60 protein-coding genes, 1 other RNA gene and 1 pseudogene (2 of these 62 cut by a window edge) are annotated in these 56,152 nt (G+C 48.7%); 26 read left to right on the forward strand and 36 right to left on the reverse strand.

Features of this window, described 5'->3' with window-relative positions:
• The 5 genes from ACSBQN_RS09840 to smpB form a co-directional block, all read right to left on the reverse strand.
• Positions 1 to 26: the beginning of a GTP pyrophosphokinase gene (locus tag ACSBQN_RS09840; RefSeq protein WP_354632850.1), read on the reverse strand. It extends 958 nt beyond the left edge of the window; 26 of the gene's 984 nt are visible here — the first part of the coding sequence; the start codon lies at positions 24 to 26; its stop codon lies off the left edge, out of view.
• On the reverse strand, positions 23 to 1,129 hold the full coding sequence (locus ACSBQN_RS09845; RefSeq protein ID WP_354632851.1) for a nucleoid-associated protein: 1,107 nt from the start codon (positions 1,127 to 1,129) through the stop codon (positions 23 to 25). The genes ACSBQN_RS09840 and ACSBQN_RS09845 overlap by 4 nt, the downstream gene beginning before the upstream one ends.
• Positions 1,130 to 1,141: 12 nt before the next feature.
• Positions 1,142 to 1,612 (reverse strand): SLATT domain-containing protein, encoded by a 471-nt coding sequence (locus tag ACSBQN_RS09850; protein ID WP_108657436.1) that lies wholly within the window; start codon positions 1,610 to 1,612, stop codon positions 1,142 to 1,144.
• Positions 1,613 to 2,056: 444 nt separating this feature from the next.
• Positions 2,057 to 2,420, reverse strand: a transfer-messenger RNA (tmRNA) gene (gene ssrA, locus ACSBQN_RS09855).
• 48 nt (positions 2,421 to 2,468) lie between these two features.
• Complete coding sequence (gene smpB / locus ACSBQN_RS09860) at positions 2,469 to 2,951, reverse strand: SsrA-binding protein SmpB (protein WP_004238509.1); 483 nt, start codon at positions 2,949 to 2,951, stop codon at positions 2,469 to 2,471.
• Between the two features lie 300 nt (positions 2,952 to 3,251).
• On the opposite strand from smpB, the gene ACSBQN_RS09865 reads away from it, so the two are divergent.
• Positions 3,252 to 3,686 (forward strand): type II toxin-antitoxin system RatA family toxin, encoded by a 435-nt coding sequence (locus ACSBQN_RS09865; RefSeq protein WP_004241881.1) that lies wholly within the window; start codon positions 3,252 to 3,254, stop codon positions 3,684 to 3,686.
• Positions 3,679 to 3,978, forward strand: a complete 300-nt coding sequence (locus ACSBQN_RS09870; protein WP_004241880.1) for an RnfH family protein — start codon at positions 3,679 to 3,681, stop codon at positions 3,976 to 3,978. Before ACSBQN_RS09865 ends, ACSBQN_RS09870 begins: the two co-directional genes overlap by 8 nt.
• A gap of 29 nt (positions 3,979 to 4,007) precedes the next feature.
• On the opposite strand, the gene ACSBQN_RS09875 is transcribed toward ACSBQN_RS09870, so the two are convergent.
• Positions 4,008 to 4,544 (reverse strand): histidine phosphatase family protein, encoded by a 537-nt coding sequence (locus ACSBQN_RS09875; protein ID WP_354632852.1) that lies wholly within the window; start codon positions 4,542 to 4,544, stop codon positions 4,008 to 4,010.
• Between the two features lie 358 nt (positions 4,545 to 4,902).
• On the opposite strand from ACSBQN_RS09875, the gene ACSBQN_RS09880 reads away from it, so the two are divergent.
• The 6 genes from ACSBQN_RS09880 to ACSBQN_RS09905 all read left to right on the forward strand — a co-directional run bounded on the left by ACSBQN_RS09880 (position 4,903) and on the right by ACSBQN_RS09905 (position 9,688).
• The gene (locus tag ACSBQN_RS09880) at positions 4,903 to 5,406 is read left to right on the forward strand and encodes a GNAT family N-acetyltransferase (RefSeq protein WP_004241877.1); all 504 of its coding nucleotides are present in this window, start codon (positions 4,903 to 4,905) and stop codon (positions 5,404 to 5,406) included.
• A gap of 37 nt (positions 5,407 to 5,443) precedes the next feature.
• The gene (locus ACSBQN_RS09885; RefSeq protein WP_004241876.1) at positions 5,444 to 5,953 is read left to right on the forward strand and encodes a DUF2569 domain-containing protein; all 510 of its coding nucleotides are present in this window, start codon (positions 5,444 to 5,446) and stop codon (positions 5,951 to 5,953) included.
• Positions 5,954 to 5,968: 15 nt separating this feature from the next.
• Complete coding sequence (locus tag ACSBQN_RS09890) at positions 5,969 to 6,409, forward strand: STM0539 family protein (protein WP_004241875.1); 441 nt, start codon at positions 5,969 to 5,971, stop codon at positions 6,407 to 6,409.
• Between the two features lies 1 nt (position 6,410).
• The gene (locus ACSBQN_RS09895; protein WP_032098436.1) at positions 6,411 to 7,223 is read left to right on the forward strand and encodes a DUF2145 domain-containing protein; all 813 of its coding nucleotides are present in this window, start codon (positions 6,411 to 6,413) and stop codon (positions 7,221 to 7,223) included.
• Between the two features lie 279 nt (positions 7,224 to 7,502).
• The gene (locus ACSBQN_RS09900) at positions 7,503 to 8,909 is read left to right on the forward strand and encodes a purine-cytosine permease family protein (RefSeq protein ID WP_024473981.1); all 1,407 of its coding nucleotides are present in this window, start codon (positions 7,503 to 7,505) and stop codon (positions 8,907 to 8,909) included.
• The gene (locus ACSBQN_RS09905) at positions 8,909 to 9,688 is read left to right on the forward strand and encodes a creatininase family protein (protein WP_004241872.1); all 780 of its coding nucleotides are present in this window, start codon (positions 8,909 to 8,911) and stop codon (positions 9,686 to 9,688) included. The genes ACSBQN_RS09900 and ACSBQN_RS09905 overlap by 1 nt, the downstream gene beginning before the upstream one ends.
• A gap of 33 nt (positions 9,689 to 9,721) precedes the next feature.
• Here the strand turns inward: ACSBQN_RS09905 and ACSBQN_RS09910 are convergent, their stop codons facing one another.
• Together ACSBQN_RS09910 and ACSBQN_RS09915 are read right to left on the reverse strand one after the other, a co-directional pair.
• On the reverse strand, positions 9,722 to 10,459 hold the full coding sequence (locus tag ACSBQN_RS09910) for a phosphatase (protein WP_036407593.1): 738 nt from the start codon (positions 10,457 to 10,459) through the stop codon (positions 9,722 to 9,724).
• Between the two features lie 106 nt (positions 10,460 to 10,565).
• The gene (locus ACSBQN_RS09915; protein WP_354632853.1) at positions 10,566 to 11,060 is read right to left on the reverse strand and encodes a DUF523 domain-containing protein; all 495 of its coding nucleotides are present in this window, start codon (positions 11,058 to 11,060) and stop codon (positions 10,566 to 10,568) included.
• A gap of 157 nt (positions 11,061 to 11,217) precedes the next feature.
• Here ACSBQN_RS09915 and ACSBQN_RS09920 point away from each other — a divergent pair, with 157 nt between their 5' ends.
• The gene (locus tag ACSBQN_RS09920; protein WP_015422595.1) at positions 11,218 to 11,880 is read left to right on the forward strand and encodes an HAD family hydrolase; all 663 of its coding nucleotides are present in this window, start codon (positions 11,218 to 11,220) and stop codon (positions 11,878 to 11,880) included.
• A 50-nt stretch (positions 11,881 to 11,930) separates the two neighbouring features.
• Here ACSBQN_RS09920 and ACSBQN_RS09925 read toward each other — a convergent pair whose 3' ends face one another.
• From ACSBQN_RS09925 to ACSBQN_RS09945, 5 genes are all read right to left on the reverse strand, one after another.
• Complete coding sequence (locus ACSBQN_RS09925) at positions 11,931 to 12,242, reverse strand: DUF5339 family protein (RefSeq protein WP_051997304.1); 312 nt, start codon at positions 12,240 to 12,242, stop codon at positions 11,931 to 11,933.
• Between the two features lie 5 nt (positions 12,243 to 12,247).
• Complete coding sequence (nifJ, locus tag ACSBQN_RS09930; protein ID WP_354633311.1) at positions 12,248 to 15,802, reverse strand: pyruvate:ferredoxin (flavodoxin) oxidoreductase; 3,555 nt, start codon at positions 15,800 to 15,802, stop codon at positions 12,248 to 12,250.
• Between the two features lie 118 nt (positions 15,803 to 15,920).
• A complete protein-coding gene (locus ACSBQN_RS09935; RefSeq protein ID WP_024473987.1) occupies positions 15,921 to 16,163 on the reverse strand; it encodes a putative Se/S carrier-like protein in 243 nt (80 codons plus the stop codon).
• Positions 16,160 to 16,963, reverse strand: coding sequence for an acyl-CoA dehydratase activase (locus tag ACSBQN_RS09940; protein WP_024473988.1), 804 nt, complete (start codon positions 16,961 to 16,963; stop codon positions 16,160 to 16,162). Before ACSBQN_RS09940 ends, ACSBQN_RS09935 begins: the two co-directional genes overlap by 4 nt.
• Before the next feature lie 9 nt (positions 16,964 to 16,972).
• A complete protein-coding gene (locus ACSBQN_RS09945) occupies positions 16,973 to 18,130 on the reverse strand; it encodes a double-cubane-cluster-containing anaerobic reductase (RefSeq protein WP_004241860.1) in 1,158 nt (385 codons plus the stop codon).
• A 326-nt stretch (positions 18,131 to 18,456) separates the two neighbouring features.
• On the opposite strand from ACSBQN_RS09945, the gene fosA13 reads away from it, so the two are divergent.
• Both fosA13 and ACSBQN_RS09955 read left to right on the forward strand, forming a co-directional pair.
• Complete coding sequence (fosA13, locus tag ACSBQN_RS09950; protein WP_024473989.1) at positions 18,457 to 18,888, forward strand: FosA13 family fosfomycin resistance glutathione transferase; 432 nt, start codon at positions 18,457 to 18,459, stop codon at positions 18,886 to 18,888.
• A 35-nt stretch (positions 18,889 to 18,923) separates the two neighbouring features.
• Positions 18,924 to 19,370 carry a VOC family protein gene (locus ACSBQN_RS09955; RefSeq protein WP_024473990.1) on the forward strand — a complete coding sequence of 149 codons (447 nt, stop codon included), beginning with the start codon at positions 18,924 to 18,926 and terminating at the stop codon, positions 19,368 to 19,370.
• 27 nt (positions 19,371 to 19,397) lie between these two features.
• On the opposite strand, the gene ACSBQN_RS09960 is transcribed toward ACSBQN_RS09955, so the two are convergent.
• Together ACSBQN_RS09960 and ACSBQN_RS09965 are read right to left on the reverse strand one after the other, a co-directional pair.
• Positions 19,398 to 19,829, reverse strand: a complete 432-nt coding sequence (locus ACSBQN_RS09960) for a carboxymuconolactone decarboxylase family protein (protein WP_354632855.1) — start codon at positions 19,827 to 19,829, stop codon at positions 19,398 to 19,400.
• Positions 19,830 to 19,971: 142 nt separating this feature from the next.
• Entirely contained in the window at positions 19,972 to 20,316 is a 345-nt protein-coding gene (locus tag ACSBQN_RS09965) for a DMT family protein (RefSeq protein ID WP_004238534.1), read from the reverse strand.
• 244 nt (positions 20,317 to 20,560) lie between these two features.
• On the opposite strand from ACSBQN_RS09965, the gene ACSBQN_RS09970 reads away from it, so the two are divergent.
• Positions 20,561 to 21,001 carry a hypothetical protein gene (locus ACSBQN_RS09970; RefSeq protein ID WP_152696038.1) on the forward strand — a complete coding sequence of 147 codons (441 nt, stop codon included), beginning with the start codon at positions 20,561 to 20,563 and terminating at the stop codon, positions 20,999 to 21,001.
• Between the two features lie 3 nt (positions 21,002 to 21,004).
• On the opposite strand, the gene ACSBQN_RS09975 is transcribed toward ACSBQN_RS09970, so the two are convergent.
• Complete coding sequence (locus ACSBQN_RS09975; RefSeq protein WP_024473993.1) at positions 21,005 to 21,898, reverse strand: LysR family transcriptional regulator; 894 nt, start codon at positions 21,896 to 21,898, stop codon at positions 21,005 to 21,007.
• A gap of 94 nt (positions 21,899 to 21,992) precedes the next feature.
• On the opposite strand from ACSBQN_RS09975, the gene ACSBQN_RS09980 reads away from it, so the two are divergent.
• On the forward strand, positions 21,993 to 22,529 hold the full coding sequence (locus ACSBQN_RS09980) for a DMT family transporter (protein WP_024473994.1): 537 nt from the start codon (positions 21,993 to 21,995) through the stop codon (positions 22,527 to 22,529).
• An 18-nt stretch (positions 22,530 to 22,547) separates the two neighbouring features.
• Here ACSBQN_RS09980 and ACSBQN_RS09985 read toward each other — a convergent pair whose 3' ends face one another.
• A complete protein-coding gene (locus ACSBQN_RS09985) occupies positions 22,548 to 23,462 on the reverse strand; it encodes a DMT family transporter (RefSeq protein WP_024473995.1) in 915 nt (304 codons plus the stop codon).
• A 98-nt stretch (positions 23,463 to 23,560) separates the two neighbouring features.
• Here ACSBQN_RS09985 and ACSBQN_RS09990 point away from each other — a divergent pair, with 98 nt between their 5' ends.
• Positions 23,561 to 24,463 (forward strand): LysR substrate-binding domain-containing protein, encoded by a 903-nt coding sequence (locus ACSBQN_RS09990; protein WP_024473996.1) that lies wholly within the window; start codon positions 23,561 to 23,563, stop codon positions 24,461 to 24,463.
• Here ACSBQN_RS09990 and speC read toward each other — a convergent pair.
• The 3 genes from speC to ACSBQN_RS10005 form a co-directional block, all read right to left on the reverse strand.
• A complete protein-coding gene (speC, locus tag ACSBQN_RS09995) occupies positions 24,414 to 26,621 on the reverse strand; it encodes an ornithine decarboxylase (protein ID WP_024473997.1) in 2,208 nt (735 codons plus the stop codon). The two genes, ACSBQN_RS09990 and speC, sit on opposite strands and share 50 nt — an antisense overlap.
• A gap of 113 nt (positions 26,622 to 26,734) precedes the next feature.
• Complete coding sequence (locus ACSBQN_RS10000; RefSeq protein WP_024473998.1) at positions 26,735 to 27,268, reverse strand: GNAT family N-acetyltransferase; 534 nt, start codon at positions 27,266 to 27,268, stop codon at positions 26,735 to 26,737.
• A 91-nt stretch (positions 27,269 to 27,359) separates the two neighbouring features.
• Positions 27,360 to 28,148, reverse strand: coding sequence for an SDR family NAD(P)-dependent oxidoreductase (locus ACSBQN_RS10005; protein WP_434991670.1), 789 nt, complete (start codon positions 28,146 to 28,148; stop codon positions 27,360 to 27,362).
• Between the two features lie 70 nt (positions 28,149 to 28,218).
• Between ACSBQN_RS10005 and ACSBQN_RS10010 the strand changes: the two genes are divergently transcribed.
• Positions 28,219 to 28,587 carry a MerR family transcriptional regulator gene (locus tag ACSBQN_RS10010; RefSeq protein ID WP_337137160.1) on the forward strand — a complete coding sequence of 123 codons (369 nt, stop codon included), beginning with the start codon at positions 28,219 to 28,221 and terminating at the stop codon, positions 28,585 to 28,587.
• A 6-nt stretch (positions 28,588 to 28,593) separates the two neighbouring features.
• On the opposite strand, the gene ACSBQN_RS10015 is transcribed toward ACSBQN_RS10010, so the two are convergent.
• A complete protein-coding gene (locus ACSBQN_RS10015; protein ID WP_024474001.1) occupies positions 28,594 to 30,153 on the reverse strand; it encodes a methyl-accepting chemotaxis protein in 1,560 nt (519 codons plus the stop codon).
• Between the two features lie 345 nt (positions 30,154 to 30,498).
• On the opposite strand from ACSBQN_RS10015, the gene ACSBQN_RS10020 reads away from it, so the two are divergent.
• From ACSBQN_RS10020 to sfmF, 7 genes are all read left to right on the forward strand, one after another.
• Positions 30,499 to 31,413 (forward strand): effector binding domain-containing protein, encoded by a 915-nt coding sequence (locus ACSBQN_RS10020; protein ID WP_024474003.1) that lies wholly within the window; start codon positions 30,499 to 30,501, stop codon positions 31,411 to 31,413.
• A gap of 1,214 nt (positions 31,414 to 32,627) precedes the next feature.
• The gene (locus ACSBQN_RS10025) at positions 32,628 to 32,864 is read left to right on the forward strand and encodes a helix-turn-helix domain-containing protein (RefSeq protein ID WP_004241835.1); all 237 of its coding nucleotides are present in this window, start codon (positions 32,628 to 32,630) and stop codon (positions 32,862 to 32,864) included.
• 145 nt (positions 32,865 to 33,009) lie between these two features.
• Entirely contained in the window at positions 33,010 to 33,558 is a 549-nt protein-coding gene (fimA, locus tag ACSBQN_RS10030; protein WP_024474005.1) for a type 1 fimbrial major subunit FimA, read from the forward strand.
• Between the two features lie 205 nt (positions 33,559 to 33,763).
• The gene (locus ACSBQN_RS10035) at positions 33,764 to 34,459 is read left to right on the forward strand and encodes a fimbria/pilus periplasmic chaperone (protein ID WP_373369085.1); all 696 of its coding nucleotides are present in this window, start codon (positions 33,764 to 33,766) and stop codon (positions 34,457 to 34,459) included.
• Between the two features lie 43 nt (positions 34,460 to 34,502).
• Entirely contained in the window at positions 34,503 to 37,091 is a 2,589-nt protein-coding gene (gene fimD / locus ACSBQN_RS10040; protein WP_024474007.1) for an outer membrane usher protein FimD, read from the forward strand.
• A gap of 7 nt (positions 37,092 to 37,098) precedes the next feature.
• Entirely contained in the window at positions 37,099 to 38,100 is a 1,002-nt protein-coding gene (locus ACSBQN_RS10045) for a fimbrial adhesin FimH (protein ID WP_004235893.1), read from the forward strand.
• 11 nt (positions 38,101 to 38,111) lie between these two features.
• Positions 38,112 to 38,645, forward strand: coding sequence for a fimbria assembly protein (gene sfmF, locus ACSBQN_RS10050; protein WP_201893330.1), 534 nt, complete (start codon positions 38,112 to 38,114; stop codon positions 38,643 to 38,645).
• 64 nt (positions 38,646 to 38,709) lie between these two features.
• Here the strand turns inward: sfmF and ACSBQN_RS10055 are convergent, their stop codons facing one another.
• The 8 genes from ACSBQN_RS10055 to ACSBQN_RS10090 all read right to left on the reverse strand — a co-directional run bounded on the left by ACSBQN_RS10055 (position 38,710) and on the right by ACSBQN_RS10090 (position 46,134).
• Entirely contained in the window at positions 38,710 to 39,486 is a 777-nt protein-coding gene (locus ACSBQN_RS10055; protein ID WP_337137159.1) for an outer membrane protein, read from the reverse strand.
• A gap of 24 nt (positions 39,487 to 39,510) precedes the next feature.
• Positions 39,511 to 40,068 (reverse strand): fimbrial protein, encoded by a 558-nt coding sequence (locus ACSBQN_RS10060; protein WP_201893331.1) that lies wholly within the window; start codon positions 40,066 to 40,068, stop codon positions 39,511 to 39,513.
• Between the two features lie 20 nt (positions 40,069 to 40,088).
• On the reverse strand, positions 40,089 to 40,916 hold the full coding sequence (locus tag ACSBQN_RS10065) for a fimbrial protein (protein WP_250209858.1): 828 nt from the start codon (positions 40,914 to 40,916) through the stop codon (positions 40,089 to 40,091).
• A gap of 202 nt (positions 40,917 to 41,118) precedes the next feature.
• The gene (locus ACSBQN_RS10070) at positions 41,119 to 43,692 is read right to left on the reverse strand and encodes a fimbrial biogenesis usher protein (RefSeq protein ID WP_337137157.1); all 2,574 of its coding nucleotides are present in this window, start codon (positions 43,690 to 43,692) and stop codon (positions 41,119 to 41,121) included.
• 94 nt (positions 43,693 to 43,786) lie between these two features.
• Positions 43,787 to 44,488 carry a fimbria/pilus periplasmic chaperone gene (locus ACSBQN_RS10075; RefSeq protein WP_250211570.1) on the reverse strand — a complete coding sequence of 234 codons (702 nt, stop codon included), beginning with the start codon at positions 44,486 to 44,488 and terminating at the stop codon, positions 43,787 to 43,789.
• Between the two features lie 31 nt (positions 44,489 to 44,519).
• Positions 44,520 to 45,062: a fimbrial protein gene (locus tag ACSBQN_RS10080; protein WP_036407168.1), complete on the reverse strand. Its 543-nt coding sequence runs from the start codon at positions 45,060 to 45,062 to the stop codon at positions 44,520 to 44,522.
• A gap of 82 nt (positions 45,063 to 45,144) precedes the next feature.
• Complete coding sequence (fimA, locus tag ACSBQN_RS10085) at positions 45,145 to 45,705, reverse strand: type 1 fimbrial major subunit FimA (RefSeq protein ID WP_024474015.1); 561 nt, start codon at positions 45,703 to 45,705, stop codon at positions 45,145 to 45,147.
• A gap of 111 nt (positions 45,706 to 45,816) precedes the next feature.
• The gene (locus tag ACSBQN_RS10090; RefSeq protein ID WP_024474016.1) at positions 45,817 to 46,134 is read right to left on the reverse strand and encodes a helix-turn-helix domain-containing protein; all 318 of its coding nucleotides are present in this window, start codon (positions 46,132 to 46,134) and stop codon (positions 45,817 to 45,819) included.
• Positions 46,135 to 47,060: 926 nt separating this feature from the next.
• Here ACSBQN_RS10090 and ACSBQN_RS10095 point away from each other — a divergent pair.
• Positions 47,061 to 47,393, forward strand: coding sequence for a DUF1971 domain-containing protein (locus ACSBQN_RS10095; RefSeq protein WP_024474017.1), 333 nt, complete (start codon positions 47,061 to 47,063; stop codon positions 47,391 to 47,393).
• Positions 47,394 to 47,400: 7 nt separating this feature from the next.
• Complete coding sequence (locus ACSBQN_RS10100) at positions 47,401 to 47,742, forward strand: DUF1869 domain-containing protein (RefSeq protein ID WP_024474018.1); 342 nt, start codon at positions 47,401 to 47,403, stop codon at positions 47,740 to 47,742.
• A gap of 53 nt (positions 47,743 to 47,795) precedes the next feature.
• Here ACSBQN_RS10100 and ACSBQN_RS10105 read toward each other — a convergent pair whose 3' ends face one another.
• The 7 genes from ACSBQN_RS10105 to hdeA form a co-directional block, all read right to left on the reverse strand.
• Positions 47,796 to 48,077, reverse strand: a complete 282-nt coding sequence (locus ACSBQN_RS10105) for a GNAT family N-acetyltransferase (protein ID WP_004241818.1) — start codon at positions 48,075 to 48,077, stop codon at positions 47,796 to 47,798.
• Between the two features lie 17 nt (positions 48,078 to 48,094).
• The gene (locus ACSBQN_RS10110; protein ID WP_004235888.1) at positions 48,095 to 49,027 is read right to left on the reverse strand and encodes a nucleoside recognition domain-containing protein; all 933 of its coding nucleotides are present in this window, start codon (positions 49,025 to 49,027) and stop codon (positions 48,095 to 48,097) included.
• A gap of 233 nt (positions 49,028 to 49,260) precedes the next feature.
• Entirely contained in the window at positions 49,261 to 49,956 is a 696-nt protein-coding gene (locus tag ACSBQN_RS10115; protein ID WP_024474019.1) for a DUF554 domain-containing protein, read from the reverse strand.
• Positions 49,957 to 50,428: 472 nt separating this feature from the next.
• Positions 50,429 to 50,656 carry a sulfurtransferase TusA family protein gene (locus tag ACSBQN_RS10120; protein ID WP_214167710.1) on the reverse strand — a complete coding sequence of 76 codons (228 nt, stop codon included), beginning with the start codon at positions 50,654 to 50,656 and terminating at the stop codon, positions 50,429 to 50,431.
• A 12-nt stretch (positions 50,657 to 50,668) separates the two neighbouring features.
• On the reverse strand, positions 50,669 to 51,709 hold the full coding sequence (locus tag ACSBQN_RS10125) for a YeeE/YedE family protein (protein ID WP_004235883.1): 1,041 nt from the start codon (positions 51,707 to 51,709) through the stop codon (positions 50,669 to 50,671).
• A gap of 272 nt (positions 51,710 to 51,981) precedes the next feature.
• Positions 51,982 to 54,150 (reverse strand): formate dehydrogenase subunit alpha, encoded by a 2,169-nt coding sequence (fdhF, locus tag ACSBQN_RS10130; RefSeq protein WP_024474020.1) that lies wholly within the window; start codon positions 54,148 to 54,150, stop codon positions 51,982 to 51,984.
• A gap of 227 nt (positions 54,151 to 54,377) precedes the next feature.
• On the reverse strand, positions 54,378 to 54,719 hold the full coding sequence (hdeA, locus tag ACSBQN_RS10135) for an acid-activated periplasmic chaperone HdeA (protein ID WP_004241809.1): 342 nt from the start codon (positions 54,717 to 54,719) through the stop codon (positions 54,378 to 54,380).
• Positions 54,720 to 54,997: 278 nt separating this feature from the next.
• Between hdeA and ACSBQN_RS10140 the strand changes: the two genes are divergently transcribed.
• Positions 54,998 to 55,948 (forward strand): FUSC family protein, encoded by a 951-nt coding sequence (locus ACSBQN_RS10140; RefSeq protein WP_214177297.1) that lies wholly within the window; start codon positions 54,998 to 55,000, stop codon positions 55,946 to 55,948.
• Positions 55,949 to 55,978: 30 nt separating this feature from the next.
• Positions 55,979 to 56,152: pseudogene (locus tag ACSBQN_RS10145) on the forward strand (hypothetical protein); its annotated part runs 53 nt beyond the window's last position; the annotation flags it as partial.

Genomic DNA, 56,152 nt, shown 5'->3' on the forward strand with positions numbered 1-56,152 from the left:
TTATCTAGAAATTCGGTCTGATTCACTGTGGTAAGGCCAGCTTTTCTTTTATAACTAGTTTTGTCCAATTCACGGGATTGCCATCTTCATCGGACTCTACTGACGCCATAATTATCTTTTCTTTGAAAATTTCTGAGGGAGCCAGCAAACGAATACCTTGTCCAAATGATACTTTTTGAATTTTAAGTCTGCTATCAACGTACTGTGTATCTTTTGTAAATGAAGTTGTGGGTACTCCGGAATCTGCGAGGTGAGATATAAAATCATCGGCAGTGTCAGGGGAGAAATAAGTCTGTGCAAACTGGTCCGGTGATATAATTCCTGATTTATCAAGTTTAAGGTAACATACAAGCGCATTATTTAATTCATATTTTTCCTCATTAGATAGGTCGAGATCTTTGATAAAACTCTTAGTTGAATCAAAGAAATTTTGAGTATTTCTTGCACTTGATTCCGGATACCCGCAACCAAGGAATGTTTCATAGAAATACTGAGCTGCAGCTTTTCCATCTACTTGACTGATTTGATAATCTGATATTGCTACTAGCCAGCTATCATTCAAGTCAGGGGTTAATGAATTACTCGAATTAGGATATTTTTCAGCAAATGCTGCAGTTTTGAATAACTTAGTAGATGGCGTTAATAATGCTTCTTTTACATACTTTAGTGAGATTTCTCGGGTAATTGCATCTTCAATTTTCTGATATGCGCTGTAAATATCAGCTTTTATAACGCCCACTATCACCTTTCTTCCAGAAGCATCGATTGAGCCAAAAGAGCCGAGGAATACTACAACAATACCGCCAGATAAACCTTTACTTTTTTGAGCATCAGCAAGCTTATCTGCTAACTCGTAGGACATATCAACAAATTTTGAGTCTGTAACAGTTCTTAGAGACGTAAAAAGACATGGTGCTTTGTCTTTATCCTGTGCAATGATCTTCATATCGACAGCCTTCGATTGAGAACCAAGAGCATAAATTATTCTTTGCTTGAAGGTTTCCAAAGCAACAGCATCGAATCTAACAAGTTCTGAACTTTTTTCTGGAGTTTTCTTAGAACCGTCAGGATTTCTTTTAAAAATCTGATGAATACAAATTTTATCTATCTCTAAGTGAGTTAAATGCATGTTATTCCTTTTTCAGTCATTTGTAATTTGGGCTGAAGTGAAAGCATGAGATGATTTACGGTTTATATTACGCCACTCGCTGCCATTGCTTTCCCAAATACATTGGTATCTTTCAAACAACTCTAACTGTTTATCATGTGACAGCAGTCCTGCTGATTGAGAGAAACAAATATCATTTTTTAGCTGATATAAATTCAGTAATGTTGACTTTTGTCTGATCCAGAGCTTTTTATAATCAAAAATTATACTCCACCCATTTACAGCAGTAAGTATGGCACTAAGACAAAGAGCTAAATTTCGTTGCAATTCTTGGTAGGCATCCAGAGTAAGCCCTAATGTAATAGTAATCAGTCCACCAAGTAAAAGAGTCAACATATTGATAATTTTTGTTTTTTTCTTAAGAAGGTTGACCTTTGATTTGAGTATTTCAATACCATTTTCAACTTCGCTCAAAAGAAAAACTTCAATATTAATTGGTTTCACTCATGTCTCGTTATTTTGCATTTATAAAGTTAATGAATTATGCCATCAGAATTTTATATTGGGAACATTGATCTTAGCCATATATCACTAATGATGGGTAAGATCACATTGAGTGTCGATCTCTTCTCTTTCTTCAGTACCAGTATCCGCGTGGAGGAATTGTGCAGAAAGATGGGCATTTCTAAAGCCACTTATGATCCTGCCCACCTAACGATAGCATCGATCTCTTTTGCGAATAAGGGTTTGGTTTGTCTTGCCATTTTTGATATTCCATTGTTTTTATGGCATCTCAAAAACTAGAAAGGTTAACGGAGTACCTATTAAAGTGCCTAAGATGATTGGATTTAATTAGGTGACATCAGACTGCGCAGGACATAAAAAAGCCCGCAACTCATTGAGTTAGCGGGCTTTTCAGTCTTCTTTGGACGTCCTTAGAAGATAATTTGGTGGAGCTGGCGGGAGTTGAACCCGCGTCCGAAATTTCTACACCTTCGGTACTACATGCTTAGTCTGGTCTTTACATTCGCTTGCCAGCTGCGGACAGACACGCCACTAACAAACTAGCCCGATTCGTTTTAATGCTTTCTCCCCGGGCAGGAAGTCCACACGATCTCTTTTGGGTTTGACCTCTCTTGATCCCCGTCCTAAGAGCGGAGGCTAGGGAGAGAGGGCTCTGAGCAGGTTATTAAGCTGCTAAAGCGTAGTTTTCGTCGTTTGCGACTATTTTTTTGCGGCTTTTATCGTGGCCAACCGCCCCACGGCATGCACCTTGGGTTTCGCAAATCCCGTCGAATCCAGAATCAGCCCCAAGTTGTGAAACGCAGTATATCAGAAAATCAGTACGGAATACCAGTACTTAACGCCCTGCGTGCTTCATAATTCTTGCTTTGTCTAATTTCCACTCACGTTCGCGGATGTCATCGCGTTTGTCGTGTTCTTTCTTACCTTTGGCAATGCCGATTTTGACTTTGCACCAGGCATTTTTCCAGTACAGCGACAGTGCGACCACGGTGTGCCCGTCACGGTTGATTTTGCCGTACAGGCTGTCCAGTTCACGCTGGTTGAGCAGCAGTTTGCGTGTCCGGGTCGGGTCGCAGACAACGTGGGATGATGCCACGCTGAGCGGTGTGAAGTTGGCACCAAACAGGAAAGCTTCGCCGTCACGGAGGATGACGTAACTGTCCCCCAGGTTAGCTTTACCTGCGCGTAATGATTTGACTTCCCAGCCCTGCAGCGCCAGACCTGCCTCTATCTCTTCTTCGATAAAGTAGTCGTGGCGGGCGCGTTTGTTCAGCGCGATGGTGGCAGAGCCTGGTTTGTGAACTTTTTTCTTTGTCATAATGACCACTATTATACGTTATGCACACCCGAAATAAATTGCTTATTTATCCGTCGCACGGTAAATGCTGCTATTTTAAGCGCCTTTGCGGGTTTTCTGTCCCTGTACGCTGTTTTTAACATGTCAGCGGGATTTGGCAAGTGCTTTTTGTGACAAACATCTTTGTTGTCATTAAGATACATTCTGTCATCAGCGCGTGCCGTATTGTGCATTTATCTCCGCGCCGGAGCACAGTATAATACGATTTAACAGGCGGCGATAATTTCCGCCGTTTCAAGATTTTTGACCGCAGGATGTGTTATGCCGCAAATTAGCCGCTCCGCACTGGTTCCGTTCAGTGTGGAACAGATGTACAACCTGGTGAATGATGTCCGTGCGTATCCGGAATTTTTACCGGGCTGCGTGGGAAGCCGTATTATCAGCCACGGGCAGGATGAGATGACCGCGTCTGTGGATGTATCCAAAGCCGGTATCAGTAAAACCTTTGTGACCCGCAATCAGCTGACCAGCAATCAGCATATCCGTATGCAGCTGGTGGAAGGCCCGTTCCGTAAACTGATGGGTGGCTGGTCGTTTATTCCGCTGAGTCCTGAGGCGTGCAAAGTTGAGCTGAATCTGGATTTTGAATTTACCAATAAACTGGTTGAGCTGGCCTTCGGCCGTATATTTAAAGAGCTGGCCGGTAATATGGTGATGGCATTTACCAAACGGGCAAAAGAGGTTTACCGTGTCTGATATTTCTGTTGAAGTCTGTTATGCCCTGCCTGATAAACAGTTTCTGATCCCGGTGAAAATAAACGAAGGCGCCACGGTGGAAGCCGTTATTCTTGCCTCCGGTATTTTAGCATTACGGGATGATGTGGATTTAACGCAGAATAAAGTCGGTATTTTCAGCCGCCCGGCAAAACTGACCGATATTGTCAGTGATGGTGACCGCGTGGAAATATACCGCCCGCTGATTGCTGACCCGAAAGAAATGCGCCGCAAACGGGCAGCAGAAGCCAGCCGTAAGAAAAAAGAAGACTGAGTCTGTATTCCCGCTGATTTCCGGTTTATTTACCGGGCCGGCGGGAAATAACTGTCCAGATTATCCAGCCCCTGTTTTTCCTGTGAAAATGTCACGGTGGTCTCTGTCTGACTGCGGGTAATGGTCACTATCCACAGACTGTCAAAATCATCACGCGGCCAGGCCGGCATATACGAATAGTCCCCGCCGGTCTGTTTCAGAATATCCCTCACCACTTTTATCAGATTATCGTGTTCCCAGACCACAAAGACCGTGTGCCCGTGATGGGCTTTATCCAGCAATGCATCGCGCAGAGCTTTGGTTTCTTTGGCGTGAAATTCCAGATGCACCGGCAGTGACAGGCGGACAGCCACCGGAGTGATGGTCTGAAGGGAACGCAGCGAGTGACCGAGCTTGCTTTGTTTCGGTGCGGCGGCATACAGGGCATCCGCCTTTCCGTAACGGGCGATCAGGAGATCCGCCAGCGCCAGTGCGCGGTTTAATCCTTTGCCGGTTAACTGGCCGCTGTCGTTATCCGGTTTTTCGCCGTGGCGCAGAAAAACCAGTGTCTGTACTGAATGAGTCATCCGGCTGATACCTGATTTGCAGAATACGGATTTAAGAAACCGGACGTCCATGACAATCCCTTTTGTTTCCGGAAGGATTCAGTGTAATCGCCCGCCGCCGGTTAGCCTACTTTTTTGCAGGAATTTTTATTTTTCAGAGAAAATGCACTTTCCTGCTTATGTCAGTATGTTACCCCGCTTATTTTATCGTCATCTTTCATTCTCAGACAGTTTGATCCGTGAAAAAGAAAATAACAGGAAAAAACGCGGTTACGCCATTTTCGCCTTCCCGGTCAGGCTTTTTCATTCCGTTGACGGGTACACTATTTCGATGCCATTAATAAGGGAATATAACAGTATTACATCAAGGATATTATTTATGCGCCAGATAACCATCCGCTTAGCCGACCCTTCCGATGCAGCGGCGCTGTGCGATATGCACCAGGATTTTACGTCTTATGCCAATACTTTACAGATGCCGTATACCTCGCGGAAGTTCTGGGAACACCGGATGAGTCAGGGTGATCAGTCAGCCACCCGGCTGGTCGCTGTTATTGACGGCGTGGTGGTCGGGCTGCTGGGTATCAATCAGAACAGTAATCCCCGCCGCCGCCATGTGGTGAATTTTGGTATTACGGTAAATAAAAGCTACCGCGGCCAGGGTGTCGGCAGTGCATTAATGCAGGCAATGATTGATTATTGTGATAACTGGCTGGGCATCCGCCGTATTGAATTAGAGGTGTTTGCCAATAATCCGGACGGCCTGGCGCTGTATGAAAAATTCGGTTTTCAGCGCGAAGGGATTGCCCGTGATTATGCATTCCGCGACGGACGCTATGTCGATGCTATTCTGATGAGCCGGATAAACGATCAACCCAAATAACCGGATAATCCGGAAAGACGAAAACGGAAAATAATGTATGGAACATAAATGGGTCTGTATTCAGTGCGGGGAAAAAGAGATTCCGCAATACGCGGAATATTGTGATGAGTGCGCGGAAAAACGGATGTCGCGGATCGGCGGCTGGCTGTGGCTGCCGTTAATTACCCTTTTTCTGTCACTGGGTGCCGGTGGTTACACACTGAGTGAGTGGTATGATTTATATCAGCAAAATGCGGGGTATATTCCTGACCGCGTACTGCAGGTCATGTATATTAATATTGCTTTTACCATACTGACTATGCTGCTGATACTGACAACGCTGTATTATTTCTTCAGGCTCTCCCGTTATCTGCCGAAGCTGTTTATTGCCTTTATTCTTTTTGCCATCGCCTCGGAAGCCATTCAGGAAATCGTGCTGGTTAATCTGCTGGATGTTAATGTTGACTTCACTCTTTATTATCCGCTGATAAGATTGGTTATTTACGCTATCATCTGGGTTTCGTATTTCCTGGTGTCTGAACGGGTAAAAAGAACATTTGTTCATTAATTTAAGGGAAACAGCATGAATAAGTTTATTTTTCCGGCAATCGTTTGTGCCGCCACACTGGTCACACTGCCTGCGAATGCAGGTAAACTGCCGGATAATCCTTATTTATCGACTGCGGTACTCAGTAGTGCGGGCAGTGTCTACAGCTCTGTGATGATAAGCGGTGCGATTTTATCGCCGATCATTTTACCGGCTCAGCTGAGTGCGGAGTCTGTGGAAAACAATAAGAAAGAAAAAGTCACCACCATCACCGGCAAAACCGATAAAAATGAAGATGTCGCCCTGCTGGTTGCCACTGAAAAACTGGAGAAAACCCCGGTGAATCCGGGTGATAAACTGACACTGGAACCGGCTGAAAAAGGCTCCGGTGCGTATCTGAAAAAGGACGGAAAAATCATTTCCCATATGGTAACTCAGGATGATCGTGAATTAACCCATCAGGAGAAGATGCCATAATATGCGACTGCTGAAATCCGTTTTTGCGGCTGCCCTGCTCACTGCGTCCGGCCTTGCATACAGCGGCAGTCAGAACTGTGCGGATAAATCCCCGCCCACGCCGCAGGAAGCCGCACAGCGCACCGCACAGGCCAAAGTGCTGAATGACTGGCTGGAAAAACAGGGTGACCGGGTCGTTCTGCTGGTCCGTCAGGGTCAGACACTGAGTGACTACGGGCTGAGCTTTTCCCATGCCGGTTATGCCGTACGGGAAAGAAACGGCACCTGGCGGGTGTATCATAACCTCAATACCTGCGGTACTGCGCAATCTGAGCTGTGGATCCAGGGGCTTTATCAGTTTATTGATGATGACCTGGCCGGGAATACCATCGCCACCCTGCACTTCCCGCCGGCCTTACAGTCCCAGTTGCTGAAAGTGCTGCGTGACCCGGAACTGCGCAAAGCCCTGCACAATCCGGCGTATAATATGGTGGCGCATCCGTTTGCGACCGACAGCCAGAATTCCAACGGCTGGGTGCTGATGGTATTCGCGGCAGCCCGCTCTCCGGGCGTGAATTCGGTTTCTGCCGGGGTAAACTGGCTGAAATCAGAATTCTATATCGGCTCCTCCGCCGAGGCCGGATTAATCAAACGGGCACTGGCGGACAGCCTGATGCCGCATATGTCCACTGACGGGCAGCCGGTGACCGGTATTGTCACCTTTAACTCCGGCGACAGCCTGCTCGGTTTTCTCAGCCGCTACGGCAAATTCCGGGTTGAGTGCAGTCACGGCAGCTTCGGCAGCGCCGTCTGTATGGTGCCGCTGCCGGAATAATTACCACCCCGGTTATTTTACATCCTGCTGCCATCGTTTCTGATGGCAGCATTTTTCGTCGATTTTTTGTTCTCCTTCCCGTTTATGTGATTTCCCTCCCCCGCTTTTGCCGACAACCTGTCCGTTATATTAAATTTTCTTTTCCTTTTATTTTCATTAATTTAGTTGCAAACAATTACTTTACCAGGCTAATAATAAATCATAACAAGAGCATGGCCTTTTATTTTAAAAACACCTTTAGCGGCAACTGCCAACACCACGTAAGACAGGGGAAACACCATGAGCAAACACGAAACGTCATCCGCGCCTCCGGCGCATGACCACGATTTTATGTTTACGCCCATACCGATGACACACCGCCGCGAGACCTGGAAACAGGTGCTGGTCTGGATAGGTTTCGGTTATGTGGCAACCGGGTTATTTATCGGCGGCGCCCTGGCCGGGGCCAACGGCGGACCGGGAATGTCATTCCCGATGGCGCTGCTGGCTATCGCCATCGGGATGGGATTGTTGTTTATTCTCACCTCGCTGCTCGGCATTATGGCGCAGCGCACCGGGCTGAGCCTGGCGCTGATCAGCCGTTTTTCCTATGGCCGTTTCGGTGCGAACCTGCCGATGATTGCGATGGGGCTGCTGACCCTCGGCTGGTTTGCGGCAATAACCGGGATGGTCGGGGATATCTGGGGCACGTTCCTGGGCAATCCCAGCGGGATCATCGTCTTTAACCCGGCAGAACACGGCTACAACGGTGTACCGATCACCCTGGAAGTCTTTCTTTCCTGTGTCATCGCCGGTCTGCTGTTTACGTACACCTCACTGCACGGCATGAAAGGACTGGAAATTATCGCCATTCCGGTATCACCGGTTATTATGATTATCGCTGTGATCACCGGTTATGCGATGTTACAGGAGGGCGGCGGGTTATCCGTCTTTATTGAGAATTCCAACCGCAATGAAGGGCTGATGCTCTCAACCGCGATCACGATGGTGGTCGGCAGCTGGATTGCCGGGGCGGTGATGGGCGTGGATCTGTTCCGCTTTAATAAGAGTATTTCTGCAGTATTCTGGGGGTCGGCAGCCTGTTTTATCTTCACCAACCCGCTGCTCAATGTGGTCGGTTATATCGGCACCATGACGGTCGGGATGCCGAACTACATTACCTGGATGATTGAGAAAAGCTTCCTGCTGGCGCTGATCGGGGTGATCACCTGGACACTGTCACTGTGGACCACCAACGACGCGGAACTCTACTGTAACTCGCTCTATACCGGACCGGTGCTGGATTCCGTTGGTGTGAAAGTGAACAAAAACGTCCTGATTCTGACCACCGGGATTATCGGTACTGTGCTGGGCGCTATCGGTTTTTACCAGATCTTCTTTGCTGATTTTATTAACTATCTCGGCATTATGGCACCGCCGCTGGCTGGGCCGCTGCTGGCGGATTACTACATCACCCGCAAATGCCGCTACGACATCACGCAGATTAACAGTCAGCCGAAATACAATTACGCCGGGGTGATCAGTGCGCTGGCCGGGATGGCTTCCGGTCTGGTGATGGCACTGAACAATATTCTGTCTGACTGGCCGACCGGCCTGCTGGCATTAGTTATTACCGTTATTATTTATCTGATATTGCATCCGCTGCTGGCGGCAAAAGCCACCTCACCGGCCACAGGGAGATCATAATGAAAAAAGTCTATCTGAATGAGTTCACCACTGAAGAGCTGAAAAACCGGTTCGATAAGGGCGAAATCGACAGCGCCATTACCATTTTCGGCAGCTGTGAGAGCCACGGACCGCATCTGCCGCTCGGTCCGGATCTGTTTGTGCCGGAAGCCGTTGCCCGCCGGGCGGCGCAGCGTTTATCCCGCACGATTGTGGTGCCGGGTGTGCCATTCGGCACTTCCGCACACTATAACGGCACACCGATGGCGATTAACATCCGCTTTGAAACGGTGATTGCGATTGCGGAAGACATGTTTGAGAGCCTGATTCAGTACGGCATCAAACACATTTTTGTCTTCAATGGTCACGACGGAAATATTCCGTCGCTGGATATCGCACAGCGGAATGTCAAAGCGCGTCATAAAGATGTGGTTTTTGCGTTCCTGCCGGCCTGGTGGTCCGTACTCGGCGGCCGTCTCGGGGAGAATTTCTTCCGTGAATGGAACGGTCTGGGGCATGGCGGTGAGGGAGAATCCTCCATTACCGCTGCGGTGTGTCCTGATCTGTGCGACCTGAGCAAAGCGGTGCGTCAGATGCCGGAAGACAGCATCCGCCACGGCGATAATGTACAGATTATGTGGGATATCACCGAGGTTTCAGTAACAGGTGCCACCGGCGACCCGACTTACGCCAGCATTGAGAAAGGCGAAAAAATGCTGGATGCCCTGACAGACCTGGTGGTGGAGAGTATTGAGGCGCTGGAAAAAACCAACTGGAATTATGATTTACGCGCTAAGTAAACAGAGTAATGCCCCGCAGTGCGGGGCATTTTTTCAGAGTCCGGCAAATTCCGGGATTGGCGGTCGTCCGTGTGATTCCAGAAAATCCAGTACCCGGCGCGGGGTGACATTCAGGATACGCGCTTCAGGAAACTCAATCTCCCGCAGCATGGTCACCACCCGCTCAAAATTCCCCAGATAACCGGCATAGTGAGAATCCGAACCCAGAGAGATCCAGCCGCCGTGGTCACGCACCGCCTCAGCAATCGCACGGCAGTTTTTCTCACTGCCCGCCCGCGAATGCAGAAATGAGGAGTTATTCATCTCCAGCGCCACATTGCACTCTTTTGCCGCCTGCGCCACCGCCTGAATATCCAGCGGATATTTCGGGTTTCCGGGATGGGTGATAATCTGCACTTTTCCGCTGCGGATAGTGGCGATCATCGCTTCGGTATTAGCGGCCTGTCCCTGCGGCTGCAACACCGGTTCGTGAAAACCGGCGAGGATAATATCCAGCTGCTGCGCCATTTTATCGGTGCAGTCCGTCTCTCCGGCCTGATTTTTAATATTGGCCTCAATACCGTACAGCAGCCCCGCGCCGTTAATCATGCGCGGCAAAACCGGCATATTGGAAAAATGCCACGGATGCGGCCCGTCCGCCATTTCCGGCCCGTGATCGGTGATCGCAAACAGGGTTATTCCTTTCTCCGCCGCTTCGGTAAAATATTCACGGACGGTACTGTAAGCATGGGTACTGGCAACCGTATGGGCATGTAAATCAACCGGATATATCACTCTGCTCTCCTTTCTGCGGTTAAGCACCTCTTAACCCTATCAGATTCTGAAACGGGTCTTCAACCCGGCGTACGGATTAACACACTGGCGGGTGTCAGGGTTATCATGCACTTTTTCCGTTTTGTAACAGCTGTTTTATCAGCGCGGGTAGTTCCGGATGGTCTTCATGCCAGACGGTGATCCCGTTTGCCTCAAACAGCGCCGTTACCACACCGTTGCCGGATTTAAGCGTGCCGTCAAATGCGCCGCTGTAGATCAGGCCGCTGCCACAGGACGGGCTGTTGGCTTTCAGGATCACATGCGTGATATTGCGTTGTTGCAGATGCTCCAGCGCCCGCAGTGCGCCCTGTTTAAAGGCATCGGTGACATCTTCGCCGTCACTGCCGGTAACCCGGGCGGTACCCGCCCAGACATCACAACCCTCACCGCCGGTAATTTCCGCCGGGGCGCGGGGCACCGGCAGACCACCGAGGATTTCAGGGCATACCGGAACCGCCATGCCGCTGTTCTGCAGCGCTTTCAGCGGAGCATATAATTTATGGCTGCCGTCGTAACGGACGGCTTCACCTGCCAGACAGGCACTGATTGCAATCATCATATTCTCGCAGTGTATACCGGTATAATTCAGATAGTGATAATCAATACCTGATAGTAAATAACTTATGAGCGCGGGACAAGCCGGGCAGATGTCTCCTTTTGCCGGAAAAAATGCTAAACTCTGCACGATCACCTATTTAACCGGAGTATACCTCTTTATGCACGCACCCACCCCGTCAGAAAAACCGGTGTTATCCGTTTTTGATTTTGACGGCACGCTGACCCGCCGTGACAGTTTTGTTCCTTTTCTGCGTTTTGCTTTCGGGAAACGTGTTTTTTCCCTGCGGATGCTGCGCCTGGTTCTGCCGACACTGCGCTGCTTCTCACGCAAACTGACCCGCGACGAACTGAAAGAAGTGCTGATCACCACCTTTCTGACCGGTACTGATGCCCGCTGGGTGGAGAAAAAAGCACAGGAATTCTGTGAACGTTACTGGCATAAGATGATGCGTCCGGAAGGTCTGCGCGCGGTGGCGGCGGAAATTGCATCGGGTGCGGAAGTCACACTCTGTTCGGCATCCCCGGAGCTGGTGCTGCGGCCGTTTACAGAGCGGCTGGGGATCAAACTTATCGGGACTCAGCTGGAAGAGAAAGACGGCATTCTGACCGGAAAAATCAACGGCAACAACTGCCGCTGCGGCCAGAAAATTGCCCGGCTGCAACAGGTTTACGGCGATTTATCCGCATACCATATGCGTGCCTGGGGGGATTCACGGGGGGATTATGAACTGCTGTACGCCGCAGGCGAACCTCACTGGCGCCATTTTCACCGCAATCCGGCGAAATATGAAAAACGCCGCAAACAGTTTTCATCCCGCTGAAAAACAAAAACGGGCTGTATCATACAGCCCGTCAATAATCACAGCGGCCGTTATTTCGGCATTTGCTGTTCCATCATGGCTTTAGCCCGGGCTAACGCATCAATACCCTGTTTACAGGCTGCATCCTGTGCATCAGCTGGTAATTCCATAAACTGCTTTTTGAAGTGATAATGCAGCACGCCGTAACCGGCAATTTTGCCTTCACGCCGCAGCACAAAACAGACTTTCTGCTCAATCCAGCTCCGGATCGCCTCACACCGTTGCGGCTCCTGTGCCGCAACGGTATCAAGAGCAATTAACGCCGTGAGATCCTGTTCCGTTGCCGGGGATATTTCCCCGGCGCTCCGGTTATTTGTCATCATGACTTTCAGGCATCCTCCTGAACAATGCCGGTTCCGGCCGGTTCAGATTTTTGTGAGGCCAGCAATTCAAGCAGTGCATACTGTTTTGCCGTCCGTTGTTCCGCTTTTTCCGCCAGAACTGCGGCTCTCGCCGGATCACTGCTGCTGAGGCGGTTAAAACGCTGCTCCTGATGCATCACCTCGGCCAGGGATTGTGACGGCGGACGGGAATCCAGTACCAGCGGTGCTTTGCCGGTTCCGTCACGACGCGGATCAAACCGGTACAGCGGCCAGAACCCGCTGGCGGTCAGGGCTTTCATCTGGTCGTAACTGAATGCCAGATCATAACCATGCTCCTCACACGGGCTGTAGGCAATAATCAGGGACGGGCCGGGATAGGATTCCGCTTCCTGAATCGCTTTCACCGTCTGATTCATCTGCGCGCCGATGGCTATCTGTGCCACATACACATTGCCGTACATCATCATGGACACGCCCAGATCCTTGCGGGATTTGCCTTTACCCTCCTCGCCGAATTTAGTGACTGCCCCCATCGGTGTGGCTTTTGACTGCTGGCCGCCGGTGTTGGAGTAACACTGGGTATCGAGCACCAGCACATTGACATTCTCACCACTGCTCAGCACATGGTCGAGTCCGCCGAAGCCGATATCATAAGCCCAGCCGTCACCGCCGATCAGCCAGACGGATTTCGGCAGAAGGTAATGCGCATCCTCTGACAGCTCACGGGCACGCAGATCCGGGTTATCCGCCAGTAATGTCCGCAGTTCCGTGATAGCCGCACGTTTTTCATCCGCAGACAGTGCTTCATCCGTCAGCCGCTGCCGTAATTCATCCGGCAGTTGCGCCGCAAAGGTCATCAGCAGACGTTTCACCCGTTTTTTGTGCTGGTCAGCCGTCAGGCGGAACCCCAGCCCGAACTCGGCATTATCCTCAAACAGCGAGTTGGCCCAGGCCGGACCGCGTCCCTCTTTATTGGTGGTGTACGGCGTGGTCGGCAGGTTACCGCCGTAAATAGAAGAGCAACCGGTGGCATTGGCGATCAGCAGTTGTTCGCCGTACAACTGGGTCAGCAGTTTGATATACGGCGTTTCACCGCAGCCCGCACAGGCACCGGAGAATTCAAACAGCGGCGTGATAAGTTGTGATGTCCGGATATCAATGCGCTCAAGCCGGGATGCGGGAGTGTCCGGCAGTTGCAGGAAGAAATCAAAGTTGGCTTTTTCCTCTGCCAGATGCGCCAGCCGCGGCTGCATATTAATGGCGCGGACGGACGGATCCTCCCGATCTTTTGCCGGGCAGACCTCATAACAGAGATTACAGCCGGTGCAATCCTCCGGGGCGACCTGAAGGACATAATCCATCCCTTTCATATCGCGGGATTTAACCGGCAGACGCTGCAGTGTATCCGGTGCACCGCTGAAATCCGCGGGATCGGCCACTTTGGCGCGGATAGCCGCATGCGGACAGGCCGCGACACAATAGTTGCACTGGGTACAGAGAGACGGTTTCCAGATGGGGATCATCTCCGCGATATTGCGTTTTTCCCAGCGGGTGGTGCCGGAAGGCCAGGTGCCGTCCGGCGGGAATGCCGATACCGGCAGAGCATCACCGCGTCCGGCCAGCATCATGGCGGTGACGGTTTTGACAAAGTCCGGCGCGTTATCCGGCACGACCGGCGGACGCGGCTGACTGTGCGGATCCACTGCCTGTAACGGCACGCGGTGCAGGGCTTCCGGGGTGCGGGCTATCGCCATCAGGTTATCATGAACGACACTTTCCCCTTTTTTGCTGTAGCTGCGGATAATCGCCTGCTGTAAATAAGACTGAATTTCCGCCGCCGGTAACAACGCCGTCAGATGGAAAAACGCCATCTGCATAACGGTATTAATCCGCGCACCGAGGCGGCATTCACGTGCAATGCGGTAGGCATTGATAACATACAGTTTCGCCTGTTTCTCCGCCAGGATCGCCTGAACATCCTGCGGGATATGGTGCCAGACCTCATCCGCCGGATACGGGCTGTTGAGCAGGAAAATCCCGCCCGGTGCCAGTTTTTCCGCCATTTCATATTTGTCGAGGAACTGCCACTGATGACAGGCAATAAAATCTGCCTGCCGGATCAGATAAGTAGCGCGGATCGGCTGTTCACTGATGCGCAGATGAGAAACGGTAAGGCCGCCCGCCTTTTTCGAGTCATAGACAAAAAAGCCCTGGGCGTAGTTATCGGTATGACTGCCGAGGATCTGAATGGCATTTTTGGCCGCCGAAACCGTGCCGTCACTGCCCAGCCCGTAAAACAGCGCACTGAGGCGGTGAGTGACCGGCAGCTCCGCCGGAACCGGTGTCAGGGACAGCCCGGTGACATCATCAATAATGCCGGCTGTAAAGCGGCGTTTCGGCGAGGTTAACGTCAGTTCGCTGAAAATCGCCATCACACAATCCGGATCAAACTCTTTGGATGACAGGCCGTAGCGTCCGCCGATAATACGCGGTAACTGCGCCCGCTCGCCGTTCTGATACGCTTCGGCAAAGGCGGTCATCACATCCAGATAGAGCGGCTCCGCCTGCGCACCCGCTTCTTTGGTGCGGTCAAGCACGGCAATGTGTTGCACACTTTCCGGAATGGCATCAAGGAAATGCTGTGCGGAGAACGGCCGGTAGAGATGCACTTCCAGCACGCCGACTTTTTCGCCCTGCGCAATCAGTTTATCCGCCACTTCCTCTGCCGGACCGGCGGCAGATCCCATCAGGATAATCAGGCGCTCTGCCTGCGGGTGTCCGTAATACGTAAACGGCTGATAATAACGGCCTGTCACCTCACCAAATGCAGCCATTGCATCAGTGACATGCTGATAAACCGCGTCATACCACGGGTTAGTCGCTTCACGGGCCTGGAAATAGGTATCCGGATTAGCAGATGTGCCGCGTATTACCGGATGTTCCGGCGATAGTGCTCTGTCACGGTGGGCGCGGATCGCCTCTGCCGGGATCAGTTTGCTCAGCTCCGCACGGCTGACAGCAATAATTTTGTTCATCTCATGAGAGGTACGGAAACCATCAAAGAAATGAATAAACGGCACGCGGCTGTTCAGTGTGGCTATCTGTGAAATCACCGCAAAGTCCTGAGCCTGCTGGACGCTGTTAGCGCACAGCAGAGCACAGCCGGTCTGACGCACCGCCATCACATCCGAGTGATCGCCGAAAATAGAAAGGGCATGAGTCGCAACCGTCCGCGCCGCCACATGCAGAACAAACGGGATCAGCTGTCCGGCAATTTTATACAGCGACGGAATCATCAGCAGCAATCCCTGGGAGGACGTGAAAGTGGTCGACAATGCGCCGGTCTGAAGTGCGCCGTGAACGGTGGCAATGGCTCCGCCCTCGGACTGCATTTCCATCATGCGCGGGACATCGCCCCACAAATTGGGTTCCCCGGTCGCGGACCAGTGGTCAGCATATTCGGCCATGGTGGAACTCGGGGTAATAGGATAGATGGCGATCACTTCATTCAGCTGATACGCCATCCGGGCCACCGCCTGATTGGCATCAGTGGTGATCATGCTATGTATTTCGTTACTCACAATAAGACCCTTCATTTTTATTATTTTTTACAACATAACAGAATAAAAAATGCCGGATTATCGTGATTGTGGTTTGTTATCTGTCTGTAAGCGCGGTTTACTCCGCCGCCGTCAGTACATATTCAGCTGCTTCACAGCGGTATATTTCCGTGACCTGCGGACGGCCGCGCAGTGCCGGGAGTGAATCATCACTGACACTGAGGCGGATCCCCAGACCACAGGCTTTGCCCAGTGACGGCGGGATATCCGTCACGGTGAAAGGCTGCCCGGCCGCCGTGAGATGCTTGCGCATCGCCACCACACCGAGCATATTTTCAAATAAAATCAGATAGTCATTCATGAACGGATATCCCCGGAGGTCACGGCTGCCTGTTTCTGTAACTGACGGATGCCGTAAATGGCAGCACCGATGGCACCGGCAAACTGTCCGTCCGGATGCGTGATCACCTCCGCCCCCAGGTGCTGTGAAAGCCGCTCACAGAACGTCTGACTGCGGCTGACCCCGCCGCTGAACAGCACTGACGGCACGGTACTCAGCCGCTTGGCAAACCCGGCGGTACGTTGTGCCATTGAATTCACAATTCCCGACAGAATCGACTCCGGCTCCACCCCGGCAGATCGCAGGCTGATCACTTCTGATTCGGCAAAAACCGTGCACATGCTGGAGATAGCATGCGGCTCAATCCCGCGGATGGTGTCATCCACTGCCGTGATATCGGTGCCGAGTGTCCGGCTGATCACATCCAGAAAACGCCCCGTCCCGGCGGCGCATTTGTCGTTCATCAGAAAATCCGTGAGATGCCCGTGCTCATCAAGCCGGATCACCTTACTGTCCTGGCCGCCGATATCAATGACCGTGCGGGTCTGCGGATGCAGCCAGCGTGCCCCGATCCCGTGACAGGAGATTTCCGTGACCTGTTTGTCCGCAAAGTCCGCCAGCTTGCGGCCATAGCCGGTGAGGGTCAGATACGGTTTGGTGTCACATTCACCGCAGAGGGTTTCCCAGGCTTCCAGAATCGCGGACTGCGGCCGGAACGGAGTCGGGATCAGGAAGCGGCGCAGGATCACGCCGCCGTCTTCATCACTGAACAAAATTCCTTTGGTGGCCGTCGAGCCCGAGTCAATACCGATACTCAGCATGACGCCTCCTTATAACATCTCAATAAAGGCGGCAATGCGGGTAGCAAGCTGACCGGTGTCAGAGGTGGAATAATCTGTCTCAATCGCCATATACGGAATATCGTGTTTTTCACGAATATGCCGGTTTATCAGCAGCGATTCCACCGCATAGGTGTGACAGGCCTGGAGGATCACATCAATCACCCCGTCCACCTGATAGTCCTGCACCATCTCACTGAGCATATTCAGACGCTGTGTGTTCGGTGAAATGCAGGAGCAACCGATAGCAAGGTATTTTTCGGTCAGGGCATCATAAACATCGGCCTGCGGATTTTCATCCACACACTGTTCAGTGGCTTTCGCCCCGGTGCAGTTTTCATAACCAACCACCCAGCCGCCGTTCTCTTCGATAATCCGCACCACTTTTTCCGCCGCCCCGCCAATCGGGCAGCCGGTGATCAGAATGCGCGGACGCGGATCCAGCCGTTTACCGGCAGCATATTCCGCACGCACTTTGGCGGTCAGCGTTTCCAGCTCGCCGATCAGAGCGCGTTTATCAAATTTGAAAGTGGCACCATAGACCACACTGAGGATCTCACGGCCGGTCATGGCTGGCGGATTGAGCTGCCCGAGGCGGTAAAATTCGGTTAATGCGCGGCGTTCGCGATTGCGTAAATCAATTGCATCGCGGATCCCCTGTTCTGTAATTTCACAGCCGAACTGCTCTTCCAGCCGTTTCTGAAAACGGATGATTTCCGAGCGCCAGAGCGCGACAGATTCCGCACTTTCACTGTTATTCGGCAGTTGCATCACATGGACAGGTTTAAATTCCGCCATATATTCATACATTTTCTTTTTGCCATCGCAGGTGGTTTCACCGACCACGATGTCAGAAAAATAGAAGTAGGGGCATTTATCGGTTTTACCGAATCCGTAGCTGCTTTTGATCAGAGGACATAAGTTGCGGGGTAAGGTTTTTTCCGCTTCTTCAATGGTTTCATCACTGGTTGAACAGAGGGAGACAACCGCTGCACCGGCAGCCATAGCAATCTCCTGCGGCATAAAAGTGCAATAGGTTCCCACCAGCGGGACACCCTGCTCTTTCAGTTCCATTACTGTGAGAAAGCCCTGTTGGCGGGCATCGGAGAAATCAGAAAAGATCGACGGAAGCTGTGTAACTAATGACATAAGTAGACCTACCATTATCATTATTAAAGTGTGGCGCCAGAGTAGACCTATTAATAATAAGGATAATTGAGGTAAATCATATTCAGGGTGAATATCCCTGACGGGACTAAATTAACGTGATCTTAAATCACAACGCCCGGCAAAGGAATTATCTGGCACCCTGCGTTGTCAGTCAGTAAGCTTCAGGGTAATCATAAACCTGACTGATATTTTACCCTGAGAGCTTCCTGATGATGATAACCACCCACCGTACAACCACTGATACGGCTTCCTTTCACCTGACTCAGACGTGCTGTTTATAACAGCCGGATGCTGACGGAGGATATATGTTAACAGGAATGAATCATCTGACCCTGGCGGTCACCGATTTGGATCGCAGCCTGCATTTTTACCGCGATATTTTGAAAATGACGCTGCATACCCGCTGGAAATACGGGGCTTACCTGACCTGCGGGGAGTTGTGGATCTGTTTATCGGCAGACCCGGAAATCATTCACCGGCCTATTCATCAGGGTTATACCCACTACGCTTTCACCCTTCCTCCTGAGCAGTTCCCGGCTTTCCGCTCACTTCTCGCCGCTCATCAGATAACACTCTGGAAACGTAACCGCAGTGAAGGTGATTCCGTCTATTTTCTTGACCCGGACGGACATCAGCTTGAGGCGCATTCCGGCGGAATACAGCAGCGGCTGGATGCCTGCCGCGAAGCACCGTATGAAGAGATGATATTTCCGGCACCCGGGCAGATTAATGTGTAAGATGGGATAAACCCTTATCTTACGGAGACACTGCTATGTCTGATTACCCAGCCGTTCCCGGTGTGCTGTTTGTCGCCGGTTTTGGTCCGGTGACCCGCGACCCCGCCTGCAGCAAACACTTCTTTGCGGATACTGTCGGCCTGCCGCTCAGTGAATCTGAAGGCGTACCTGATTACCTGACTGCCGATCACACCCTGCACGGTGTAAAACACTTCGCGCTCTGGCCGCTCAGCCACGCGGCTGTCTCCTGTTTCGGGCAGGACAGCTGGCCGCCGTCACATCCGGTGCCGCAGGCATGGGTCGAGTTTGAAGTGCGCGACCTGGCAGCGGCCACAGAATTTTTACAGTCACAGGGCTATCCGCTGCTGGTGGCAAACAGAACCGAACCGTGGGGACAATCCGTCACCCGTCTGCTCAGCCCGGAAGGTTTACTTGTCGGGCTGACTATCACCCCGTGGCTGCGGGATAACACCGGCGAATAACCGCCGGTGCCGGGTTGCTGTGATCCGCTACTGGCGCAGACTGACAGCAATCCGGTTAAAGGCATTCATCAGCCCGGCCGCGATTGTCAGATCACTCATTTCCGCATCAGAAAAATGTACCTTCACACGCTGCCAGATTGCGTCATCAGTATTCTGAGCCGATAACAGTGTGACCGCTTCCGTCCATTCCAGCGCCGCCCGCTCGCTATCACTGAAACGTTCACTCACGCGCCAGCCCGCCAGTGCGTCAAGTTTCTCCTGAACCATGCCCCGTTTGCGCAGTGCCGCCGTGTGCATTTCCAGACAGAATGCGCAGCCGTTAATCTGGGATACCCGCAGATACACCAGCTCAACCAGTTCAGGGGATAACGCGCTGCTTTCCAGTGCATTTTTACAGGCAATCAGCCCCGCATACGCTGCCGGACTGAGTTTAGGATAAGATAAACGTAATGATGACATAACAGACCTGCCTTGATCAGAGTGAAAAAGTATCCCGGAGACCGGGCACCATACCCGGCAATAACACCTGGCGATATAACCAGTCATCCCGCTATATTATGGATAAATTTACAGTATCGTTATCGTCATTGTGTGGTGACGGTTAAAACGGCCCTTTAAAAATAAAGAAAGCCCCGGCGGCAATAAATCCGAAACCGATAAGGTGATTCAGCGTGATGCTTTCACCCAGATAAGCGACAGAAAATACCATAAAGACACACAGAGTGATCACTTCCTGCATGGTTTTCAGCTCGGCAGCACTGTAATACTGATGCCCGATCCGGTTGGCCGGTACCGCCAGACAATATTCCGCCAGCGCAATCAGCCAGCTGAAAAAAATCACCGCAATAAGGGGCTTACCAGCAAACTTCAGGTGTCCGTACCAGGCAAACATCATAAAAATATTTGAGAGAACAAGCAGAAAAATCGGGAGAAACTTCGCCAGCATAGGGGGATCCGTCAGTAAAAAATAATATCAGCCGCTATTTTACGCCGATCTCTGATAAACGGATATATGATCAGGATGATAGTTACGGAAACAAACTTTCCCGCTATGTACTTATAAAATTTGCATTATACGCGTATTCAGCCCTTTATTCTTTCTGCTGATTTCCGGAAGATTGTACTGAACTGATTGTGCGGATAACCGCATCCGATTACACTTAATATTTGTAAAAACAACTATCCTGTTTATGCGTTTATTAACTCTCTTATTATTGTTTGTCTCTTTATCCGGTTATGCCGCCGGAGGATCACTGAACGGCTATTATAAATGTGAGATCTCATCCGCCAGTTATCAGCGAAAACAGGGCGCAATGCGTGATTTTTATTTTCCGGATAAACAGAGTGAATCCGTCGTTCTGTTTCATAATGACCGCTTTACGGTGCTGGATACGCAACCGTCCCCGTATCATTCCCCGGCACTGACACCGATTAAACAGTTTGCCACCATGTCAAAGCAGGATTTGCAGGAGATCGGCGAAGATACCCTGATTTATGCCGGTACTTACAACGGGCTCGCCTATTTCACACCGTCACAGCGGCGCTTTGTCTTCGGCTTAAATAAACGCACCGGCGGTAATAACGGCTCATTTCTGCTGGAACTGCAAAACTGCCGCCGGACAACCTCCTGAGCATCAGTCACACACCTGCATCACCACTTCCCGCAACCAGCCGAGTGCCGCATCCCCTTCACTGCGCTGGTGCCATAACATCTGAAAACTGAGCGGTGCGATAGTCAGCGGCGGCGCAAATACCTGTAATGACGGGCTGAGTATTTCCGGCAGTGCCCGCTGCGCCACCGTCAGGATCAGATCCGTGCCTTCCGGCAGTTGCGAAGCAATCTGCCAGTAAGGAACAGAGACCGCAATACGCCGCCGGTAATTGAGCAGTTGTAGCTGCCGGTCAATTTCATTGGCTTCATACGGCTTCATGCTCGCCAGGATATGCGGGTGCGAGAGCCAGTCCGCCATCGGCATCGTGCCGTTGGTGCAGTATTGTTTGTCCGCAACACTGACCATGGTGTCCGTAAATACCGTTTTTGTGCGGAGAGTATAATCCGTGGCTGTAAATACCCCGAAGGCCAGATCGAGGCTGCCTTCCTGCAATTTTCCCTGCATCTCCTCGCGGCTGCCCTGCCAGATTTGCAAGTCGACCTGCGGCGCGACAGTCCGCAGATAACGGATGAGTTTTCCGCTGAAAATCGCCGCCCCGTAATCAGACATAGCGATATTAAACCGCCGCGTGCAATTTTCCGGCCGGAAATCCTGTTGTGCGATCAGGTCATCGAGCTGACTCAGAGCCTGCGTCAGCGGCGCATACAGTGCTTCCGCCTTACCGGACAGATGATAACGGCCCTGTCTGCGGATAAGCAGCGGATCCTGAAATAAATCCCGCAGCTGGTTCAGTGTGTGGCTGACAGCAGGCTGACTGCGGTGCAGAGACACCGCTGCCCGGCTGACATGGCGTTCACGCAGCAGTGCATGCAGGGTAACCAGCTGATTTAAATCTAATTTCTTTATATTATTCATGATACGAATAGTGCCCTATAAAATTGATCATTTCCGGTTCTTCCGGGGATCACCTATGATTGATGTTAATAAAACGTTAACCAGGGAGGCCACTATGTCAACCTTATCATTATCCGCTATTGCTTTGATTGTTTGTGCTTTTTTTGCCGGTGCCATCGTGCCGGTACAGGCGGTCAGCAATGCAGTGTTAGCACGCCATCTGGGTCATCCGTTATGGGCCAGTCTTGTATCATTATTAATCAGTATTATTGTTTTAGCACCGTTATTATTAATATTTAAAGTTCCGAAGCCGGTGCTGAGCGCGGATTTACTGCATCAGCCGTTCTGGATCTGGCTCGGCGGGATAGCCGGAATGCTGTACCTGACCTCTGCTCTGATCCTGGTACCGAAAATCGGTGGCATTACCTTTTTCGTGATGGTGATAGCCGGTCAGCTGGTGATTTCCGCGCTGATTGAACACTTCGGTTTGTTCGGAATGCCGAAACAACCGGTTCAGATAGCCAAACTCGCCGGTATCGGCCTGGTGGTGGCGGGTGTGCTGGTGATGCAGTTTGCAGGTGAAAAAAAGCCCCGCAATACTGACAGCGGGGCAGGAAATGCAACTCAAATCGAACAGACAATAAAAAGATAGGTTTGGTTTCCCGGAATATTACTGCACAGCTTCAGCTTCCTTCTCCGCTTCCGGGCGGCGCGAAGGACGCTGTAATAAAAAGACACCACTCATAATCAGCACCATTGACAGAATCTCTGCCACGCCGAGCTGCTCATTGGCCGCCAGGAACCCGACAATCAGTGCCACCACCGGCGGGATGTAGGTCACGGATGAGGCCACCACTGCCCCCAGATTCAGGATCAGATAGTAATACGTCAGATATGCCACCCCGGTACCGAGCAATCCCAGCCCGATAATCAGCCCGAGGCTGGCGGTGCTGTCCTGCGCAATGGCGGTAATGCCGGTAAACGGTGTGATGCAGGCCAGGATCAGCAGCGCAAGGCCAATCTGATAGGTGGTCAGCGCCAGCGGGGCAATCTGTTTATCCGCAAGGAATTTTTTGGCATACACAAAAGAAATTCCCACACTCAGTGATCCCAGAATCATATAACCCACCCCGGCGAGACTGATACTCTCCCCGCTGACCTGCCACGGCTTGGCGATCAGAATCACTCCGGCAAAGCCGAGCATCAGCCCGCACAGACGCATTACCGTGATTTTTTCCTGACGCAGAAAAATCGCTGCGACAATAAACGAGAACAGCGGAATTGCCCCGCTGAGCACGCCGGAGACCCCGGAGAGCAGTAATGAGGTGCCGGAAGCAAACGCCCAGTAATAAATTACCGTTGCCAGAAGCGCCATCACCAGGAAATGCCCGGTGTATTTCAGGTGCTCGCGGCGCACTGCTTTCTGCATCCACGCCATCACCGCAATCGGTACAAAGCCGCATAACACCCGCAAAAATACAATCTGTACCGGCGAGATCCACTCACTCGCCTGGCGCATAAAAATAAAGTTGGTTCCCCAGATAATGCCGAGGAACGCGAAGGCTGCTGCCGTTTTACTGTTCATACTATTGCTACCCCTTTTTTCTGATGGGGCTATTGTTCTGAATCCGGGGCTGTGCTACAACCGATTTAAATTACCTTATGAAAGAGAAAAACTATTTCATGAACCGTTATCCGCCGATGAAAGCCCTGCTGGCCTTTGAAGCCAGCGTCCGGCTCGGCAGCTTTATCAAAGCGGCTGAATCCCTGAATGTCACACCGGGCGCGGTCAGTCAGCAGATAAAAAAGCTGGAGGAGGAGCTGGGTGTGATGCTGTTCGTGAGGGAAATCCGCAAGCTGACGGTGACAGAGACAGGACAGAAATACTATCGCTTAATTCAGCCCGCGCTGGAACAGATCCGCGCCGCCGGTGAGACAATCCGCTATGCGGCACGCCATACCCTGACCCTCTCCATGCCGCCCGGGCTGGCCTCCAAATGGTTCTCCCCCAGGATGAGTGATTTTGTCCGAACCTTTCCGGGACTGGATCTGCACCTGAATGCCACCGCAGCCCTGGTTTCGCTGGAAAAAGACAATGTGGATCTGGCTGTCCGCTATACGGATTTATCCCGCACGCAACCTGCACGGGTGCTGTTATCTGACGCGCCCTGCCGTCTGTTCTGTCATCCCGCTTATGCCGCACGGTTGTCACTTCACAGCCCGGCAGATCTGAAAAATGCGGTACTGCTGCACACCACACTCTATCCTTACTGGGACAGCTGGCTGGAACACTATGCCGGGATAGCGTCCGGCGGCACACCGTTTACCACAGGGCTGCATTTCGATCAGTTCTTACTGGCGATTGATGCGGCGGTGCATCAGCAGGGTATTCTGATTGCCAATGATTTCCTGCTGGAGCATGAGCTGACACAGCAGACACTTATTCCTTTGTTTCCGGAACTGACGCTGCATTCCGGCAAAGGATTTTATCTGCTGCATAACCGCCACAGCGCCGATCAGGCGATGATCAGTACTGTCAGTGACTGGTTTTGTCATGCATTTGCTCACACTGCGGAGAATCAATGATAGGATCACGGATAACGCAGGCATACACACGCTGGTGTCCGCTGTCATCCTGTTCAATATACGCCCCCTGCAATTCCGGCGCGAAGCCCGGAAAGCGATCGGCGGTCTCTTCCAGCGCGAGGAAATAGCGCTGAACCGGGGCTTCCCAGACTTCCCCCGGCACCACACACAAGACACCCGGCGGATACGGCAGAGCCCCTTCCGCCGCGATACGTCCGGCTATATCTGACACAGCTACCCGCTCTGTATTGCCGCGGACAAATTCAGTATGTGCCGCTTTCGGCGACATCCGTACCGCCGGGAAGCAGCGACGGCGGAACATCTCTTTCTGGCGCTGTTTAACATTATGTTTCACAAACAGATCGTGCATTTCCTGACATAACTGCCGCAGTGTGTATCCCGCATAACGCACCGGATACGTGCGGCACAGTGACGGCAGGACGTTTTCCAGCGCCGCGTCGCTGTCCAGCAGTTGCTCAAACCGGGCAATCTGCCGGATCAGCCGCTGCATTTTTTCCGGTGTTTCTGCCGGGGTCAGTAAAAACAGGATGGAATTCAGGTCACATTTTTCCGCGACAATCTGATTTTCGCGCAGGTAATACGCCAGAATCGTCGCCGGAACGCCGAAATCCTCATACTCCCCGCTGCTGACATCCACCCCGGGGGTGGTCAGCAATAATTTGCAGGGATCAACAAAATACTGATCGTCCGCATAACCCTCAAAACCGTGCCAGCGCTCGCCCGGCACAAAATTGAAAAAACGCCGGTCTGCGGCGATAACACCGGTTTTCGCCTCTTCCCACGGACGGCCGTCCACGGTAGCGGGGATAAAGGGACGGATATGCTGACACGTCCGCAGCAACAGTTTACGGGCTTCAATCCCCGTTCTGACACATTCCGCCCACAAACGCCGTCCGGGTTCGCCCTCATGCATTTTCGCATTCACATCCAGTGCGGCAAACAGCGGATAAAACGGGCTGGTGGAGGCATGCATCATAAAGGCATTATTCATCTGCCGGAAAGAGACATAACGCGCCTGACCTTTGATATGTTTATCTTTTTTGTGGATCTGAGACGCCTGGGAGAACCCGGCCATCTGTTTGTGAACAGACTGCGTCACCAGAATGCCGGGATCGTTTTCATTCAGTTCCAGCAGCATCGGTGAACACATCTGCATCACCGGGATAAACTGTTCATAGCCGACCCACGCGGAATCAAACAAAATGTAATCACACAGCGGGCCGATGCTGTCCACCACCTGACGGGCGTTATACACCGTGCCGTCATACGTCCCCAGTTGGATCACCGCCAGCCGGAACGGGCGTTTGTCGCCCGCTTTTTCCGGTGCTGCTTCCGCCGCCAGTGTCCGCAGATAATCCTCATCAAAACAGTGTGCGTCAATGCCGCCGATAAAACCGAACGGGTTACGTGCAGCCTCGAGATAAACCGGTGTGGCACCGGCCTGGATCAATGCGCCGTGATGGTTGGATTTGTGGTTATTACGATCGAATAACACCAGATCACCCGGTGTCAGCAGAGCATTCAGCACCACTTTGTTGGATGACGACGTGCCGTTAAGCACAAACCAGGTTTTGTCCGCATGAAAGACTTTCGCGGCATGCTGTTGCGCGGCCAGCGCCGCCCCTTCGTGGATCAGGAGATCACCCAGCGCGGTATCCGCATTGCAGAGATCCGCCCGGAACAGTGCATCACCGAAATAGTCCGTAAACTGCTGCCCGGCGGGATGACGGCGGAAAAATTCCCCGCCCTGATGGCCGGGACAGGCAAAAGAGATATTTTGCTGCGCGGTATAGTGTTTCATCCGCCCGAAAAACGGCGGCAACAGGCTCTCTTCATAGGATTGTGCCGCACGCAGAAGTGTGTCACCGACCGTACGGCTGTCATCGCGGCGGAGATCGATAACCCCGCAGATACCATCCGGCAGCGCCTCTGTTTCACCGTCGCGGAGCACCATAAAAACCGGCTGGCCGAAGCCCCGTTGCCGGATCCGCGCCAGCCGGCCGTTGCCGGTATCTGCCGGAGCCACCAGACACACAGACACCGCCGTGAAATCACACTCACTGAGAGAAACCGTTTCAAACGGGAGTTCCGGCATGCCGCTGAGCAACTCACTGACCGCACATTTTTTCTTGTTCATGACAACCCTGCAAAGTCATCCCCGCTGACAACAGGTGTCAGCAGAGTACGGTACGGGAACCGGCAGGCAGACCGCCGGAAAAGCGGTCATCATAACATGCGGTGAGCCGGGCGCTACAACAGATTTTCCGGCATAATGTGATGGATAAGAAAGTGCTTAAATTGCTGATATTCTTCCGGATTAATAACCTGCGGATAACTCAGGATCACCAGCTCATGCGGCGGAAATTCCGGGCGGTAAGCCGGGTGATGATGAACATAGTCATTAACAGCAAAACCACAGTGCTGATAAAAACGCAGACGGCGTTGCGCCACCTCATCCGTCAGCGGATCTATCTCCAGAACAACCCGCTGTTTTTCCTTACAAAAAAGTGACAACGCCCGCTGCCCGACCCCACTGCCGCGCATCTGCGGCGCAACCGCAATGTGTTCAATATAAAACAGGGAACCCATCTGCCAGCAGCCGGTAAATCCGGCAAAGCGGTCATTATCCCTTATCTGATACAGATAATAGCCCGGCTGTGCAAACAGTTTTTCCCGCCCTGCCCGCGTGCGCTGTTCATGCAGCGGAAAAGCGGATTCATACAGCGGACGAATATCATCGAGTACCGGATCAGCCGGTGAGGTAACCGGAAGTAATTGCAGCATAAAAAAGGTATCCAACCTGAAAAATGAGAATTACCTCACATTATCAGTAACGCCGGGTGACAGCAATCATCCCGGCAGCACCCGCAGAATCTTATGGAGTCACTTTCTGATTTGACCGGCTGTTTTCCGCATGCGGGAACCGCGTATCCGCCAGCTGAAAGCGGAAATCATCGCGGTCAATCATGCCGGTAATACTGTCCGCGTCATACAGTTCAAGCGCAAACGCGGCCATTTCGTCACTGGTATGATAACGCCCGAAAGTCCGGTCATAATCATAAGAATCGGTATTATTCGCCACCTGACCAAATTCCGTCTGTGTGGCTGCCGGTGCCAGTACCTTTGCCCGCAGTTTTGCCCCGCTGCGGATAAGCTCACGCGCCAGCCCTTCTGTATAAGCACTGACAAAAAACTTCGTGGCGCAGTAAGTCACCGCGGAGGGAACAATCGTATATCCGCCTGCCGAACTGATATTGATCAGCTGCGCACCTTCCGTACGCTGATAATCCTGCACATACAGCGCCGACAACACCATCAGGGCATTCACATTGAGGGCAAGCATCTTCTCCGCTTCCGACACCGGCTGCTCTGCCACCGTGCCGTAATAGCCGAAACCGGCATTATTAATCCACGCAATAATATTCAGTGAAGACAACGAGTGATAGAGCGCCGCCGCATTGCCGGGCACGGACAAATCACACACGCGGATTTCCGCCGTGATGTCCGGGTTCTGCTGCATCAGCTCCGCCTTCAGTGTCAGTAATGCATCCTCACGCCGTGCCACCAGCACCACATTGTTACCCCGGCGGGCAAAAGCGGCTGCGATTGCCCGCCCGATACCGGCGCTGGCACCGGTGATCACCACATAATTCTGATTGTTCATACAAACCTCCTTTGACATTAGTCCGCTGAGCGTAAAAGATAGAGTTCACTCGAGGTCAAGAGGTTTCTGTATGCATTATTCCATCAGTGAGTTTTCCGCCTTAACCGGTCTCAGTATCCATACCCTGCGGTTTTATGAAAAAGAAGGCATTCTGATCCCGCAGCGCTGGGCAAATAATCACCGTTGTTATTCCGCCCGTGATACGGAGTGGGTGACGTTTATCACCCGACTGAAAGAAACCGGCATGCCGCTGAAATCCATCAAACATTATGCGGATTTACGGGCCCGGGGAGAGGAGACGGCACAGGCGCGTATGGATTTGCTGCTGGCACACAGCGGGGCATTACAACAACAGATAGCGGTGCTGAATGATCATTTTCAGCACCTGGAACGAAAAATAGATTACTACCGTGATTTACTGACCACGGCAGTAATCTGAGCCGCGTCAGTCCGCAGCACTGAGGCGGAATTTCTGTACGGAGTTCTGCAGCGCCTGTGTCTGTAATTCCAGCCCGGCGGCGGTTTCAGAGACATTGCTGACCAGCGAGGCATTCTGCTGGGTCACGGTATCCATCTGAGTGATTGCAGTGCCGACCTGTAAGATCCCTTTGGTTTGCTCCTCTGAAGCAATGGCAATTTCTTTCATAATCTCGGTGACTTCACCGGAGGCACGGACAATCTCCTCCATGGTTTCCCCGCCGCCGGCGACAAGTTTAATGCCCTGATCAACACGGGACACCGCATTGGCTATCAGACGCTCAATTTCTTTAGCGGCATCCGCACTGTTGCTGGCCAGTGTCCGTACCTCACCGGCCACTACCATAAAACCGCGTCCGTGAACACCGGCCCGCGCTGCTTCAATCGAGGCATTCAGCGCCAGAATGTTAGTCTGGAATGCAATACTGTTGATCACATTGGTGATTTCAGCGATTTTGCGTGAACTCTCGGAAATTTCGTCCATTGTGCGGATAACAGCGGCGATCATCTCATGGCCCTGATGCGCCGTTGAGGACGTCACTTCCGCCAGTTCGCTGGCATGATGCGCGTGATCCGCATTCAGTTTCACTGTCGCGGTGATCTCTTCCATACTCGCCGCTGTCTCTTCCAGCGCCGCTGCCTGCTGTTCGGTACGCGAGGAGAGATCTGTATTGCCGCGCGCAATCTCAGAAGCACTGTCACGCAGGGTATCACTGCCTTCACGGATAGAATTCACTGCGTCCCGCAGACTGTCCTGCATCTCACTGAGCAGCGGGAATAATTTACCGACACAGTTGCGTCCGGCTGCATCACTTTCCACCGGCTGACTGAGGTCCCCTCCCGCAATACGGCGAAAATGCTGACGGACATTGTTCAGCGGGCGCTGCATCATCTTCACCAGATAGCGATCAGCAAAAATCAGGATCAGCAGACCGAACAGTGTGCCGCTGATAATCACAATCCGCGTGGTGGTCATCAGGCCGTCCACAAGGGTACGGGTCTGTTCGATCCGCGCCTCCGCCACCTGCGTGAACTCAACGCTGACAGTCCCGAATTCTTTGCTCAGCTGCGGTGTGACATCATGGGACTGCTTACGGTAACCCGCCTGATCCCCCTGCTCCGCCAGCTGCATCTGAATTTTAACGCCTTCATCATAGAGTGCCTGCCAGCGGGCAATCACCTTTTCTGACATCTGCACATCCATCGGTCCCGGAGAAATCCGTTTCATCTCCGCCAGGTGCAGCCCCATATTCTCCATCGCTTCCGCAGACGGTTTTAAATCCGGTTCTTCCCCTTCCGCTTTTTTCTGCATTTCGCGGTTCAGCCGGGAAATAAACCGGAAATACTGGTCATTTCCCTGATTCAGTACCGTCAGTTGCCGGACTAACTGACGATCGGTCGCATTGCCGTCAGACACTCTCGACAGTGACCAGTCACTGTAAAAACTGACACATCCGAGTGTCAGACACAAAATACCGAGTATCGACAGCATGACGAACCGGATGGATAAGTTTCGAAGTAACTGCATACAGTTTCCTTTAAGGGGCGATAAAATGATCTGGCAGGGCCATACGGATACTGTTATCGGCAGAAAATTCAAAAGTTATAATTTTTTGTTATTTTTTAAAATTTTGTTGTTTTTCAGGTTAATAGCTGCACGTTTTTCGGTGGATCAAGATATTTTTCTGTCTGTATGTCCCAAATTCGCACAAAAACAGACAATTCCTGATAAAAAAATACAAACCACTGCACACTACATACAGATATTTACACTCCTTGCGGATATAAAAGGTAAATTCATTTAATATTAAAAGGTTAACTTTTGTATCGCCCGATAACTGAGCGATAACACTCTTTACCGGTAATAAAAAGAATGAACATAGACGGGCTTCGCGGAAGTATTATTCAGAGTCTGGTGTTGTGGATTGAGCAAAATCTGGAATCTGATTTATCACTGGATATCATTGCCGCACGGGCGGGTTATTCCAAATGGCATTTACAGCGCTTATTTAAAGAGCACACCGGTGTCGTGATCGGAAAATATATCCGTGCCCGACGCTTATCCTGTGCAGCAAAGGCATTGCGGATCACCCGCAGCAGTATTCTCGATATTTCGGTGAAATACCGCTTCGATTCACAGCAGACATTTTGCCGCGCCTTTAAATCCCAGTTTAATACCACCCCTTCCGCCTACCGCAAGAAAGCAGGCTGGGACAGTAACGGCTTCTGTTTTCCGTTACAGGCGGAAAACCTGATTCCGTTTCAGTCTGAACTGACCGAATTACCGGAAATGCTGTTAGCGGGCTCTCATCATTATCACCGGAAACATCTGTCTGACTGGCAGACTGAAAACCGGAAATTCCGGCGTGAATTTTGGGAGAAGTTTTTTAAGGAAGTGGATATTATTCCGGCGGATTTGTATGCCATACATGCCCCGTATGAATCAACCGCAGATGACATCAGTTATGCCTATACCACGGCGGTCATTCCGTCCGTATTATCAGCGGACAGCATCCGCCGCGCATCACTTTCTCCGGTGACCTTACCGGGCGGGCATTATCTCAGAATTACCATTGATCCGGCCATGCTGAAAAATCTGCCCGGTGATTACAACAATATTATTCATGCTGCCTATTCCGGCACGCTGGCAGAAATGAACCTGCTGCGCAGACGGGGCCCGGATATTGAACACTATAAACTGCTGCCCGCAGAGCGGCATGATGAGTTCATTGCCAACGGCTTACAGTATGTGGAAGAGATTAATTACTACATCCCGGTCATGCGATAACAACGCATTATGTACGGCTTGTGTGAAGACAGAAGCCGGCTGCGGCCCGGAAATACAGGCAAACTCCTGTCCACTCCGGCGGCACAGCTCACACCAGGGTGCATGAAAACGGATCACCGAAATCCCGTTACCGTGCTCAATACCGGCAAAATTGCTTTCTGTATAGTCCGGTATCATAGGTTACTTCCCTTCTCAGAATGAAAAATGACGGCGTTCAGCCCCTCTGCTTTTATAGCGCAACCACCGAAAAATCTAAAGTCTTCCGGATAACCGCCGATAATAACCTGTAGCCCTCCTGCAACACACATCACAACACAATGATTAATATGAGTTTTTTGTATACGTCGATACATTCTGTCTTTTTTATCGGATAAATTACTATTCGACCTGTAATTACTCATAATGTGTGTTAATTTGCATTTACACTTTAAACTTGTGAACAGGCATATTGTGGTAATAATTTGTAATATTTCAGATGTTTTGTATTTAAACTGATATAACATCATGAAGTATAATGATTTTTATAATTTTACATTATGAAATATATGTTTTTATTGTGTATAATTTATGTTTAAAAAAACATGAAAATTTATAATTTTACCCATCACGACACATTTTTAGTGTAAATGATAATTTTATTTTAAAAACAAAACAATAACTCATAACAAAATGACGATAAATTGCGTTTATGCAATATTTTATTTTTGATATAGGCGCATTATTGATATTTTATCAAAAAACTGAATTATTGATTAAATTTTTTATTTATTTTTTATATTTTATAAATCAATATATTAAAAACACATATCCGTAAAAATAGTAGCTATGCATAGTAAATGAAGGTAATCTTCACTTACAAAAGAAAAACAAATGTAATGGTAATTTTATTTACTTATTTATCAATAAATTACAAAATCAGTGGAAAATAAAAACATCTTTTTTTGAGAACCGTAAAAATTGTTAACATCTAAAAAAGATTACAACGATCAAAAAATCATTATTGATAGTTTTTATCAATCAATAATTGGCCTTTGATCGTTATAACTAACTTTACTTAGCCTGTGTAAGCGCTAATACTTAATCCCGAAATGCAACCACGCTTTTCCTGCCATATTTAATTATGACGGAATTCGGGTCTGTATTATCTGATTAGTTATTCAGAATACCTTGCATATTATTCCCATAAGAAACCCGGTAATTTTTGAGTACGACTCATGATGAATATAAATAAAATTGTTGGAGAACAAATCAGAGCACACAGAAAAGAACAGGGATTATCCGGTTCAGAATTAGGTGACAAATTAAAATTAAGTCAGCAGCAGGTTTCACGCTATGAGCGCGGGGAATGCAATATTCCGCTTGATATGCTGTTTACTATTTCACTTGTTCTGGAAGTGCCTTTTGTAAAGCTGTTTGGTGATCTTAACAACAGCCGGGATTATATGTTTTAATTTTAGCATTTTACGTTTTTTCATTTCTGATACACACAACACTCAAATTGTATCTGAAGATTAACCTCTTCAGATGTAGTGGTTTACTATTCTGTTGAGATAGTAAAATTTGAAGATGGCGTTTATTTTTTAGGAATTCAGTATTATGAAATTAAATATTATTGGTGCATCTGTTGTATCCGCTTTATTATTCTCAGCTGCTGCATCAGCAGCAGATCCGGTAATCGTAAACGGCGGTACAGTTCATTTTACCGGGGAACTGGTTAACGCAGCATGCGCAGTCAGCACTGAAAGCAGCAACCAGACTGTGGAATTAGGTCAGTACCGTACTGCTAAATTAGCAGCTTCCGGTGACATGTCTACTCCGGTTCCGTTCAAAATCAAACTGGTTGACTGTGATCCGGCTGTGGCAACCACTGCTGCTGTTGCATTCTCAGGCCAGAGCATGACCGGCGACGCTACCTTATTAGCGGTTAACTCCGGGACTAACGCACCGGCTGCACAGAACGTCGGTATTCAGATCAGTGATACCGCATCTAAAGTATTATCTCCAAGCGGTGCTGATTTCTCAGCAACTAAAACCTTAATCGAAGGTACTAACGTATTAGATTTCACTGCCCGTTATGTTGCCAAAGGCGCAACTACCCCGGGTCAGGCAAATGCTGATGCGACTTTCGTTGTTAAATACGAATAATTAATTACAAGATATAATTAATTAAATAAATAAAAACTCTCTCTGCACAGAATTATTTCTCTTAATTCTGACGACGGATTGTGCCTGTAACAGGGAGCGGAGAGAGTTTTATATATCACCTTCTGTATTATAAGCCACCCCGGAAAATGAAATACCATACTCTATGCGTTATTTCTGACAGAGAATATTAAGAGGTACTTTTGTGATTTCTGATTATTTTAAAAATAGTGCATTGATATTGTTTTTCACACTGATGTCAGGGTTTGCTTATTCAGCGTCAAATCAGAACTCAGGAATTGCACTGGGTGCAACCCGGGTCATTTATCCTCAGGATGCAAAACAAACATCACTGTCTGTGATTAACCACAGCCCGAAAGAACGTTTTCTGATCAACTCGTGGGTTGATAACGACAATGGCAAAGAGAAAGACTTTGTTATCACACCGCCATTATTTGTGATGGAGCCTGCCAGCGAAAATATTCTGCGGATTGTTAACCTGGCTCAGGATTTACCGAAAGACCGCGAATCTGTTTTCTGGCTGAACGTAAAAGCAATTCCGTCCGTGGATAAAGAGTCACTGGAAGGAAAAAACGTGCTCCAGCTGGCTATTTTGTCACGGATTAAATTGTTCGTCAGACCGGTGAACTTACCTATCCAGACAGAAGATGCGGCAGAAAAAATCACCATCACGCAGAAAAGCGGCGCGATTACGATTGATAACCCGACGCCGTATTACACCACTTTCGTCAATATTATTTTAGACGGGCGTCCGCTTGAGAATGTCATGGTCGCGCCATTCAGTACCCATCAGATTGCCGGTAAAAACGGCCGTAAACTGACTTATCAGACAATTAATGATTACGGCGGACTGCGCAAACAGCGCGAAGTGAATCTGAATTAAGACATTCATTATTTTATTGTTGTCATGCAGGGAACAGGGTGAAATGAGTAACATCAAAAAGGTTTTCACACATACGCCGGTTTATTTTGCTGTGCTTGCCGCGGTGACGTGTTTTTTCCCTGCGGGAACCGCCGGTGCGAAACCTTCCTTTAACGCCGCGTTTTTAACCGATGACCTGTCTGACGCGGATGTCTCTGATTTATCCCGCTTTGAATCGGGCGGCTATCAGCCGCCCGGTACTTACCTGGTTGAACTGTCTGTTAATAATGACTTTGTTTCCTCCTCTGAAATCACCTTTACCGAACTGAAAAATAAAGAGGGTGAGCCTTATTTATTCCCCTGCTTCAGTGCGGAGACCATTATCGGTTTCGGGGTAAATATCGCCCGTCCGGAGGAATTAACAGAACAGGATAAACAGTGCTTCCCGTTTACCGAAAAAATTCCCGGCTCAGAATATCACTTTGATTTTCAGAAACAGCGGCTGATGCTCAGTTTCCCTCAGGCCAGTCTTTCCGGACAGGCCCGCGGCTATATTCCGCCGGACAGATGGGAATCCGGTATTCCGGCACTGTTTATGAACTATTTCGCGTCCGGAAATAACAACTCGGATAATACCAGCAGCTACTACGTGAGCCTGAACTCGGGGTTTAACCTCGGTGCATGGCAGTTCCGTCAGTCAAGCTCCTGGAATTACAACAAAAGTAAAAACACCAGCAACAGTCAGTGGCGCAGCCTGATGAATTATGTTCAGCGGCCGATTATTGCCCTGAAAAGTCAGCTGGTTATCGGTGACGGCAACTCGGACGGCAGTGTCTTTGATTCTGCCGGGTTCCGTGGTGTGCGGCTGTTTTCTGTCGATAATATGTATCCGGACAGCCAGCAGGGCTATGCCCCGACCGTCCGCGGTATGGCGAAAACGGATGCCAAAGTGGTGATCCGCCAGAACGGCTATGTCATTTACCAGGTTTATGTCCCGCCGGGCCCGTTTGTTATTAATGACTTAAACCCGGCCACCTCCAGTGGTGACTTGCAGGTCACCGTCGAGGAGAAAGACGGTACCCAGCAGCAGTATATTGTCCCCTACTCCACACTGCCGGTGCTCCAGCGTGAAGGCCGCGTGAAATATGATGTGATGGCCGGGGAATTCCGCAGCGGTAACAGCAACCAGGATAAACCGAAGTTTATTCAGGCGACCCTGCTCGCCGGTCTGACACGGGATATCTCTGTGTATACCGGGACACAGCTGGCAGACAAATATAAATCGGTACTGGTGGGTGTCGGTCAGAATATCGGCCGCTTTGGTGCTTTCTCCTTCGATGTCACCCATGCAAACAGTGAACTGGCGGACGGCTCGAATCACAGCGGACAGTCTTTCCGTTTCCTGTACGCGAAATCCCTGAACACCACCGGGACCACGTTCCAGTTATTGGGTTACCGCTATTCCACCAAGGGCTTCTATACCTTAAACGATGTCGCGTATAAGCAGATGTCCGGCTATGAATTTGCCCCGGACGGCGAGGATGGCAATGACGGCAAGCCGATCATTATAAATTATCACAACCTGCTCTATAACAAAAAAGGGCGCTTCCAGGTCAATATCTCACAGTCATTTGACCAATACGGCTCGCTCTATATATCCGGTAACCAGCAATCTTACTGGAACCGCAGCGGTAAGGATGAGTGGTATCAGGCCGGGTATTCCAACAGCTGGAACGGGATAAATTACTCCGTTTCCCTGAGCACCACCAAAGCACTGGAACTCAAAGAGCGCGATAACATGCTTTCGGTGAATGTGTCCGTACCGTTTTCCTCATTCTCGTCGCGTAATGCGCGCAGTAATGATGCCTTTAATAACGCGTATGCCACCTTCTCCGCCACCAATAACTCCGGCGGCCGCGAGGCTTACCGCGTCGGCGTGAACGGCACACTGCTGGAAGACAGAAACCTGAGCTATTCCGTCTCACAGGGGCATGTCAGCCAGCAGGGTTATAACGGCTCAGCGGGCCTGGATTATCAGGGCACTTACGGCGATTTCGGGATCAGCTATAACTACGACCCGGATCAGAATCAGCTGAACTACCGTGCCTCCGGCGCAGTGCTGTTGCATGAAAACGGATTGACATTCGGCCAGTCAATCAATGATACCACGGTGCTGGTCAAAGCACCGGGTGCCGCTGGTGTGGCGGTGGAAAACTACACCGGGGTGAAAACGGACTGGCGCGGTTACGCCATTATTCCTTATGCCTCAGCTTACCGGAACAACCGTATTGCCCTGAATCCGGATTCATTTAATGACAATACGGAAATCAAAAATAACGTGCAGAACGTGGTACCGATCAGCGGGGCTGTCGCCCGCGCCACGTTTGATACCAGTATCGGGATCCGGGCGCTGCTCTCGCTGACCCACAACGGCAAGCCGATCCGCTTCGGCAGTATGGTGCAGGAAACCGGCTCTCAGATCAGCAGTATTGCTGATGATGACGGACGTGTGTATTTAACCGGCCTGCCGCTGACCGGGAAATTACTGGTGCAGTGGGGGAATCAGCCGGGTGATCAGTGCACCGCGGATTATGATTTTACCCGTCAGGAAATCAAAGGGCCGTTACTGCGGACCGCGCTTGAATGTAAATAGAGAGTTAATGATGAAAAAGAGATACGCAATCCCGTTATTAATGGCATTTTTACCTCTTCCGGCGCTGGCTGTGGTATGCAGTAATGCGGCGGGCGGAACCAGTGAGGTCTTTTACGATCTGACCGACAGCTTTACCTCCGCCAATAACCAGGTGGGTCAGGTAAAAGTGTTAACCAAAAACTTCAGCGAACGGGTTGAGGGAATATGCCCTGTCCACTCCGGCAATAACCGGACAATGCGCAGCTATGTCGCCAATATGCCGGTGGTGGAAACGGAAGGATCCTATAAATACCTCCAGCTGAATGATTATCTGCGCGGGGCGATGAGTATTACTGACAGCTCCGCCGGTACATTTTATCCGCCGCAGGACTATGTTCTGATGGGAACACACCCGAACGTGACCAAGGGAAAACCGTTCGGCATTATGGACAGTAATTTTACCTTCCGTCTGAAAGTCACCCGCCGTTTCGTTGATCAGGTGGTGATCCCGAAAAAGACCTTATTTACCGTCTATGTCACGACCGCAAATACTGACCCGCTGAGCACGCCGGTTTATACCATCAGCTACAGCGGCATTATTAATGTGCCGCAGCAATGCAAAGTCGGGGTTAATGATATTGTGGTGATTAACTTCGGCAAAATCGGCTCACAGTTATTCAGCCAGGCCGGTGCCGGTAATAAGCCTGCCACAGTGAATAAAAAACTCGAAAATATCGCGATCCAGTGTACCAACGTGGAAGCGAAAGCTTATCTGACACTGCGTATCGAAGCGGAAAAAGTAAACGGTAATATGATTGTCTCCGATAACCCGGATGTCGGTTTTATCGTCGGTGATCAGAACGGTAATGCATTAACGCCGAATAATATCGGCAGTGTTATTCCGTTCCAGCTCGACGGCGCGGGCTCTGCCCGGACAGCAATTACCGCCTGGCCTGTCAGTGTGACCGGCAATAAACCGAAAGAAGGTGTTTTCCAATCCCGCGGTTATTTACGCGTTGACTACGAATAACAGGCACGGCAATGAAGAAATACATTAAACAGGCTCTGCTCCCCCTGCTCTGCGGTGGTCTGCTGATCCATTCAGCCGCCGCTTATGAACTCGGCCGGGTCAATATTGAGTTGTCCGGTGAAATTGTCGCTTACAGTTGCGGGGTCGAAGTTTCCCAGGCAAATAAAAAAGTCGAACTGGGGCGCTGGGCACTGAAAAATTTCCGCACCGCCGGTGATAAAACACAATCCATGCCGTTCAGTTTTCAGTTACAGAATTGTCCGCCCTCTTCTGCCGTCACCTTTGTCTTCAGTGGTAAGAAAGATAAGCTGGACAGCTCACTGCTGGCAATAAATGAGGGAGCAAGTGCTGCGGGCTCTGTGGCGGTGGAGATCCTCGACAGTCAGAAAAACCGGCTGCCGATGGAAACCAAAAGCCCGAAAATTGCCATGGATATTAACGGCAACGGTCAGGCACAATTTTATGCCAACTATATCGCCACCGGAAACCGCCCGACACCCGGCATCGCTGACGCGGATGCCACTTTTATGATTACCTACGACTAATCACGCTATATTTCATCCGGGGTATTTCCGTCTCTGCTGTTATTTTGCAGAGACGGAAAACGGATTAAAAATGATACCGGATCCCGGCATACAGCAAATGTAATTTCACATCTGTATTGGTATAACCTGTCGCAGTATTAATCCCGTTGCGGGCAACAATTCTGTTTTCTGCCGACCCGGCATCGGTATAGGTATACCCGGTATCCAGCGAAATATTCTCATTAATATTCCACGAAATACCCGCCCCCGCAGACCATGCCAGATTAGTGACATTTTTTGATGCCCCGGCACTGAGTGCCTGCCCGGCCACATTGGTATCCCAGGAAACATCATTACGGATAAATGCCGCACCCGCGCCTGCCATCAGATATGCGCTGATATCATTATTGACCGGAATATCATAATAGACATTCACCATCAGCGTACCGGCTTTTGTTTTCATATACAGCGAAGACTCTGACGGCAGCGGAAAGGTATTATTTTTCTGGTTATGCCAGTAACCGGAAACAGACGGTGAAAAAGACATCGAATCATCCTGCTTTCCGTAGTGCTGATAGGCAAGTTCAACACGGACAGGCTGATAAGTATCACCGGTAAACTGATATCCCACCGCTATCCCCGGTGAAAAAACAGTATCCGTTATATTTTTCAGATTTTCTTTTTCGATATTATATGACAGCGCACCTGCTGTCATACCGGATCCCTGTAACGAATTATCTGTTGTTTTTAATAACCCGGCACCGGCTTTAGCCGACATATAAAAACCCGGCTGTGACGCGGAAAATGCATGTGCGGAAGCCAGCGCCAGCAGGCAACCTGTCAGTAATTTATTCTTTATCATTATGTTGTTCCTGAAAAATTAATATTAAAGATATTCCAGCGTAAAGGTTGCCTGAGAATTAGCGGTTCCTGCCCCGACAGAATTAGCGGTGGCGACATATTGCGCATAAAATACCAGCGGAATATTGGTGGCGTCCGGTCTCAGCGGATATACAATTGTTTCTGTGTTGGGTTTTATAACATCCTTATTTCTGTCGAGAACAGAAATTCCGATATTTGTGGCCGTACTGCCGGCATCCAGTTTAAATAAGGTATCATTGACAGGATCCACTGTGCCTGAAAACTTCACTTTTACGCCCGAGGCCAGATGGCCGCAATCAATCAGCTCAATGAAAAACTGCTTTGGCGGCACACCCCGTGGTGTTTCCTGAAATTGTTTTACTGCCCAGGTTCCCAGGTCAACTGTCTGATTCATTGTGCCCGGTGTAATGGTACAGGCATTAGAAACCAGATTAGCTTTCATAATTAAGTTAATACTGCCGATATCCGAAACAGCTGCCGGGCTGAATACTGCTGCCAGCATAAAAGCCAAAATACCTTTTATATTCCCTGTTCCGGAAAATTTACTGTTAATACTATTCATTACCGGTCTCCTCCGGAGAATTACGGGAAATCAATCCGTAAATAAGCCTGTGATGTTACCGGACCCTCATCAGGTCTGATGCCGGTCACGCTGGCCGGATAAACACGGATCCGTGCATTAGCCCGCGTGTTTCCGTCGAGGGAAAACGGAATAAAACTCGACAGACTGTTGGGTGTCAGTTCTTTATCACTACTGTCAGTAACAATAAATCCGACATCACTGTTATCGGAAATAACAATATTTCCCGCAACATTATTGGCCTGTAAACGCATATTCAGATTTGTTCCTGAAGCAATATTATCGCAGGTCACCGATAACGTGCTTTCCTTCGGGTTAATATTCTGTGCTCTGGCACCCGCCGTTTTAAATGCCCCGGTTGATATATTCCCGAAATCAACGATCACTGTTTGCCCGGCATTAATGGAACATGTCTGCGGAACCGTAATATTCAGAGATAAATAAATATTCTGCACTACCTGGGGTGAAGCACAATTATCCGGCTGGCAAAAACCGAACTGACCAATCAGAATGTTTTTTGAATAGGTACCACTGACAATTTTCCGGTCAATACGGAGCCGGCTCTGCCAATCACGGGCAAATATAGTAATGTTCCCGCCATTATTATAATCTACCGGTGTACAGTTTCCGTTACCGTAAACCCGTTCATTAAAAGGCACATAGATTTTTCCGGTGCTTCCGATACAGGGAGAATCCCGCCCCAGTGCCACAGAAATATAATCATCAACCCGTTTGAATTGCCAGTTAGTTGCATGAGACTGCGGTGTCGGAATTGTATCACCATTAAATTTCGCCCATTGCATAAGATAACCATTATGTGTTGCCTTCATGTTGACATCAGGCGATGTTATTGTGTTACTGTTAATCTGTGCACCGGTATCATTGTCATTTGATGCCAGATTTTGCTCTATCTTAAGATAGACATCATTACATCCGGAAGTACAGGTTACCGCATAGCTGTTTGCACAAACCAGAAGTAAACCTAATAATATAATATTACGCATAATTAAAACTCACTTTACCTGATTCGTGTTATAAACAGCGGGCACTGATATTACTGATCGGGGTATTATTTCCGGCCGTTAAATGATATTCAGCCGTGCATTGTGAATCAGCCCCATTTCCCCAGACAATATTCAGTTTTCCTTTTTCCGGCAGACCTGACATAAATGCGACACCATCGTCACCGACAATATTTGCTTTACCGGTATGTTCATCGGTAACTATTGCCCCGAACGGTACCACTTTTCCGTTTTTCTGTAACAGTGTCACCATGGCTTTCAGGCCGATACGGGATTTAAAATTAGCTTTAACAATAGCGCCCTGTACCGGAACCACATAATCAACAGCATTATCCAGTTCGGCATTATCCGGTAATGAGGTAACATCCAGTGCAACCCGGTTATTCCGGTAAGCGGTGGCATTCGGAATAACGGCATAGCCGCGCCAGTCGGTGAAAACACCGGTCGCATTTTCAACAGAGGTATCTTTAACACCCGGAGCTTCAACCAATATATTGGTCTGGCCGAGCGGCTGACTTAATGTAATACCATTCTGATGTGCCAGAACACCGCCGCGGACCGTATAAGTCACCTGCTGCCAGTTTCTGCCGTAGTTATAACCGGCACCAGCCTCGCCGTATCCGCCCTGATAATTAACCGACGCGCTGCCGGATGCCCCTTCACCTTTATTGGCATAGCCCTGCTGAACGTTATAATTAAGGTTATTATCCTCAAGTAACGTTCCTGAAATCCCGAGCTGCTGAGAGACTTTATTCTTATCATCCCTTGTCAGCGTATACGTGGAATAAATATTATTCCGGGATCCGGTAATATCCGCAGCATCCCCGCCGCCGAACCAGCGGCTCAGCGGTACCGAAATATTAAAGGCAATCCGCTTATCTTTATCTGCCAATCCGACCGATTTATTTTGTGACCAGTTCACACCATAGGTGATATCTTCCCGGTTGCCGTTAAAACCCAGCTGAAATGACTGATCAGTTTCACTGGTTCCCCAGTAAGTCTGATGACTACCGGTAATATACACCGAGCCGTAACCATCAAACTGCTGGCTGATATTGATTTGATACTGCCCTTTTTTGGTATAATAGAGGTTATGATAATCAATAATTTCAGCGTCTTTAAACTCAGGGCCATCCTGAGTTTTGATATTATAGCCGCTCATCTGTTTATAACTGGTTTCGCTTAATGTGTAATACCCTTTGGTGGAATAACGGTATCCCATCAGCTGAAAGTTTGTTCCCAGTTCGTTCAGTGATTTGGCATATAAAAACCGGACAGATTGTCCCTGTTTGTGCTCACCATTGGGTAAACGGCTGTTTGCCTGTGTAATATCCGCTGAAATTGCGCCCCATACACCAAGGTTTTTCCCGGCACCGGCAGAAAATGCCCGGTAGTTATCCGATAACTGTGTTCCGCCATATACCGTCACACCTTCTGAAAAACCGTGGCTGATAGTTCCCTGCCAGAAATCCGGGCTATTTTGCATGGATGAACCGGAACGGTATTCCCCTGCGGTTACTTCATATTTTGTCCGGCCTTCACGCTGTAACATCGGTACCGCAGAATACGGAACCGTAAACTGTGTGATCGTGCCGTTATTTTCTTTAACCGTGACATCCAAATTACCACTGCTGGACGTTGCATACAGATCTTTAATTTCAAATGCGCCGGGGGAAACATAAGACTGATAAATAACATAGCCGTTCTGACGGATAGTCACCTGAGCATTGCTGTTGGCAACGCCTCTGACAGTCGGTGCAAAACCGCGCATACTGTCCGGCAGCATATTATCGTCAGAGGCCAGTTTTACCCCTCTGAACCCCACACTGTCGAAAATATCATTTTCCGTAAAACTGTCACCGATGGTCAGCTGACTTTTCAGCGGAATAATCGCTTTCTGCACATAGGTGCGGATATTATTCCACTGGCTGTTATCTGTACGCCGGTCAGATGTATAATTCCAGGTACTGGTATTTCTCAGCTGCCACGCACCGAGATTAATACCGCTGTCCAGGTTTAAAAAATAGTTATTATATCGTTCATCATTTTTGGTGTTTTTACTGTGGCTGCCGGTAAAACCATAGTTCAGTAACAGGGCGTTGATTCCCTCCTGCCATTCTGACGGCGGAATATACCCTCTGATATTATTGATAAATGCAGCCTGCGGAATATCCACACGCAACTTCTGCTCTTCAAAATCAAAACGGGCCTGTGATTTATCGTAAGTTGAACGAAAATCCACGCAGCTGTCATTCAGTAATACGGCTTTACTGGTATCAATATTGTATTTTTTTAACCAGTCAGTGGTTAAGCAGGGAATTAAACCACTATCATCTGTACCCGGTTTTATTTCGCCATCTTTTTCATTACTGACAAACAGAATATCCTGTGTTGCCACATACTCCCCGTTAAGAAAAACTTCAACCCGGTATTCACCCGCAGCCTGTCCCAGCCCCTTATCAAACCGGCTTAAATCAGCAACTTCATTACCGTTATCTGACAAAAATGCAGGGTTAAAAAATTCATCTGCATAGCCGTTCTTAATAATGACCATGTTGCCGGTTATCATTGCACATGAAAGCATTAACATTATCTTGTTAAATTTAAAGCATGGCAATCCTTTCAGCAGAGTTAATTTCTGCATAAAATGCGCTCCGTATAAAATAAGATAACAGTAGTTAATATGAATTAACGTTAATTACCGGCGTATTAGCACCATAGTCATTAATTGTCTGATATGATATTCCGCCGGCAGCTGGTTGTGCTGTATTAACTATTTTTTCAGCGAATGGTGCAACCATAAAACTCTCAATTTTCTGATTGGCAATCGTCATATTAACAACGGTCAGGTAATACGGTGACGGGTTAATCACATTTATTCCGCCGCTGACTCTGCTGAACTTCAGCATTTTATAAGCGTCGCCTGCTTTCACCGGTAAGCCTGCCGGGCGGACAAACATTTTGATCCTGGCCAGAACGGCAATTTGCAGGACGTTTTTATCTGCAACCTGTTCACGCTCAACGGACGGTATCGCTTTACTGTTCAACCAGAATAAACTCTCTCTGTCTTTGGGTAACTCAGCACCTGTATTAATGATTTTTATTGTATTTTCACTCTTTGGTTTGCTGACAAACAAAGGGGGAGTCACTGTGAATATTTTTGTTTTTTTATCTGAAGCATCATCTATCCAGGACTGAATCAGAAAGCGATTTTTTTCATCTGTATTCGTTACCGCCAGAGACACCTGCTTTGCCTCCATCGGGTAAATAATACGGGTTGCACCCAGTGCAATTCCGCCTGCCGATGCCACTGCCGGAAAAAGGAATACGATGATAAAAGAAAATAGTATTTTTCTCATATTAAATGCTGACCTGTACATTATTTAAATCCCCGCAGAGAATATTTAATTATTATTTATATGTTAAATGGAACCATACTGATGCATTGGCTTTTCCACCGGTTACCTGCATATCCGTTGCTCTGTATCTGGCATTAAAATGTAATACGTTTTCACCTTCGTGAAAGTTGATCCATTTTGAGGGTATGTTGTCAGGAATAATAATACCGCCATCATTATCCAGAATGGCTACTCCCACGCCTTTAGCCGTTTCATCACTGTCTTCAAGTTTAATTATTTGCGGATCTTTCTCATTAATATAACCAAAGACAGAAAGCCCGACTTTGCTGCTTACCGCTGTGCTGCAATTGGTTATTACCAGCTTAAACGGAATATTGTCTGAATAACTGCCGGTTCCCTTAAACTGATTTGTTCTGAATTCCCCCATATCAATAACATCATTTTCATTGTTTGTTGAAAGGGTACATCCGGCTTCCACCAGCCCGCCTCTTAAATGCACCATACCCCCGTCAATAATGGTATGCGTTTTATTTCCGGCATAGGCACCGGCAGAAATACCGCACAATAAAAATACCGTGCTGATTAATTTATGCATTTTTTACTCCAATCGGCAAACAGTGACCCGGTCACCCGGGCCACTGATAACGCGCTAACGGGTTCGGCAATAAAAGGCGACTTTATTGATACTGCATTGTAAAAGTGGCATCCGCATCCGCACCGCCCGGTGTTACCGTGGCTTGAGTTGAAATATAATTTGCGGAGAAATTCAGAACGTTCACGCCATCCACTAAGTTCTGTGCGGTTGAAAAAACAGAACCATCCGGTTTCACCACTTTCCCCAGGTGATCAGCAATCTGAATACCGACACCTTTCGCCGCACCGGCTGAACCACCGCTGATATTACTGGTCTGCAATGCAGTCGGGTCATCTGCGGAAGATAATCCGGAGAATGAAACGGACGCCTTGGTGGATACACTGGTATCACAGTCTTCTAATTTAATAGAAAACGGTACATCACCGGATTTTTTCCCCTTGGCATTAAAGAATGCAGTGCGGTACTGCCCCATATTAACCGTCTGATCAGTAGAGTCAGCGCTGACAGCACACGCAGCATTCACAATTCGTCCGGTAAAGTGAACAGTACCGCCGGTAACCGTTGTTGCCGCCATACTTAACTGACTTGCGGATAATACGGCGAGAGCAACCACAGACATAACTAAACGTTGTTTATTCAACATACGCTTTAATCCTCATTGTTAATTTTATTTGATGTTAAAATATTATTATTTGCGACAGACAGGTGAGTTTTTCCTGTAAAAAACCTATTTACTCCATGTTTTTTAATATTATTAGTTTCCCTCCTTTATTCTTAATTTCTGATATTGACTCATATTTAAATCAGAATAGAACAGTCCCAGTTCTTTAAAAATTCTGACAACCTCTTCTGATGTCATTCCTAATGAGGAAAAAAAACGGAAAAGGATAACGATATTGAAATTAGTTAATCCGTTCTCATAACGGGATATTTGCTGCTGACTGATATTCAGCATTCCGGATAATTCCTGACCACTTATGCCCAGTTCTTTTCTTCTCAGACGTAACAAGGCTCCCAAATACTTATTGGCGTCATATTCGACAAAAAATCGCACAGTATCTAGTGATTGCATAAATATACCTTATGCTTTTACAGAATATAAATTTTATAAATACTAATTGTAGTAAATGCAGTGATGCTCTTAATTTATTTACTTGCGACTAATAATACTGAGATTCAAACACGTTAATCCAATCGTTATTTACGCCTTTAATGTTCATTAATGATAGGTTTTATCTATTGATTTGTATTAATCCAATTACTGATAATTATACAAAATCAATAAAAATAAAGTTATTATTTATATATCATATAGTTAAAAAAACAGGGTTGTCATTAAAATGAAACATTTGGTTACATGTGTTAATTTCGTAAAATTTATCTATGTCAGATTTTACATCTTAAAAACAGGCGATTAATAACGAATTACTTCAATTTCGTCCTCACATGATTGAAATTAGATAAATAAAACTACGTCTGAATGAATACTCAACACAAAATATTATTTACACTGGTTTATAAATTCCGTTTATTCATAATATGTGATTACACACTTAATTGTTGTTATTTTATTCAGACAGGTTTAAATATTGAGTAGACATATCTGTTTTCTGTAAATAAAAAAACCAGTTTAATTAAGAATAAGTTTCATTAAGAAATAATTTCTTCTGTTTTAATGTTCTTAATTGCGTTAAGTTAATTAAATAATACCTCTTATATTATTTCGATCCGCATAATAATTATGCTATATAAAAGATATCTGCCCACATATCCTTCATCACTTTCACTCCGGCAATACCGCAATTAATAAGCAAACCACCAAATAACCATAATATAGCAATGGTTAATTATCATGTATTGTATACCTTCCCAGCAGCTCTTCTGCCGGCGGGTAAATCGTGCGGTTTTCTCTGAAGTTGCATCTAAAATACTTTTTATATTTTGAAAAGTATTTTAATATTAAGTCTTAATCATGTGTTTAACTTCAGGAGAACACAGATGGAACGCATCATCATTCCGACTAACTACATTCATGTCCGGAGCACCCCGCTCTGGACCAAAGAAACCGCACCAAAATCTATCTGGCAAAGACATCTGGATAAAGGCACCCGTCAGGGCGTTTATCCTAAACTGTCTGTTATGCAGGGCACGATTGTCTACTATTCCTATGCGGATGAAACCAGCCCTGAACCAACAGACACCCTGGTGATCGAAGCCGGGCAGTTCGGTGTCTTTCCGCCGGAAACCTGGCACCGGATAGAAGCGGTTACTGACGATACTGTGTTTAATGTCGATTTTTATGTCGCCCCAGAGATCCTGACCGAGGAGTAGCACAATCATGAACGACGAAAACAAAGGCTTTTTATTAGAGCTGATAAATGAAAGTAACGGCCTGAAAGCGGAGAAACTCTTTCTGAATCCGAAAAAGTTATATATCCCTGAGATTGCAGCGGAGGAAATTGCGTTGCTGGTCAGTGAATTAGACGGCAAAGAAAAGATTAATGATGCGGCACTGGTGGTCACCATGACCAATAAAAATAATGGTGTGTCAGTGGATAAAGACGTGGATTCTGCTGCTGAATTAGCCGATGCTGAAAACGCGGCGCAAATCGTCAAGGATCTTATTAATATTATCCGCGGCTACGATATGGATGAAGAAACCAATATCTGCGGATGGTAACTGTTCTGTCTGTGCCGTGAGGGGAAAACCGGTTTCCCCTCCGGTATTGTGCATTATCCGGCGTGACGGATATCGTCATACTCACGGGTTTTATCAAATACGCTTTTGGCAAACGGACAGAGCGGAATAATTTTCCGCTGTTCACGGCGCATTTTCTCCACCACCGCCGCAACCAGTTTATTACCGACTTTCTGCCCGCGCAGGCTGTCATCCACCATAGTATGGTCAATAATCGCCAGATTATCCCCGGTATACACAAAGGTGATTTCCGCTATCCGGCTTTTGCCGTCCTCAGAAAGAATATAAAAACTGGTTTCATCTTCACGAATATCCATCACTTATCTCCTGCGGCTTAAAATAATACTATATGCAAAACCGTGCGGATGAGAATACCGATCAGTGCTGCCGGGATCACATAACGGAATAAGCGGACAAACCGCGAACTGATACCGAGAAAAATTCCAATCCCCGGTAAATCAAATGTCTGGATGAGTAAACCGGCAGACGCATTAATCTGATTGGCGGTTACCGCACCCTGCTGTACCAGGTCAGATATCACCCCGAAATAGGCGGTTCCCCCGGCTACACATTTCACCAGGGCGGGCAGTACAAAACTGTCCGGAATATGCATAAAATTCAGTACCGGCATCAGAATATGGTGCAGCCATTCAATCACCCCGGCGGCCTGCATTAATCCGACAATGGATAATGACAGGATAAGCATCGGGATAGCCCCGAGTGCCAGACGGATAGCATCCGCCCCCGCGCTGTTGATAACCGACAAAATTCCCTGATTATTCTGCTCCGCATCCGGCAGCGGCTCTGAGCTTGCGGTCTCTGTTGCGGATAACCGGCGGCCGGTGACATACCAGGTAAAGGCTGCGGCACACAATCCCCCTGCAACCGAGATAATAATGGAGGTTGTCCAGTGCAGCCCGAACGGCATCAGCGGATAAAACACATTCCCCTGCCCCATGGCAAAACACATCGCCAGGGTGGCGGCCATGTGGCGATCAGACACACCCCGCTTATCCATAATCGCGAGTGTTGCCAGCGGTGCTGCAAAACTGACAAAGTTTATCTGGATCAGCGCGAATGCACTCATCCCGGTTAAGCCGAACGGTTTGAGTAAAGGTGCCAGCCAGCGGACTATCACATCCAGCACGCCTCTGACAGAAAGGTATTTCATTATGATCAGCATCACGACCATAATCGGTAATAAGGTATAAAGCGCGACATCAACGGAGGATTTACCCGCTGAAATGATAATACTGATGACATCCATGGAATGAATACGGAAAGTAACTGAATCGGTTTTCCGGATTATAACCCTGTGATTTCAGAAGTAATTCAATTTTTTGAAGTGGTTTAAATAAAGCAGATAAAAACAGCCAATCCTGTATTTACGGATAATTCATTCAGCCGGATGCTATTTTGCGGGATCAATAACCAAAAAATAACCCCGCATGACAGACTGTCGCTATTTGCTATATCTATCCTGCTGATTTACATCATAATTCAGAAAGATGACCAGAGCAGCGACAGCGGCATCACCAGTACCAGTGCCGGAAGCAGGTTAATCACCGCAAACATTTTAATACCGCAGATCCGAAGTCCGGTCGCGATTAATAATACCCCGCCCGCCGCAGTAAAATCCGCCATCATGGCCTGTGTGGTAAACGGCATTAATAACGCACCGCTGCCCGCCAGTGCCAGCTGAATAATCAGCATCGGTGCGGCAATAACCGACACCGCAATACCCAGTGAGCAGGCAAATATCATCGCGGTGAAAAAATCCATAAAAGCCTTGGTCAGCAGAACGGTCGGATCACCGGTCATGCCTTCATGCATCGCCCCGAAAATTCCGGTACCGCTGACACAGAACAGGAATATCAGCACCACATAGTTTTCGATAAAACTTTCCTGAGCCCCGCCCCGTGCCGGAAGCCGGGTCTTTATTTTACCGGCCACCGCATTAATTTTATTTTCCAGGCAACACAGTTCACCGATAACCGCCCCCAGCAGTACCGACAATACCATCACCGGCATATTGGCACATTTTATAATCAGCAACACCCCGATGGCGAGCGAGGCCAGGCCGAATACAGAGGGCATGGATGTCCGGATACGTTCCGGCAGCCGGTGGCTCAGCCCTGCCCCGGCAATTCCGCCGATTAATACGGCGGCGGCATTAATAAAAGGTCCGGTAACCAAAGATCACTCCTGCTTTTTTTATTTGAATTTCATTATTATACGGAACCGCTGCAATACTGTACGTGCACCCGTCTGCAAAACAGACGCAATAAAATAAAAACCGGGTATTGACTCTTACGTTACGTAAGGCCGCAGTCTGAGCCGCATTACAAGAGGGAAATATGTTACTTCAGGTTGGTGAAATTGCTGAGAAGACCGGACTGACAGTATCGAACGCCTTACCCGGATTCAGATATTGCGGCAGATAGGCGTCAAACTAAAGGATATCGGTAAAATACTCGATGGTCACGGCGGGGATATGGCGAATCTGCTGAAAGAGAAGGTCAGTGTATTAACGGCGCAGATGCAGGAATAAGAACGTGTTTCACTGCGTACCGGTGAGCGATGCGACCTCAAATTTGCCTGTGAACAATTCCGTCTTTTTCTGTCCGGAAAAGCTCCGTGCAACGATTTTCAGGCCGCCATCATTTCGTTACCCTTTTTTAATTTCCATCCGCCATTGCGCATCACCGATTTGTTCAAAATCAGTAACTTCATGGCCGGCTTCTGCCGCCCAGCGCGGAATATTTTCCGTCGCCTGAGCGCAATCGTATTTGATGACCAGTAGATCACCGGTCGCTAATGTTTCAATGGCTTTTTTTGCTTCAATTAACGGAAAGGGGCACAGGTGCCCGCGGGTATCTAATTCCAGCGTATTCATAGTTTCACCTTATTACTTTATTTTCTGAGGACGTATGATCGTAAAATAACTGACAATCCAGCTGCCGGCGATAATGCAGGGAATAAATGCCCAGCCCTGCCAGGAGAACCAGGCCGTATTGACTAAGGTATTCCCCAGCATACAGCCGCCGGCCAGGCCGCTGCCGATACCCATGAGTAATCCGCCGGTCAGGCTTTTTATCATCACGGGAAAACCCGGGTTGCGGAAACGAAATTCCCGGCTGCCTTTTGCGGCGATAAACGCCCCTGCAAAAATCCCGATCAGCAGATAACCCGCCCAGTTAAAGAATTTCAGGTCGCCGGCCGTCACCAGTGAAAATAATTGTGCGCTCGGGCCGCTGATCCCTAACCCGCCGACACGTCCGTCCGCCAGGCTTGAAGGCCAGGCCAGCAGAGCGATGACACCAATAATCAGGGCAGAAACAAACGGATGCCAGCGGGCTTCGAACAGCAGGTGAGCGACCCCGGTTTTCCGGGCTTTCATTTTGGGAATGTGAACAGATTTGTATTTATTCAGGTGACGATTCACCAGAAAAACCGTCAGCAGCACCAAAACAATAATCGCGATATACGGCGGGATATTCAGTGATTGTGTGATAGTCGGGGAATCCAGCTTCGGTGTGGTAACCGGAGAAAAGACCTGTTTTACGGCAGACTGACGGATAAACCAGCTGGCAATAATAAAACCGCCGACGGCTGTAATGCTGCCTGCCAATCCTTCCGCAGCCCGGTAATAAGCACCGGTTGAGCAGGACCCGGCAAATGCCATCCCCATGCCAAAAAGTAATCCGCCGGCCAGAGTTGCCAGCCAGGGAAATGTGCCTCCGGGGATTTTTGCAATACCGAAATAAGAAAAAATGAAGAGTCCGATACTCTGGACAGAGATGACAATCAGAATAGCAATCAGCATTCTGCTGTCGCGGAAGAGATAGAGATCGCGCAAACCACCGGCTAAACAAAAGCGGCCGCGCTGCATAACAAAACCCAGTAATACCCCTAAGAATAAACCGGATAGATGAGATAAACTTATCATAGACATCGCTCCTTTAAGACCGTTATCTTAGCGAAATATCTTTTTGATTATTTGAGGAAAATCACAGAAAACGGAAATATTGTTTTTATGTGCGGAGGAGATAACCGGCAGGGGGACATTTTCCGGCTGACGATGACACCAGTAATCACAGGGGACTCATCTGCATCCGGCGGCTGCAGGCTTTTTGTGTTTCATTCAGCAATGATGTGGTATAAAAAACCACAGAGTGCTGTAAAACACCCTGTGGTCACATGATATTAATTGTATTCCGTTTATTGAATCTGGCTTTCTGCTGTTTCAACCAAACCGATTAACCGGTTCCGCATGACAGCATATTTTTCTTTGACGAGAGCTTCGGCCTCTTTCTGCTCATCAATTCTGATCACTCTCGCCGCACAGTATTTAGTTTCCGGTGTTTTGGATACCGGATCCAGATTATCCTGTGTCAGCTCATTACAGGCACCAATCCACCACTGATATGTCATATAAACCGCTGGTTTATTAATCGTTTCATTGATACTGCACCGGGACATCACTTTCCCTCTGCGTGACTCCACCCACACAATATCCTGGTCTTTAATTCCCAGCTTTCCAGCGGTTTCCGGATGCATCTGCACATATCCCGGTTCGTCAGCCAGAGATGCCAGCGCCTTACAGTTACCGGTCATAGAACGGCATGAATAATGCCCGACCTCACGGACAGTGGAAAGGATCAGCGGATATTCATCATCCGGCAGTTCCGCCGGCTTCCGCCACGGTGCGGCAAACAGCAGCCCTTTGCCTGACGGGGTATCAAAGGCATTATTCTGATACAGATAGGGGGTCCCCGGATGATCTTCTGACGGACACGGCCACTGAATATGAGCCAATCCTTCCAGTTTTTCATAGGTTACACCGTAAAACAGCGGACACAGCTCTCTGACTTCATCCCAAATCTCTTTGTTGTCAGTATAAGACATCGGGTATCCCATCTCTGTCGCCAGCAGACTGATAATTTCCCAGTCCCGTTTTACATTTCCATGTGGTTCAATGGCTTTCTCAAACCGCTGAAAGCCCCTGTCAGCGCAGGTAAAGATACCGCCGTGCTCACCCCAGCTGGTTGACGGCAGAATAACATCGGCCTGTTCCGCTGTTTTGGTCATAAAGATATCCTGCACCACCACAAATTCCAGGGCATCAAACCCGTTACGGACGAGTTGTAAATCCGCTTCTGTCTGCAGCGGATCCTCCCCCATGATGTAATAGGCTTTTACCTTTCCCTCAATGGCCAGATGCGGGACTTCCGTAATACGGTAGCCCGCCTCCGGGTCAAGGGATTCATACGGGATCCCCCATGCCTGCGCAAATTTACGTCTGACATTTTCATCTGTCACATTCTGATAGCCGGGGAACATATTAGGCAGTACCCCCATATCACAGGCACCCTGAACATTATTCTGCCCTCTGACCGGTGCAACCCCCACACCGGGTTTTCCCAGATTGCCGGTTAATAACGCCAGTCCGGAAAGGCCTTTGACAACATCCACCGCCTGCCCGAATTGTGTCACCCCCATCCCCCACATAATGGTTGCGGTTTTTGCACGCGCGTAGGTTCTCATCGCCTGACGGATTTGTGAGGCCGGAATGCCGGTAATATCCTGAACCACCTCAGGGCTGTAATCCTGAACGGCTTTTTTGTACTCCTCAAATCCCTCTGTAAACCGGCTGACATAATCTTTGTCATACAGATTTTCATCGATTAAGGTATAGGCGAACGCATTAACCAGCGCCATATTGGTACCGTTCCGCAGAGGAAGGTATTGTGTGGCAATTTTAGCTGTTTCTATTTTTCTCGGGTCGCAGACAATAATTTCCGCGCCGTTCTCTTTTGCTTTTATCACCCGGCGGGCGACAATAGGATGAGAATCCGCACAGTTATACCCGAATACCAGCAGGCAACCGGAGTGTTCAATATCCGCGATGGAATTGCTCATTGCCCCGTTACCCAATGTCACCTGTAATCCGGCCACTGACGGGCCGTGACACACCCGGGCACAGCAATCCACATTGTTGTTACCCAATACTGCACGGGCAAATTTCTGCATCACAAAGTTGGTTTCATTGCCGGTTCCGCGTGAGGAGCCCGTACACATAATGGATTTTGCACCGTACTTTTCTTTGATCTGTTTCAGCCGGTGAGCGGTATAATTAATCGCCTCCCGCCAGCTGACAACTTCAAACGGTGCACCTTTTTCTCTGCGGATCATCGGCTGATTTATTCTGGCTGTCAGTAACTTATTATCATTAAGAAAATCCCAGCCATATAACCCTTTCAGACACAGCTGCCCCTGGTTGGTAACACCATCAGCACCTTCTGCTTTGATTATTTTTCCGTTTTCAACACAAAGATTCAGTTTACAACCGGCACCACAATACGGGCATACAGATATGACTTTATTCATTTGACGTCCTTTCCCCTGACCAGGGAGTAAAAGAGTAAGAAAAGAAATGTCATCTATGCATATTACATGCCAGTAAAAAAGAGACTTATAATCAATGGAATATGGGATTTTTGATGTGTCAGACAGCAATAATCGACACTTTTGACGAAATCCGGCTGATTAACAGCATGACACTGAAGGATTGAGGGAGACAAATGCTCCCTCAGAGTACCTGAACTGCCGGGTTATCAGCCGGATATTTGTGAGTATGATTTACCAAATTCTTCAACTCTTTGTAAAAAAGAGGATTTTGGATCTTTTTTGCATGATTCAATAATTGCCGGAGTTGCGGTCATAATCCCCTGAACATCGATAGTGGAATCTTCAACCTTATTTTTACCTGTGATAATCCCGGCTATACCGACAGCTGTCGGATAGAAACTTTCATCAATAGAGAGAAAATCGTCACAGGTCCATTGTGATACCGGTTTTTGCGTAACATCGTGTTTCGGGCCGGTACTATCGGCAGCCATAGCGAAGGCACTGGTCATAGCAGCAACAATTGCACCAACAATGATTAGTTTTTTCATTATATCCTCACTTGTATAGCAGTAATAATACAATAACCAGATTAGCAGTTTGTTGGTCAATATCCACCATGGCACATTTTATCGCCGGATAATATATGCTGTTATTCTTGCTTTACCAAAAACAGATTATTGTTTCATGATGATATACTGAATTATGTTATAACTTATCGGAACCGGCTGCCGGAAACAGGTGCAGGCATACTGTTAAGGTATCCATCAGGTGTGTGATATAAATGTCCGTCAGTAACAGGATCAACTTTCTGAACCGGAATATACTGATGAAAATCACCCTCCCCAAAACTGCCGTCGCTTTTTTTCTGGCAATATGGATTATACTGCCCTGGATTGCCGGAATTATGGCCGGTCAATCCACATTCGGGAGCCTGATGGCTTTCGGCGCTTATTTACTGGTTGTTTCCTTTCCGGTTCTTCCTTTGCAATGCTCACTACTTTTCCTGCTGCGCGGGGCGGGTATTATTTCTCTTTTCGCTGTTTTGGGGTTCAGTGTCACATTCGGCAGTGTGTCATTTTTTATTTACGCGGTACTTTGTGCATTTCTTCAGGCTGTTGCGGAACTGCGTGGTTCATACCTGCGCCTGCCCGTTGCATTAGGTGTGCTGGCTTATTTTCTTTCCGTGGGACAAATCCCTGAACAGGGGATCACATTCTGCAGCGCTGCATTTACTGCCGGGACATTCTGGGGTGTTCTTCCGGCCGTTCTTCTATTACCACGCAATAATAAACCGCCGGTGGTACAGCCGGTTGATATACATCAGCCACCGGTAAAACGATTTACGGTCGTTATGATGCTGACAGCTCTGGTTGACAGCATACTGGCAACGCTGATGACAGCCAGCTCCCATCCGTGCTGGTTACCCGCCGCCGGTTTACGGGTGATGAAACCGGAACGTTCGGCTACTTTGTCCCGGTTACATGCCAGAAGTGCCGGAACTGTAACCGGTGCCGCTGCAGGCGGGATTTTACTGGGTTTTTATACGACTCCGCTGCTGCATGCTTCTCTCGTCGGAATGTTATTATTCGTGATGCTGATGGCCGGCGCAAAACGATATGGTTACTGGACATTTTGTCTGACAGCTATCGCACTGACATTTAATTTAACGCCCGGTGCAGGTTCTCTTTCTCTGGCGGCAGACCGGGTATTACTGACGGTTATTGCGCTTGCTATTGGTGTATTTATGCTCCGTTTATTACCTGAAAAAACGGATTAGCCTTTTCAGACAGGATTAACCTGTATGTCATTGCAGGAAAACCTGATTAAAGGCGGGCTATCCGGATATGCAGAAAAAGGGAAGCAATCACGTACCCGGCAGTAACCGGTATTGATGATGATATTCGTCTGAACAAAGCACGGCGGGTAATGGGTTTCTTGCGGATTCCGAATCAGCCTGAAGCCAAAATAAAATGGCATACCA

Source organism: Morganella sp. B601 (assembly GCF_051172335.1).
Taxonomy (GTDB): Bacteria; Pseudomonadota; Gammaproteobacteria; order Enterobacterales; family Enterobacteriaceae; genus Morganella; species Morganella morganii.

What these genes read in the sequence shown, in the direction of transcription:
- ACSBQN_RS10105 (WP_004241818.1), bottom strand. Translation starts at nt 48,077, where the DNA reads ATGGATATTCGTGAAGATGAAACCAGTTTTTATATTCTTTCTGAGGAC.
- ACSBQN_RS09980 (WP_024473994.1), top strand. Translation starts at nt 21,993, where the DNA reads ATGTCAACCTTATCATTATCCGCTATTGCTTTGATTGTTTGTGCTTTT.
- ACSBQN_RS09900 (WP_024473981.1), top strand. Translation starts at nt 7,503, where the DNA reads ATGAGCAAACACGAAACGTCATCCGCGCCTCCGGCGCATGACCACGAT.
- hdeA (WP_004241809.1), bottom strand. Translation starts at nt 54,719, where the DNA reads ATGAAAAAACTAATCATTGTTGGTGCAATTGTTGCTGCTATGACCAGT.
- ACSBQN_RS09975 (WP_024473993.1), bottom strand. Translation starts at nt 21,898, where the DNA reads ATGAATAATATAAAGAAATTAGATTTAAATCAGCTGGTTACCCTGCAT.
- ACSBQN_RS10100 (WP_024474018.1), top strand. Translation starts at nt 47,401, where the DNA reads ATGAACGACGAAAACAAAGGCTTTTTATTAGAGCTGATAAATGAAAGT.
- ACSBQN_RS09920 (WP_015422595.1), top strand. Translation starts at nt 11,218, where the DNA reads ATGCACGCACCCACCCCGTCAGAAAAACCGGTGTTATCCGTTTTTGAT.
- speC (WP_024473997.1), bottom strand. Translation starts at nt 26,621, where the DNA reads ATGAACAAGAAAAAATGTGCGGTCAGTGAGTTGCTCAGCGGCATGCCG.
- ACSBQN_RS09985 (WP_024473995.1), bottom strand. Translation starts at nt 23,462, where the DNA reads ATGAACAGTAAAACGGCAGCAGCCTTCGCGTTCCTCGGCATTATCTGG.
- nifJ (WP_354633311.1), bottom strand. Translation starts at nt 15,802, where the DNA reads ATGATCACCACTGATGCCAATCAGGCGGTGGCCCGGATGGCGTATCAG.
- smpB (WP_004238509.1), bottom strand. Translation starts at nt 2,951, where the DNA reads ATGACAAAGAAAAAAGTTCACAAACCAGGCTCTGCCACCATCGCGCTG.
- ACSBQN_RS10095 (WP_024474017.1), top strand. Translation starts at nt 47,061, where the DNA reads ATGGAACGCATCATCATTCCGACTAACTACATTCATGTCCGGAGCACC.
- ACSBQN_RS10055 (WP_337137159.1), bottom strand. Translation starts at nt 39,486, where the DNA reads ATGATAAAGAATAAATTACTGACAGGTTGCCTGCTGGCGCTGGCTTCC.
- ACSBQN_RS09960 (WP_354632855.1), bottom strand. Translation starts at nt 19,829, where the DNA reads ATGTCATCATTACGTTTATCTTATCCTAAACTCAGTCCGGCAGCGTAT.
- ACSBQN_RS10065 (WP_250209858.1), bottom strand. Translation starts at nt 40,916, where the DNA reads ATGAAGGCAACACATAATGGTTATCTTATGCAATGGGCGAAATTTAAT.
- sfmF (WP_201893330.1), top strand. Translation starts at nt 38,112, where the DNA reads ATGAAGAAATACATTAAACAGGCTCTGCTCCCCCTGCTCTGCGGTGGT.
- ACSBQN_RS10080 (WP_036407168.1), bottom strand. Translation starts at nt 45,062, where the DNA reads ATGCATAAATTAATCAGCACGGTATTTTTATTGTGCGGTATTTCTGCC.
- ACSBQN_RS10140 (WP_214177297.1), top strand. Translation starts at nt 54,998, where the DNA reads ATGAAAATCACCCTCCCCAAAACTGCCGTCGCTTTTTTTCTGGCAATA.
- ACSBQN_RS09865 (WP_004241881.1), top strand. Translation starts at nt 3,252, where the DNA reads ATGCCGCAAATTAGCCGCTCCGCACTGGTTCCGTTCAGTGTGGAACAG.
- ACSBQN_RS10090 (WP_024474016.1), bottom strand. Translation starts at nt 46,134, where the DNA reads ATGCAATCACTAGATACTGTGCGATTTTTTGTCGAATATGACGCCAAT.
- ACSBQN_RS09845 (WP_354632851.1), bottom strand. Translation starts at nt 1,129, where the DNA reads ATGCATTTAACTCACTTAGAGATAGATAAAATTTGTATTCATCAGATT.
- ACSBQN_RS10020 (WP_024474003.1), top strand. Translation starts at nt 30,499, where the DNA reads ATGAACATAGACGGGCTTCGCGGAAGTATTATTCAGAGTCTGGTGTTG.
- ACSBQN_RS10025 (WP_004241835.1), top strand. Translation starts at nt 32,628, where the DNA reads ATGATGAATATAAATAAAATTGTTGGAGAACAAATCAGAGCACACAGA.
- ACSBQN_RS09915 (WP_354632853.1), bottom strand. Translation starts at nt 11,060, where the DNA reads ATGATGATTGCAATCAGTGCCTGTCTGGCAGGTGAAGCCGTCCGTTAC.
- ACSBQN_RS09880 (WP_004241877.1), top strand. Translation starts at nt 4,903, where the DNA reads ATGCGCCAGATAACCATCCGCTTAGCCGACCCTTCCGATGCAGCGGCG.
- ACSBQN_RS10120 (WP_214167710.1), bottom strand. Translation starts at nt 50,656, where the DNA reads ATGAATACGCTGGAATTAGATACCCGCGGGCACCTGTGCCCCTTTCCG.
- ACSBQN_RS09895 (WP_032098436.1), top strand. Translation starts at nt 6,411, where the DNA reads ATGCGACTGCTGAAATCCGTTTTTGCGGCTGCCCTGCTCACTGCGTCC.
- ACSBQN_RS09970 (WP_152696038.1), top strand. Translation starts at nt 20,561, where the DNA reads ATGCGTTTATTAACTCTCTTATTATTGTTTGTCTCTTTATCCGGTTAT.
- ACSBQN_RS09940 (WP_024473988.1), bottom strand. Translation starts at nt 16,963, where the DNA reads ATGCTGAGTATCGGTATTGACTCGGGCTCGACGGCCACCAAAGGAATT.
- fdhF (WP_024474020.1), bottom strand. Translation starts at nt 54,150, where the DNA reads ATGAATAAAGTCATATCTGTATGCCCGTATTGTGGTGCCGGTTGTAAA.
- ACSBQN_RS09990 (WP_024473996.1), top strand. Translation starts at nt 23,561, where the DNA reads ATGAACCGTTATCCGCCGATGAAAGCCCTGCTGGCCTTTGAAGCCAGC.
- ACSBQN_RS09925 (WP_051997304.1), bottom strand. Translation starts at nt 12,242, where the DNA reads ATGATGACAAATAACCGGAGCGCCGGGGAAATATCCCCGGCAACGGAA.
- ACSBQN_RS09945 (WP_004241860.1), bottom strand. Translation starts at nt 18,130, where the DNA reads ATGTCATTAGTTACACAGCTTCCGTCGATCTTTTCTGATTTCTCCGAT.
- fimD (WP_024474007.1), top strand. Translation starts at nt 34,503, where the DNA reads ATGAGTAACATCAAAAAGGTTTTCACACATACGCCGGTTTATTTTGCT.
- fosA13 (WP_024473989.1), top strand. Translation starts at nt 18,457, where the DNA reads ATGTTAACAGGAATGAATCATCTGACCCTGGCGGTCACCGATTTGGAT.
- ACSBQN_RS10070 (WP_337137157.1), bottom strand. Translation starts at nt 43,692, where the DNA reads ATGCTTTCATGTGCAATGATAACCGGCAACATGGTCATTATTAAGAAC.
- ACSBQN_RS09955 (WP_024473990.1), top strand. Translation starts at nt 18,924, where the DNA reads ATGTCTGATTACCCAGCCGTTCCCGGTGTGCTGTTTGTCGCCGGTTTT.
- ACSBQN_RS10045 (WP_004235893.1), top strand. Translation starts at nt 37,099, where the DNA reads ATGATGAAAAAGAGATACGCAATCCCGTTATTAATGGCATTTTTACCT.
- ACSBQN_RS10075 (WP_250211570.1), bottom strand. Translation starts at nt 44,488, where the DNA reads ATGTACAGGTCAGCATTTAATATGAGAAAAATACTATTTTCTTTTATC.
- fimA (WP_024474015.1), bottom strand. Translation starts at nt 45,705, where the DNA reads ATGTTGAATAAACAACGTTTAGTTATGTCTGTGGTTGCTCTCGCCGTA.
- ACSBQN_RS10010 (WP_337137160.1), top strand. Translation starts at nt 28,219, where the DNA reads ATGCATTATTCCATCAGTGAGTTTTCCGCCTTAACCGGTCTCAGTATC.
- ACSBQN_RS09885 (WP_004241876.1), top strand. Translation starts at nt 5,444, where the DNA reads ATGGAACATAAATGGGTCTGTATTCAGTGCGGGGAAAAAGAGATTCCG.
- ACSBQN_RS10015 (WP_024474001.1), bottom strand. Translation starts at nt 30,153, where the DNA reads ATGCAGTTACTTCGAAACTTATCCATCCGGTTCGTCATGCTGTCGATA.
- fimA (WP_024474005.1), top strand. Translation starts at nt 33,010, where the DNA reads ATGAAATTAAATATTATTGGTGCATCTGTTGTATCCGCTTTATTATTC.
- ACSBQN_RS10125 (WP_004235883.1), bottom strand. Translation starts at nt 51,709, where the DNA reads ATGATAAGTTTATCTCATCTATCCGGTTTATTCTTAGGGGTATTACTG.
- ACSBQN_RS09890 (WP_004241875.1), top strand. Translation starts at nt 5,969, where the DNA reads ATGAATAAGTTTATTTTTCCGGCAATCGTTTGTGCCGCCACACTGGTC.
- ACSBQN_RS10060 (WP_201893331.1), bottom strand. Translation starts at nt 40,068, where the DNA reads ATGAATAGTATTAACAGTAAATTTTCCGGAACAGGGAATATAAAAGGT.
- ACSBQN_RS10005 (WP_434991670.1), bottom strand. Translation starts at nt 28,148, where the DNA reads ATGAACAATCAGAATTATGTGGTGATCACCGGTGCCAGCGCCGGTATC.
- ACSBQN_RS09875 (WP_354632852.1), bottom strand. Translation starts at nt 4,544, where the DNA reads ATGACTCATTCAGTACAGACACTGGTTTTTCTGCGCCACGGCGAAAAA.
- ACSBQN_RS09935 (WP_024473987.1), bottom strand. Translation starts at nt 16,163, where the DNA reads ATGAATGACTATCTGATTTTATTTGAAAATATGCTCGGTGTGGTGGCG.
- ACSBQN_RS10000 (WP_024473998.1), bottom strand. Translation starts at nt 27,268, where the DNA reads ATGCTGCAATTACTTCCGGTTACCTCACCGGCTGATCCGGTACTCGAT.
- ACSBQN_RS10110 (WP_004235888.1), bottom strand. Translation starts at nt 49,027, where the DNA reads ATGGATGTCATCAGTATTATCATTTCAGCGGGTAAATCCTCCGTTGAT.
- ACSBQN_RS09905 (WP_004241872.1), top strand. Translation starts at nt 8,909, where the DNA reads ATGAAAAAAGTCTATCTGAATGAGTTCACCACTGAAGAGCTGAAAAAC.
- ACSBQN_RS09965 (WP_004238534.1), bottom strand. Translation starts at nt 20,316, where the DNA reads ATGCTGGCGAAGTTTCTCCCGATTTTTCTGCTTGTTCTCTCAAATATT.